The 57,671-nt window shown below is 72.0% G+C and carries 37 protein-coding genes and 2 pseudogenes (1 of these 39 running past the window's edge); 11 read left to right on the top strand and 28 right to left on the bottom strand.

What is annotated here, in order from left to right; genetic code table 11:
- Positions 1-2,252, top strand: partial view of a DNA topoisomerase IV subunit A gene (locus ABZX75_RS09890; protein WP_355409644.1) — the 3' portion only. The gene continues 202 nt to the left of window position 1, outside the view; the window shows 2,252 of its 2,454 coding nt (coding positions 203-2,454); the start codon falls outside the window, past its left edge; the stop codon is at positions 2,250-2,252.
- Between the two features lie 98 nt (positions 2,253-2,350).
- Positions 2,351-4,435: a restriction endonuclease gene (locus ABZX75_RS09885; protein WP_355409643.1), complete on the top strand. Its 2,085-nt coding sequence runs from the start codon at positions 2,351-2,353 to the stop codon at positions 4,433-4,435.
- Between the two features lie 51 nt (positions 4,436-4,486).
- On the opposite strand, the gene ABZX75_RS09880 is transcribed toward ABZX75_RS09885, so the two are convergent.
- Positions 4,487-5,593 carry a GTP-binding protein gene (locus tag ABZX75_RS09880; protein WP_355409642.1) on the bottom strand — a complete coding sequence of 369 codons (1,107 nt, stop codon included), beginning with the start codon at positions 5,591-5,593 and terminating at the stop codon, positions 4,487-4,489.
- Between the two features lie 24 nt (positions 5,594-5,617).
- Positions 5,618-6,805, bottom strand: a complete 1,188-nt coding sequence (locus tag ABZX75_RS09875; RefSeq protein ID WP_355409641.1) for a citrate synthase/methylcitrate synthase — start codon at positions 6,803-6,805, stop codon at positions 5,618-5,620.
- On the opposite strand from ABZX75_RS09875, the gene ABZX75_RS09870 reads away from it, so the two are divergent.
- From ABZX75_RS09870 to ABZX75_RS09860, 3 genes are all read left to right on the top strand, one after another.
- Positions 6,720-7,931, top strand: a complete 1,212-nt coding sequence (locus ABZX75_RS09870) for a citrate/2-methylcitrate synthase (RefSeq protein ID WP_355409640.1) — start codon at positions 6,720-6,722, stop codon at positions 7,929-7,931. The two genes, ABZX75_RS09875 and ABZX75_RS09870, sit on opposite strands and share 86 nt — an antisense overlap.
- A gap of 171 nt (positions 7,932-8,102) precedes the next feature.
- A complete protein-coding gene (locus ABZX75_RS09865; RefSeq protein WP_355409639.1) occupies positions 8,103-9,719 on the top strand; it encodes a sensor histidine kinase in 1,617 nt (538 codons plus the stop codon).
- Positions 9,716-10,414 (top strand): response regulator, encoded by a 699-nt coding sequence (locus ABZX75_RS09860; protein ID WP_355409638.1) that lies wholly within the window; start codon positions 9,716-9,718, stop codon positions 10,412-10,414. Before ABZX75_RS09865 ends, ABZX75_RS09860 begins: the two co-directional genes overlap by 4 nt.
- 67 nt (positions 10,415-10,481) lie before the next feature.
- Here ABZX75_RS09860 and ABZX75_RS09855 read toward each other — a convergent pair whose 3' ends face one another.
- The 3 genes from ABZX75_RS09855 to ABZX75_RS09845 form a co-directional block, all read right to left on the bottom strand.
- Positions 10,482-12,074 carry a cation acetate symporter gene (locus tag ABZX75_RS09855; protein ID WP_355409637.1) on the bottom strand — a complete coding sequence of 531 codons (1,593 nt, stop codon included), beginning with the start codon at positions 12,072-12,074 and terminating at the stop codon, positions 10,482-10,484.
- Positions 12,071-12,574: a DUF485 domain-containing protein gene (locus ABZX75_RS09850; RefSeq protein ID WP_355409636.1), complete on the bottom strand. Its 504-nt coding sequence runs from the start codon at positions 12,572-12,574 to the stop codon at positions 12,071-12,073. Before ABZX75_RS09850 ends, ABZX75_RS09855 begins: the two co-directional genes overlap by 4 nt.
- A 153-nt stretch (positions 12,575-12,727) precedes the next feature.
- Positions 12,728-14,848, bottom strand: coding sequence for a DNA topoisomerase IV subunit B (locus ABZX75_RS09845; RefSeq protein ID WP_355409635.1), 2,121 nt, complete (start codon positions 14,846-14,848; stop codon positions 12,728-12,730).
- A gap of 446 nt (positions 14,849-15,294) precedes the next feature.
- Here ABZX75_RS09845 and ABZX75_RS09840 point away from each other — a divergent pair, with 446 nt between their 5' ends.
- Positions 15,295-15,528, top strand: a complete 234-nt coding sequence (locus ABZX75_RS09840) for a hypothetical protein (RefSeq protein WP_030016583.1) — start codon at positions 15,295-15,297, stop codon at positions 15,526-15,528.
- A gap of 267 nt (positions 15,529-15,795) precedes the next feature.
- Here ABZX75_RS09840 and ABZX75_RS09835 read toward each other — a convergent pair whose 3' ends face one another.
- From ABZX75_RS09835 to ABZX75_RS09805, 7 genes are all read right to left on the bottom strand, one after another.
- Complete coding sequence (locus ABZX75_RS09835) at positions 15,796-16,644, bottom strand: serine protease (protein ID WP_355409634.1); 849 nt, start codon at positions 16,642-16,644, stop codon at positions 15,796-15,798.
- A 96-nt stretch (positions 16,645-16,740) separates the two neighbouring features.
- Complete coding sequence (locus tag ABZX75_RS09830) at positions 16,741-18,315, bottom strand: RNA polymerase sigma factor (RefSeq protein WP_355409633.1); 1,575 nt, start codon at positions 18,313-18,315, stop codon at positions 16,741-16,743.
- A 376-nt stretch (positions 18,316-18,691) separates the two neighbouring features.
- Positions 18,692-19,633, bottom strand: coding sequence for an FCD domain-containing protein (locus ABZX75_RS09825; protein ID WP_355409632.1), 942 nt, complete (start codon positions 19,631-19,633; stop codon positions 18,692-18,694).
- Between the two features lie 137 nt (positions 19,634-19,770).
- Positions 19,771-21,588: an ABC transporter ATP-binding protein gene (locus ABZX75_RS09820; protein WP_355409631.1), complete on the bottom strand. Its 1,818-nt coding sequence runs from the start codon at positions 21,586-21,588 to the stop codon at positions 19,771-19,773.
- Positions 21,589-21,854: 266 nt separating this feature from the next.
- A complete protein-coding gene (locus tag ABZX75_RS09815; protein ID WP_355409630.1) occupies positions 21,855-22,601 on the bottom strand; it encodes an NUDIX domain-containing protein in 747 nt (248 codons plus the stop codon).
- Positions 22,602-22,670: 69 nt separating this feature from the next.
- Complete coding sequence (locus tag ABZX75_RS09810; RefSeq protein WP_355409629.1) at positions 22,671-24,659, bottom strand: glycogen debranching N-terminal domain-containing protein; 1,989 nt, start codon at positions 24,657-24,659, stop codon at positions 22,671-22,673.
- Between the two features lie 215 nt (positions 24,660-24,874).
- Positions 24,875-26,137 (bottom strand): DUF4192 domain-containing protein, encoded by a 1,263-nt coding sequence (locus ABZX75_RS09805; protein ID WP_355409628.1) that lies wholly within the window; start codon positions 26,135-26,137, stop codon positions 24,875-24,877.
- Between the two features lie 122 nt (positions 26,138-26,259).
- Here ABZX75_RS09805 and ABZX75_RS09800 point away from each other — a divergent pair, with 122 nt between their 5' ends.
- Both ABZX75_RS09800 and ABZX75_RS09795 read left to right on the top strand, forming a co-directional pair.
- Positions 26,260-28,419 (top strand): RecQ family ATP-dependent DNA helicase, encoded by a 2,160-nt coding sequence (locus ABZX75_RS09800; protein WP_355409627.1) that lies wholly within the window; start codon positions 26,260-26,262, stop codon positions 28,417-28,419.
- Positions 28,420-28,634: 215 nt separating this feature from the next.
- Positions 28,635-29,264, top strand: a complete 630-nt coding sequence (locus ABZX75_RS09795; RefSeq protein ID WP_355409626.1) for a hypothetical protein — start codon at positions 28,635-28,637, stop codon at positions 29,262-29,264.
- A 360-nt stretch (positions 29,265-29,624) separates the two neighbouring features.
- Here ABZX75_RS09795 and ABZX75_RS09790 read toward each other — a convergent pair whose 3' ends face one another.
- The 9 genes from ABZX75_RS09790 to nrdR all read right to left on the bottom strand — a co-directional run bounded on the left by ABZX75_RS09790 (position 29,625) and on the right by nrdR (position 40,983).
- Entirely contained in the window at positions 29,625-30,275 is a 651-nt protein-coding gene (locus ABZX75_RS09790; protein WP_355409625.1) for a hypothetical protein, read from the bottom strand.
- Positions 30,276-30,334: 59 nt separating this feature from the next.
- Entirely contained in the window at positions 30,335-31,042 is a 708-nt protein-coding gene (locus ABZX75_RS09785) for a ribonuclease HII (RefSeq protein WP_355409624.1), read from the bottom strand.
- Positions 31,043-31,660: 618 nt separating this feature from the next.
- Positions 31,661-33,655 (bottom strand): DUF4173 domain-containing protein, encoded by a 1,995-nt coding sequence (locus ABZX75_RS09780; RefSeq protein ID WP_355409623.1) that lies wholly within the window; start codon positions 33,653-33,655, stop codon positions 31,661-31,663.
- Between the two features lie 254 nt (positions 33,656-33,909).
- Positions 33,910-34,827 carry an ADP-ribosylglycohydrolase family protein gene (locus ABZX75_RS09775; RefSeq protein WP_355409622.1) on the bottom strand — a complete coding sequence of 306 codons (918 nt, stop codon included), beginning with the start codon at positions 34,825-34,827 and terminating at the stop codon, positions 33,910-33,912.
- Between the two features lie 11 nt (positions 34,828-34,838).
- Positions 34,839-35,498, bottom strand: coding sequence for a histidine phosphatase family protein (locus tag ABZX75_RS09770; RefSeq protein WP_355409621.1), 660 nt, complete (start codon positions 35,496-35,498; stop codon positions 34,839-34,841).
- A gap of 72 nt (positions 35,499-35,570) precedes the next feature.
- Positions 35,571-36,176 (bottom strand): YdbC family protein, encoded by a 606-nt coding sequence (locus tag ABZX75_RS09765; RefSeq protein WP_355409620.1) that lies wholly within the window; start codon positions 36,174-36,176, stop codon positions 35,571-35,573.
- Positions 36,177-36,361: 185 nt separating this feature from the next.
- Positions 36,362-37,102, bottom strand: coding sequence for a class I SAM-dependent methyltransferase (locus ABZX75_RS09760; RefSeq protein WP_355409619.1), 741 nt, complete (start codon positions 37,100-37,102; stop codon positions 36,362-36,364).
- A 324-nt stretch (positions 37,103-37,426) separates the two neighbouring features.
- Positions 37,427-40,324, bottom strand: coding sequence for a vitamin B12-dependent ribonucleotide reductase (locus ABZX75_RS09755; RefSeq protein WP_355409618.1), 2,898 nt, complete (start codon positions 40,322-40,324; stop codon positions 37,427-37,429).
- Between the two features lie 146 nt (positions 40,325-40,470).
- Positions 40,471-40,983, bottom strand: a complete 513-nt coding sequence (nrdR, locus tag ABZX75_RS09750) for a transcriptional regulator NrdR (protein ID WP_355409617.1) — start codon at positions 40,981-40,983, stop codon at positions 40,471-40,473.
- A gap of 469 nt (positions 40,984-41,452) precedes the next feature.
- Between nrdR and lexA the strand changes: the two genes are divergently transcribed.
- A complete protein-coding gene (gene lexA / locus ABZX75_RS09745) occupies positions 41,453-42,244 on the top strand; it encodes a transcriptional repressor LexA (RefSeq protein ID WP_355409616.1) in 792 nt (263 codons plus the stop codon).
- 152 nt (positions 42,245-42,396) lie between these two features.
- Here the strand turns inward: lexA and ABZX75_RS09740 are convergent, their stop codons facing one another.
- From ABZX75_RS09740 to ABZX75_RS09720, 5 genes and pseudogenes are all read right to left on the bottom strand, one after another.
- Positions 42,397-44,367: an ATP-dependent DNA helicase gene (locus tag ABZX75_RS09740; protein WP_355409615.1), complete on the bottom strand. Its 1,971-nt coding sequence runs from the start codon at positions 44,365-44,367 to the stop codon at positions 42,397-42,399.
- Between the two features lie 52 nt (positions 44,368-44,419).
- Positions 44,420-46,236 (bottom strand): annotated as a pseudogene (locus ABZX75_RS09735) (IucA/IucC family siderophore biosynthesis protein).
- A 218-nt stretch (positions 46,237-46,454) separates the two neighbouring features.
- On the bottom strand, positions 46,455-47,117 hold the full coding sequence (locus ABZX75_RS09730; protein ID WP_355409614.1) for a GNAT family N-acetyltransferase: 663 nt from the start codon (positions 47,115-47,117) through the stop codon (positions 46,455-46,457).
- A gap of 33 nt (positions 47,118-47,150) precedes the next feature.
- Positions 47,151-48,965, bottom strand: coding sequence for an IucA/IucC family protein (locus ABZX75_RS09725; protein ID WP_355409835.1), 1,815 nt, complete (start codon positions 48,963-48,965; stop codon positions 47,151-47,153).
- Positions 48,966-49,712: 747 nt separating this feature from the next.
- On the bottom strand, positions 49,713-50,990 hold the full coding sequence (locus ABZX75_RS09720; RefSeq protein WP_355409834.1) for a diaminobutyrate--2-oxoglutarate transaminase family protein: 1,278 nt from the start codon (positions 50,988-50,990) through the stop codon (positions 49,713-49,715).
- Positions 50,991-51,538: 548 nt separating this feature from the next.
- On the opposite strand from ABZX75_RS09720, the gene ABZX75_RS09715 reads away from it, so the two are divergent.
- A complete protein-coding gene (locus ABZX75_RS09715; RefSeq protein WP_355409613.1) occupies positions 51,539-52,711 on the top strand; it encodes a hypothetical protein in 1,173 nt (390 codons plus the stop codon).
- A gap of 136 nt (positions 52,712-52,847) precedes the next feature.
- Positions 52,848-54,085 (top strand): annotated as a pseudogene (locus ABZX75_RS09710) (IS30 family transposase).
- 101 nt (positions 54,086-54,186) lie between these two features.
- Here the strand turns inward: ABZX75_RS09710 and hflX are convergent.
- Positions 54,187-55,692 carry a GTPase HflX gene (hflX, locus tag ABZX75_RS09705; protein ID WP_355409612.1) on the bottom strand — a complete coding sequence of 502 codons (1,506 nt, stop codon included), beginning with the start codon at positions 55,690-55,692 and terminating at the stop codon, positions 54,187-54,189.
- A 262-nt stretch (positions 55,693-55,954) separates the two neighbouring features.
- Positions 55,955-57,403, bottom strand: coding sequence for a M1 family metallopeptidase (locus ABZX75_RS09700; protein WP_355409611.1), 1,449 nt, complete (start codon positions 57,401-57,403; stop codon positions 55,955-55,957).
- Between the last annotated feature and the right edge of the window lie 268 nt (positions 57,404-57,671).

The raw sequence follows: 57,671 nt of genomic DNA, 5'->3' as shown, positions 1-57,671 counted from the left end.
GCCCCGACCGCGGCTATGTGAAGTGCGCCCGCGTCGTGGGCGAGGTCATGGGCAAGCTCCACCCGCACGGTGACGCGTCGATCTACGACGCCCTCGTGCGCATGGCACAGCCCTTCTCGATGCGGCTGCCGCTGGTCGACGGCCACGGCAACTTCGGTTCGCTCGGCAATGACGACCCGCCGGCCGCGATGCGTTACACCGAGTGCAAGATGGCCGACGCCACCTCGCTGATGACGGAGTCGATCGACGAGGACACCGTCGACTTCACCGCCAACTACGACGGTCAGGAGCGGGAGCCGGTCGCGCTGCCCGCTGCGTACCCGAACCTGCTGGTCAACGGCGCGTCCGGGATCGCGGTCGGCATGGCCACCAACATGCCCCCGCACAACCTCGGCGAGGTCATCGCGGCCGCCCGCCACCTGATCCGCCACCCGGGTGCGGACCTGGAGGCGCTGATGCGCTTCGTACCGGGTCCCGACCTGCCCACCGGTGGCCGGATCGTCGGACTCGCGGGCATCAAGGACGCCTACGAGAACGGCCGCGGCACCTTCAAGATCCGCGCGACCGTGGCCGTCGAGAACGTGACGGCGCGCCGCAAGGGCCTCGTCGTCACCGAACTGCCCTTCACCGTCGGTCCCGAGAAGGTCATCGCGAAGATCAAGGACCTCGTCGGCTCGAAGAAGCTCCAGGGCATCGCCGACGTCAAGGACCTCACCGACCGGTCGCACGGTCTGCGCCTGGTCATCGAGATCAAGAACGGCTTCCACCCCGAGGCCGTGCTGGAGCAGCTCTACAAGCTGACGCCGATGGAGGAGTCCTTCGGCATCAACAACGTGGCACTCGTCGACGGGCAGCCGCTGACGCTGGGCCTCAAGGAGCTGCTGGAGGTCTACCTGGACCACCGTTTCGAGGTCGTCCGGCGGCGCAGTGAGTTCCGCCGCACCAAGCGCCGCGACCGGCTGCACCTGGTCGAGGGCCTGCTGGTGGCGCTCATCGACATCGACGAGGTCATCCGGCTCATCCGGGACAGCGAGAACTCCGCCCAGGCCAAAGCCCGGCTGATGGAGCGGTTCTCGCTCAGCGAGATCCAGACCCAGTACATCCTGGACACCCCGCTGCGCCGGCTCACCAAGTTCGACCGGATCGAGCTGGAGTCGGAGCGCGACCGGCTGACCGGGGAGATCGACGAGCTGACCGGGATCCTGGAGTCCGACAACGAGCTGCGCAAGCTGGTCTCCTCCGAACTGGCCGCGGTGGCGAAGAAGTTCGGCACCGAGCGGCGCACCGTGCTGCTCGAGTCGGCGGGCACGAGCGTCTCGGCGGTTCCGCTGGAGGTCGCCGACGACCCGTGCCGGGTCCTGCTCTCCTCCACCGGTCTGCTGGCTCGCACGGTGACCGGCGAGCCGCTGGCGGAGGCCGACGGCAAGCGCGCCAAGCACGACCTCATCGTCTCGCAGGTCCTGGCGACGGCGCGGGCCGAGGTCGGCGCCGTCACGTCCACCGGCCGCCTGCTGCGGCTGCCGGTGATCGACCTGCCGCAGCTTCCGGACACGGCCGCCGCGCCGACCCTGGCGGGCGGGGCACCGGTCACGGAGTTCCTGTCCTCGCTGGAGGCAGACGAGAAGGTGATCTGCCTGATCTCGCTGGACGAGACCTCGCAGGGCCTGGCGCTGGGCACCGAACAGGGCGTGGTCAAGCGCGTCGTGCCGGACTATCCCGCCAACAAGGACGAGCTGGAGGTCATCACCCTCAAGGAGGGGGACCGGATCGTCGGCGCGGTCGAACTGCGCACGGGCGAGGAGGACCTGGTCTTCATCACCGACGACGCCCAGCTGCTGCGCTACCCGGCGAGCCAGGTGCGCCCGCAGGGCCGCCCGGCGGGCGGTATGGCGGGCATCAAGCTGGCCGGCAACGCCAAGGTGATCCACTTCTCGGCCGTCGACCCGGCCCGGGACGCCATGGTGTTCTCGGTGGCGGGCTCGCACGGAACCCTGGACGACTCGATGCTGTCCGGGAAGCTGACCCCCTTCGACCAGTACCCGCGCAAGGGCCGGGCCACCGGCGGCGTGCGCTGCCAGCGGTTCCTGAAGGGCGAGGACGTGCTGGTCCTGGCCTGGGCGGGCAACAGTCCCGTCCGGGCGGCGGGGGCGAACGGCAATCCGGCCGAACTGCCGCCGGTGGACCCGCGCCGGGACGGCTCGGGGGTCGCACTGCCCGCCGTCGTCGCGGCTCTGGCGGGGGCCGAGCTGTAGGAGTGGGGCATGCGGGGTGGACGGTCCTCGGGTCGGAAGCCCCGCATTCCGATTAGTGTTTTCCCTTCGGTGCTTGCGGGTGGGCGGGGGAAAAACTGATGAGTCGTCGGTCCAGCGGAATGATCGGGGTGTGGGCCGAGGCCCAGCGGCAGCAGCAGCGGGCGCAGCTGATCCAGCAGCGCGAGGCGGAGAGCCGGCAGCGGGCGTACGAGCGGGAGCTCGCGCGGGGCCGGCGCGAGCACCAGGCCGCGTACAAGCAGCACCGCGAGGCCGAGGCCCGACGGCGTACCGAGCGGCTTGACGCCGAGGTGGCGGCCCTCCAGGGCCTGCTGGCCGCGGGCTGCCGGGCGCCGGCGTTCCGGATGGCGGCGCTGGTCCGCTCCGAGCAGCTCGAACCCTTCTCCCCCGGCACCCTGGCGCACCCCGTGCCGATGCCGCGCATCGAGCAGTTCCAGCAGCAGGCCGGCTGGACGCTCGGCTCCAACCGGCGGGCGCAGGCGGAACGCGAGGCGCATGCCCGTTACACCCAGGCGTGGCAGGCCGCGCAGGCGGCGGAGACGCAGCGGCAGCGGCAGCTGGCGGCGTACCGCGGGCAGTACGACCGCTGGGCCGCCGAACAGCTCGCCGAGATACGCCGGCACAACAGCGGGCTCGCCGAGCTGGCCGGCACGCTGCGCTCGGGAGACGCGACCGCCGTGGTGGACTACTTCTCCGCCGCCCTGTACGCCTCCACGGCCTGGCCCGAGGAACTGCCGCGGCAGGTGAGCGCCGCCTACGACCAAGCGGGGCGGCAGCTGGTACTGGACTGGGAGCTGCCGCGGTACGACGTGGTGCCGCAGGCCAAGTCGGTGCGGTACATGCCCGGTACGGACCAGGACAAGGAGACGGCCCGGCCCGCCACGCAGCGCCGCGCCCTGTACCGGGACCTGCTGGCGCAGTGCGTGCTCCTGGTCGTGCGTGAGCTGTACGCGGCGGACGAGTTCGGCGTGCTGGACTCGGTCGTCGTCAACGGCTTCGTGGACGACCACGATCCCGTGACGGGCCGCGAGGCCCAGATCGTGCTGGCCACGGTGTCGGCCGCCCGCTCCGCCTTCTCCGGGCTGCGGCTGGAACAGGTGAGCGCGGTGGACTGCCTGGTCGAGGGCCTGCGGGGGCAGCTGTCGGCGCGCCCCGACCAGCTGACGGCCGTACGGGCCATCCGCGTGCCGGGCGAGGTCGGCGGCGGGGTGGTCACCCACGGCGGCACGCACGGGAGCGCGGAGGAGCCCGATCTCTTCGCGATGGACCCGATCGCTTTCGAGAACCTGGTCGCCGACCTGTTCCGGGCGATGGGCATGCAGGCGGTGACCACCCAGCGGTCGGGAGACGGCGGCGTGGACGTCGAGGCGCTGGACCCGGCCCCGATACGGGGCGGGCGGATCGTGGTGCAGGTCAAGCGCTACCGCAACACCGTGCCGCCTACGGCGGTACGGGACTTGTACGGCACGGTCCAGGACGCGGGGGCGAACAAGGGGGTGCTGGTCACCACCTCGTCCTTCGGACCGGGGTCGTACACCTTTGCCAACGGCAAGCCGCTGGAATTGGTTCCCGGCACCGAACTCGTGGCGCTGCTGCACCAGTACGGCCTGCTGGGGCGGCTGGGCAGCGGTCCCGCCGCCGTCCCGGCGCAGCGCCCGCCCGAGTCCGAGGAACCGCCCGTGGGTCACAACGTGCTCGGCATGTCCTGGTCGGGCGAGGTCGCGCTGGACGTGTGCGCGCTGGTCTGCGAGGGCAACCGGGTGCTGAGCGAGGACCACTTCGTCTTCTTCAACAACCCGCGCACTCCGGACGGTTCGGTCCGGACGCGGGCGCACGCAGCCCCCGACAAGGCCGCGGTCGAGGTCACCTTCGACGCCCTGCCGCTGCCTGCCGACCGGCTCGTCCTCGTGGCGGCGATCGACCCCGAGATCAATCCCGATGCCGACCTCGCCGGGTTCACCGACGCCCGGATCCGGTTGCTGGGCGCGGCCGGGGAGGAGCTGGGCCGCCTGGAGGTCTCCGACGGCCGGGCGGGCGAGACGGCCCTGGTCCTCGGCTCGTTCCGGCGCCGGCCGAACGGCGACTGGGATTTCGTGATCGGCGGCAAGGGCTACCGGGGCGGGCTGGAAGACCTGCTGCGGGAGCACGGCGTCGAAGTGGCCTAGTAGGGGTCCTGCCCCCCCTCGCAGCGGTGACCGGGAGGGGCGCCACTTCGATCAGTACTCCTGGTCGGCGTCGGCCGCCTCGCCATCCGGTCCGGGCCGCGGCCCGAGGCCCGGCTGGGCGACGTACCGCAGGACGCCCCACATGCTCTCGGGGGGCGTCTCCTGCGGCGCCGGTTCGCGGCAGGCCTCCAGTTCGCGCAGCAGAGCGGGGCCGTCGGTGCCGGAGCCGATCAGTACGAGCTGCGTCAGGCGCGGTTCCCCCCACCCCCAGGGCCCCGGGGCGAAGCGGAGGAATCTGCCGACCGCGTGGACCTCGTACCGTTCCTCGTGTCCGGGGACGCCGAAGTAGACGAAGCCCTTGATCCGGTAGAGCCCGGCCGGGCGGCGGTCGAGGAAGTCGATGAACCGGCGGGGGCTCAGTGCCTGTCCGCTGGTGAACTCGGTGCTCTCGTACGCCGCGTGCGCGTGGCTGTCATGGCCCGCGTGGCCGTCGTGGCCGCCGGCCTCCGCGAGCAGGTCCTCGAAGGAGAGCTGCCCGCGCGTCTCGGTCCAGGGCCGGCGGTCGAAGAGGAGTTCCGGGTCGATCCGCCCGTGGTCGGCGCACACGACCGGGGTGCCCGGGGCGCAGAGCGCGGCGAGCTCCGCCTCGATCCGGGCCCGCTCGGCGGCGTCCACCCGGTCGGTCTTGTTCAGCACCACCAGGTCCGCGACGGCGAGGTGCCGGTCGGTCTCCGGATGCCTGGCCCGGGTCGCGTCGAACTCTGCGGCGTCCACGACCTCCACCATGCCGCCGTAGCAGACGTCCGGATTCTCGCTGGCCATCAGCATCCGGATCATCTCCTGGGGCTCGGCCAGCCCGCTCGCCTCGATGACGATCACGTCGATCCGGTGGGCGGGTGCGGAGAGCTTCTCCAGGTACGCGTCCAGTTCGCTGCCGTCGACGGCGCAGCACAGGCAGCCGCTGCCGAGGGAGACCATGGAGTCTCCGACGTGACCGGCCACCGACATCGCGTCGATCTCGATCGATCCGAAGTCGTTGACGACGACTCCGATACGGGTGCCTCCCCGGTGGGCGAGGAGGTGGTTGAGCACGGTCGTCTTGCCGGATCCGAGGAATCCGGCGAGGACGACGACGGGAATGGGCTGCCTGCTGTTCACCCGGCCGATCGTAACCAGGCGCCGTCACGCGAGCGGGGGCACCTGCTGGGGCGGGACGGGGCCCGTGTACCGGGCGGCCGGGCGGATGATCTTCGAATCGGCGGCCTGCTCCAGGACGTTCGCGCTCCAGCCGACCACACGGGCCGCGCAGAAGGTCGGGGTGAACATCTCGCGCGGCAGCCCGCACAGTTCCATGTCGACGCCCGCGTAGAACTCCACATTGGTGTGCAGTTCGCGGCCCGGCTTGAGCTCGGCGAGGATCTCCTCGACCCGGCGCTCGACCTCGACGGCGAAGTCCACGAGCGGCCCGCCGAAGGCGCGGGCGATGTCACGCAGCATGCGCGAGCGCGGATCCTCGGTGCGGTACACGGGGTGGCCGAAGCCCATGATCCGGTCCCCCGCCAGGACCCGCTCGCGGATCCACGGCTCGATGCGGTCCGCGGTGCCGATGGCGTCCAGGGTGTCCAGGGCCCGGCTGGGCGTGCCGCCGTGCAGCGGGCCGGAGAGCGCGCCGATCGCGCCCGTCAGGCAGGCCGCGACATCGGCGCCGGTGGAGGCGATGACCCGGGCGGTGAAGGTCGAGGCGTTGAAACCGTGGTCGATGGTGGAGATCAGGTACCGCTCGACCGCGCGGGCCTTGACCGGGTCGGGCTCCTGGCCGGTGAGCATGTAGAGGTAGTTGGCCGCGTACGGGAGGTCATCGCGCGGCTCGACCGGGTCCAGGCCCCGCCCCAGCCGGTACAGCGCCGTGAGCAGGGTCGGTACGGCGGCGCGGGCGGCCAGCGCGTCGGCGGCCCGGCGGCCGGGGTCGAGGTCGTAGACCGGGCGGAAGCCGGCGCAGGCCCCGAGCAGTGAGAGCGCCGTGCGCAGTCCGGCGAGCGGGCCGGAGCGCGCGCTGGCCCGGACCAGGGCGGGCAGGGCCTCCCGTACCTCGTCGGGCGGCCGGCGCAGCGGGGCGATCTCGGCGGCGAAGCCGGCCCGCTCGACGGCGTCGGCGGGCAGGGCGCCGCGGAACATCAGGTGCCACACGTCCTCGAAGCCGCGGCTCTCGGCGAGCTCGACGGCCGAGTACTGGCGGTAGTGGTAGAAGCCTTCACGGCCTCGGACGTCACCGAGCTCGGTCTCGGTGACGACGACTCCGGACAGGCCGCGGGGGACGGGGACGGGGGCGCCCGCGACCGTGTACGCGTACGTCAGCCGTGGCCAGCTCACGAGCCGACGCCATCCCGTCGGGCGCGGCAGCAGCTTCGACGCGCGCGAGGTGGAGGCGCTGGCCCGGCGCAGCCGACGCGAGGCGGCGGCTCCCGTCGGGGAGCTGTCCGTACGGACCTCGCTCACGCTGATCGAGTCCGACCGGTACTTCTTCCGCGGCGTCGACGCCGTGGAACTGGCCTCGCGGTACCCCTACGAAGAGGTCGCCGAGTGGCTCTGGACCGGGACGCTGCCACGCGGTGCCCGGTTCACCGCTCCCCCGGAGTCCCTCGCCGCGGCTCGCCGGGCGGTCGCCGCACTGCCCGACCACAGCGGGCCGATCGACCGACTGCGGGTGGCGACCGCCGCCCCGGCCGTCGCGGACCCGCTGCGCTTCGACCTCTCACCGGAGGCCGTACTGGGCTCCGCGCGCTGCCTGATCCCGACGCTGGTCGGCGCCCTGCCGACGGCGGGGCAGGACCATCGCGGGACCGGACCGACGGCCTGGCAGCTGTGGTGCCGGCTGACCGCGAGGGAGCCGGATCCGGCGGCCCTGGACGCCCTCGACCTCGCGCTGGCCCTGCTCATCGACCACGACCTGGCCGCCTCGACGCTGGCCGTACGGGTGGCCGCGTCGGCGCGGGCGCATCCGTACGCGGCGGTGTCGGCCGGACTCGGCGCGCTCGAAGGGCCGCTGCACGGCGCGGCCGGGCGGCTGGCGCACCGGATGCTGGCCGAGGCGCTGGAGCGGGGCGGCGCGGCGCCCGTGGTCGCGGACCACCTGCGGGCGGGCCGGCGGGTTCCGGGGCTCGGACACCGGCTGTACCCGGGCGAGGACCCGCGGGCCCGGGCCCTGTTCGCACGGCTGGAGACGCTGCCCAAGGCCGGGCCGGCACTGGCCGCCGCCCGGGATGTCGTCGCCACCACCGCCGCACGCCGGCCCGGACTGCACGCCAATGTGGACCTGGCGCTGGCAGTGCTGACGGTGTCCTGCGGGATGGGACCGGAGGCCGGGGAGACCGTCTTCGCGGTGGCCCGTACGGCGGGCTGGATGGCGCACGCGCTGGAGAAGTACCAGGAACGGCCGCTGCGGATGCGTCCGAGCGGCCACTACCAGGGGCCCCGCCCGCCCCAGCCATTGCCGTAATTGCCGGGGCCCGCCCCGCCCACCGCGTCTGACCAGGGGCGACGACGACCAGGCCGGGACGCCCCAAGCGCTCCGTTCCCGGCCGCGGAACCAGTCGCCCGCACCTCACGGCCGTCGATGTGGATCCTGCCGGGATTCCGCTTATGCCCGCGCCCGCCTACGGTGCTAGTCATGCGGTTCCCCCTCATGAGCGCTCGGCGCCTCGGGCTGCCCAGACGGGCCGTCTCCCAGATCCTGCTGACCCAGCTGGCCATCGCCGCCGGAGTCGTCCTGCTCGCCACGGGCCTCTTCCTGGCTCCGCTGAGCGCGCAGCTCGACGACCAGGCCATGCGGCGCGCCCTCGCCATCGCCCAGAGCGCCGCGGCCGACCCGTCGCTGGCCGCCGATCTCCTGGCCTCCCGGGCTTCGGCGGACAGCCCGGTGCAGTCCTCGGCCGAGCGGATCCGCCGGGCCACCGGAGCCGAGTACGTCGTCGTCATCGACCTGGACGGCATCCGCCGTTCGCACCCCAGTGCCGAACGGATCGGACGGCCCGTCTCAACCGACCCGAGCGACGCGCTGGCGGGCCGGGAGGTCATGGAGATCGACGAGGGCACCCTGGGCCGCTCCGCCCGCGGCAAGGTCCCGCTCATCGCGGCCGACGGCGAGATCGTCGGCGCCGTCTCCGTCGGCATCGCCTACGACAGCGTCCGCGACCGGTTGCTCGGCGCCATCCCCGGCCTGCTCGCCTACGCGGGCGGCGCCCTGGCGGCCGGAGCGCTGGCCGCCTACCTCGTCTCCCGCAGGATCCAGCGCCAGACCCGGGACCTGGCGTTCTCCGACATCGCCGGCCTGCTCGCCGAGCGCGAGGCGATGCTGCACTCCATCCGCGAAGGAGTGATCGCCCTCGACCGCGACGGCCGCGTCCGCCTGGTCAACGACGAGGCCGCCCGCCTGCTGGGCCTCGCCCCCGACTCCGCGGGACTCCTCGCCGGGCGCCCGCTGGAGGACGTACTGGGTGGGGGCCGCACCACCGACGTCCTCTCCGGCCGCGTCACGGGACGCGACCTGCTCACCGTCCAGGGCCCGCGGGTCCTGGTGGCCAACCGGATGCCCACCGAGGACGGCGGCGCCGTCGCCACCCTGCGCGACCGCACCGAGCTGGAACACCTCGGCCGCGAGCTCGACGCCACGCGGGGCCTGATCGACGCCCTGCGCGCGCAGGACCACGAGCACGCCAACCGTCTCCACACCGTCCTCGGCCTGCTGGAGCTGGGCCTGCACGAGGAGGCGGTGGAATTCGTGACCGAGGTCGTCGGAGTGCACCGCACCACCGCCGAACAGGTCACCGAGAAGGTGCACGACCCACTGCTGGCCGCCCTTCTGGTGGGCAAGGCGACCGTCGCCGCCGAGCGCGGCGTCCCTCTGCGGCTGGCCGGAACCACCCTCCTCCCCGACCGCCTGGTGGACCCGGGCGGCCTCGTCACCATCGTCGGCAATCTGGTCGACAACGCCCTGGACGCCGCCGCCGGTTCTCCGGCGCCCTTGATCGAGGTGGAGCTGCGCGCCGAAGGCCGTACGGCCGTGCTGTTGGTGCGCGACAGTGGCCCCGGGGTCCCTGCCGCGCGCCGCGAGGAGATCTTCACGGAGGGCTGCTCGACCAAGCAGCCCAAGGCCCACCGCGAGCGCGGGCTGGGTCTCGCCCTCGTACGCCGCCTCGCGGAGCGGCAGGGCGGCAGCGCCCGGGCCGGTGAAGCAGCGGACGGAGGGGCGGAATTCTCCGTCGTACTCCCGGAGGCCCTGCGATGAACGAGACCCCGATTCACGTATTGGTCGTCGACGACGACATGCGTGTTGCCCGGATCAACGCGGCGTACGTGGCGAAGGTTCCCGGTTTCCGGGTGATCGCGCAGGCCCATTCGGCGGCCGAGGCCTTGGAGTTCCTCACGGCCCGCCCGGTGGACCTGGTGCTGCTGGACCACTACCTGCCGGACGAGAACGGCCTCGACCTCGTCCGCCGGCTGCGCCAGCTCGGCCACCGCACCGATGTGATCATGGTCACGGCCGCCCGTGACCTGTCCACCGTCCAGGCCGCCATGCGCCTCGGCGCCCTCCAGTACCTGGTCAAACCCTTCACCTTCGCCGGCCTGCGCAGCCGGCTGGAGGCGTACGGGGCGCTGCGCCGCACCCTGGACACCGGGGGCGAGGCCGAACAGGCCGAGGTGGACCGGATCTTCGGCGCCCTCGCGACCGCCGGCTCCCCCAACGAGCTCCCCAAGGGGCACTCCGCCACCACCGCGGAAGTGGTCCGCCAGGTCCTGCGGTCCGCCGACGGTCCCCTCTCCACCCAGCAGATCGCGGAACGCGCGGGCATCAGCCGCCAGACCGCCCAGCGCTACCTCAAGCTCCTCGAACGCACCGGCCGCGTCTCCCTCGCCCTGCGCTACGGCGAGACCGGACGACCTGAACACCGCTACACCTGGCTCCCGTCGGACGGCACGTGAGTCCACGACAGGTGAGACCACGACGGGTGAGTCCAACGGCACTTGAGACCCGGGGACCGAGGCGTGCTCAGACGGCTCCGGCGCCGGTCAGCGAACGGACCTCCGTCTCCGCGTACTTCCCCTCGTCGGCCAGCTCGCGGGAGGTGACCGTGCCCAGCCAGCCCGCCAGGAAGCCCAACGGGATCGAGACCAGCCCCGGGTTCTGGAGCGGGAAGAGCTGGAAGTCCGCGCCCGGGAAGAGGGCATCGGGACTGCCGGAGACCACCGGGGAGAGCGCGACCAGAACGACCGCGGGAACCAGCCCCCCGTACACCGACCAGACCGCGCCCCTGGTGGTGAAGCCGCGCCAGAAGAGCGAGTACAGCAGCACCGGCAGGTTCGCGGAGGCCGCCACCGCGAAGGCCAGCCCCACCAGGAAGGCCACGTTGAGGTTCTGGGCGAACAGCCCGAGGACGATGGCCACCGCTCCGATGCCGACGGCCGCGACCCGGGCCACCGCGACCTCGCTGCGCTGCTTGGAGCGCCGGCGCTTGAGGGAGGCGTACAGGTCGTGCGCGACGGACGCCGATGAGGCCAGGGTGATCCCGGCGACCACCGCGAGGATGGTCGCGAAGGCGATGGCGGCCACGAAGGCGAACAGCACCGCGCCTCCGGTGGAACCGGCACCCCCGCCGAGGAAGGCCGCGAGCAGCGGAACCGCCGTGTTGCCGGAGGCGTTGGAGGCCCGTACCTCGTCGGGGCCCACCAGCGCGGCCGCACCGACGCCGAGCACGATGGTCATCAGGTAGAAGCCGCCGATCAGCGCGATCGCCCAGACCACCGACCGGCGCGCCGCCCGCGCGGTCGGCACGGTGTAGAAGCGCGACAGGATGTGCGGCAGCCCTGCGGTCCCTAGGACCAGCGCGAGGCCCAGGCTCACGAAGTCGAAGCGGGCGGTCCAGTCCCCGCCGTACTTGAGGCCGGGAGTGAGGAAGCGGGCCCCGTGCCCGCTGCGGTCGGCGGCCGTGCTGAGCAACTGGTCGAAGTTTCCGTGGAAGCGGAGCAGCACCAGCACGGTCAGGGTGACCGCCCCGCCCATCAGGAGCACGGCCTTCACGATCTGGATCCAGGTGGTGGCCCGCATTCCGCCGAAGGACACGTAGACGACCATCAGCGCGCCGACCCCGACCACGGCCAGCGTCCGGGCCGCCGCGCTCGAACTCCCGAGGAGCAGACCGACCAGGCTGCCGGCGCCGACCATCTGCGCCACGAGGTAGAGCACCGAGACGACGACCGAGGAGGTCCCGGCCGCGATGCGCACCGGTCGCTCGCTCATCCGGGCGGCGACCACGTCCGCGAGGGTGAAGCGCCCGCAGTTGCGGACCAGTTCGGCGACCAGGAAGAGCACCACCAGCCAGGCGACGAGGAAGCCCACCGAGTAGAGCAGGCCGTCGTAGCCGAAGAGGGCGATCAGACCGGAGATGCCGAGGAAGGAGGCGGCCGACATGTAGTCGCCCGCGATGGCGAAACCGTTCTCCATGGGCGAGAACAAGCGCCCGCCGGCGTAGAACTCCTCCGCCGAGCCGTGCCGGTTCCTGCTGACCCACGTGGTGATGCCCAGGGTGACCGCGATGAAGACGCTGAACAGGATCAGGGCGAGGGTCTGGTGTTCGGTGGTCACGATCCGGCCTCCCGCGACCGGGTGCGCTCCTGGTCCCGCTTCTGCTCGAAGACGGTCCAGCGCAGGTCGAGGGCCGCCCGGTCCCGGCGCAGCCGCGCGTGCCGCGCGTACGCCCAGGTCAGCAGGAAGGTGCTGAGGAACTGGGCGAGCCCCGCAAGCAGCGCCACATTGACCGAGCCGGCCACGGGCCGGGCCATGATGCCGGGCGCCGTGGTGGCGGCGACCACGTAGGCCACGTACCAGAGGAAGAATCCGGCGGTCGCCGGGACGACGAACCTGCGGTAGCGGCGGCGAACCTCCTGGAAGGCGGGGCTGCGCTGCACTTCGAGGTAGATGTCGGATGCGCCGGGCGCCGGTCGTCCGCCGGTGGCCGCGGCGGGCGGTGACGTTTCCCCACCCTCACTCCCACCCTCGCCCTCGCCCCAGCCCACGGCCAGCGCGTCGTACCAGGGGTCGTCCAGCCGGATCGTTCCGGCATCACGACCGTCGTGCTTGTCCACCGAACTCTCCTTGCCCGCCGCCGCATTGGCCGCGTGTCCACAAGGATGTGCGCAATGGTCGCTTTCCGGACTGGTCTCCCGGCGCTCTTCACTCCTTCAGGTGATGGAGCGAAGAGCGCCGGTGTGCCGTGGTGCCGGTCGGCTCCCCGCGGGTCAGGCGTCGATGCGCGAGCGGTCGAGGGTCGCCGCGGAGCTGGTGATGAACTCCTTGCGCGGGGCCACCTCATTGCCCATGAGCAGATCGAAGACCTGCTCGGCCGAGTTCAGGTCGCCGATGTTGATCCGGCGCAGGGTACGGAAGCGGGGGTCCATGGTGGTCTCCGCCAGCTGGTCCGCGTCCATCTCGCCGAGGCCCTTGTAGCGCTGGATCGAGTCCTTGTACCGGATGTTCTTGCGCTGGTACTCCAGCAGGGTCTGGCGCAGCTCGTTGTCCGAGTACGTGTAGACGTACTTGTCCTGGCCCTTCTTCGGCTGGACCAGCTCGATCCGGTGCAGCGGCGGCACGGCCGCGAAGACCCGGCCCGCCTCGACCATCGGCCGCATGTACCGCTGGAAGAGCGTGAGCAGCAGACAGCGGATGTGCGCGCCGTCCACATCGGCGTCGACGAGCAGGACGATCTTCCCGTACCGGGCGGCGTCGATGTCGAAGGTCCGGCCCGAGCCGGCTCCTATGACCTGGATGATCGCGCCGCACTCGGTGTTCTTGAGCATGTCCGAGACCGACGACTTCTGGACATTGAGGATCTTGCCGCGGATCGGCAGCAGCGCCTGGAATTCCGAGTTCCGGGCGAGCTTGGCCGTACCGAGGGCGGAGTCCCCCTCGACGATGAAGAGCTCGCTGCGGTCCACGTCGTCGCTGCGGCAGTCGGCCAGCTTGGCGGGCAGGGAGGAGGTCTCCAGCGCGGTCTTGCGGCGCTGAGCCTCCTTGTGCTGCCGGGCCGCGATCCGGGTCCGGGCGGCCGCGACGATCTTCTCCATCACGGCGCGGGCCTGCTGCTTGTCGTCGCGCTTGGTGGAGGTCAGGAATGCCTTGAGCTCCTTGGCGACCACGGCGGCGACGATGCGGGTGGCCGCGGAGGTGCCGAGCACCTCCTTGGTCTGGCCCTCGAACTGCGGCTCGGCGAGGCGGACGGTGACGACGGCGGTCATGCCCTCCATCGCGTCGTCCTTGACCACGTCGTCCTCGGCGACGCGCAGAAGCTTCGCCGAGCGCAACACCTCGTTGACGGTCTTGGTGATCGAGCGCTCGAAGCCGGAGACGTGAGTACCGCCCTTGGGGGTGGCGATGATGTTCACGAAGGACTTGACGTTGGTCTCGTACCCCGTGCCCCAGCGCAGGGCGATGTCCACCCCGAGCTCGCGGGTGACCTCGGTGGGGGTCATGTGGCCGCGGTCGTCGAGGACCGGGACGGTCTCCTTGAAGGTGCCCGTGCCCGTCAGGCGCAGCACGTCGCAGACGGCCTTGTCCTGGGCGAGGTACTCGCAGAACTCGCTGATGCCGCCGTCGAAGCGGAAGAGCTCCTCGGTCTTGCCGGCCCCGTCGATGCCGCGCTCGTCGCGGACGAGCAGGGTCAGGCCGGGCACGAGGAAGGCCGTCTGGCGGGCGCGCTGGTAGAGCGTCTCCAGATTGAGCTTGGCGTCCTTGAGGAAGATCTGGCGGTCGGCCCAGTAGCGGATCCGGGTGCCGGTGCGGCCCTTGGGTACGCGCTTGATCTTGCGGAGGCCGTTGGCGGGGTCGAACGGGCTGTCGGGGCCCTGCTCGGTGAACAACCCGGGGGTGCCGCGGCGGAAGCTGATGGCGTGGGTCGCGCTGTTGCGGTCGACCTCGACGTCCAGGCGGGCGGAGAGGGCGTTGACCACGGAGGCACCGACGCCGTGCAGGCCGCCCGAGGCCGCGTACGAGCCACCGCCGAACTTGCCGCCGGCGTGCAGTTTGGTCATGACGACCTCGATGCCGGACAGGCCGGTCTTGGGCTCGACGTCCACGGGGATGCCGCGGCCGTTGTCCCGGACCTCGACGGAGGAGTCCTCGTGGAGGATCACCTCGATGTGGTCGCAGTAGCCGCCCAGGGCCTCGTCGACCGAATTGTCGATGATCTCCCAGAGGCAGTGCATGAGGCCCCGGCTGTCGGTCGAGCCGATGTACATGCCGGGCCGCTTGCGGACGGCCTCAAGACCCTCGAGGACGAGCAGGTGCCGCGCGGTGTAGTTGGAACCGTCCCGGTCTGCTCCGGACAGCAGCGCGCTGGAAGGCACGGACGTGTCGGCGGTCACGCAGTTCGCTCCTCGCTGAATTTCTTTTCTGGCCCGTGGGGCGCAGGGGTGGCTCGGGTGCCGCTCGAAGGGTACCGAGGCCAGGTAGAGCCGATGCAACGCCACCCTCGCGGCTTCATCAGCCTAGTGCAGATCCGCACGGATGTTCGATCCCCCGGAGGGGTGAAGGAAACATCACGTTCCCTTCCAGGCATGAACCATTTAGGGTTCGGGCACGTCCTCATGAACAACCTGGCGCTCAGCCGGGGGAGGATGGAACTGCGACAAGCGAACGACTGACAGCGCGAAACCGTAAAGCGACGCAATACGGCTCCTTCGCCGCCAACCGGCAACAGCCGGCCAGCTTCGGAAGGAAGTTTCGAGGAAAAGCCGAGAGCGGGAACGTTTTCGGCCTGGTTGGATGTTGACCCTGGTACGACAGCTCGTCGAGCTAGAGAAGAGGCGACGTGACTACTGTTCTGACACCCGCGACCCCGCTGACGGCCGCTGACCGATGCGACCGTTGCGGCGCCCAGGCATATCTGCGCGTCGTCCTGCTGAGCGGCGGTGAACTGCTCTTCTGCGCCCACCACGGACGCAAGTTCGAGCCGGAACTCAAGAAGATCGCCGCGGAAATACAGGATGAAACCGAGCGGCTTACGTCTGCTCCGGCTGCCAATGCCGAACCCGAGGACCGCTGACACAGGCCTATACCTCGCATCCGACGAGCCAGGACCGGCCAAGCCGGTCGACGGGCGGCACCTCCGAGATCCGGGGGCGCCGCCCGTCCTCATGCCCGGACCCACCGGCGCTCCGCCCGCCGGCGGTCCCCCCGCCGCCGCGGCCCGGCCCTTCGGGGCCGTCACCGGCTCTCGGACGGGCACGTCGTCCCTACGACACCCCCGCAGGGGCCTTGTGCGGGGCTCACAGGACTCCGGAAGCCACCGGTGGTGTTCCTGCACCCGGCCCTAGTGTGCGGCCCTCTGCGGGCCGCTCACGAAGCCGACCAGCGGGGCGATCCGCGTGTACACCCCCGGGCTGTCGGCGCGTCCGCAACCGCGCCCCCAGGAGACGAGCCCGATGAGCCGCCCCTGAGCGACCAGGGGACCCCCGCTGTCGCCCTGGCAGGCGTCCTTGCCGCCGTCGCCCGCGCCGTCGCCCGCGCACACCATCGACTCCGCCCGGAACTGCCCCTGGCTGTCTCCGGGATACGCGCGACGGCAGACGTCGTCCGCCAGGACCGTGACCGGCGCGGCGTGCAGCGCATACGCGTAGTCACCGAAGCCGCTCGTGTCGCCCCACCCGTACACGGCCGCGTCCGTGCCCGCCCGGTACGCGGCATGCCCCGCCCCGGCCATGGGCAGGACGTAGTGCGCCGGCACGGCTTCGTCCAGTTCCAGCACGGCGAGGTCCCCGGCGTTGCTCAGGGGGTCGTACGCCGGGTTGACCCGGGCCGAGCGCACGGCGATCTCCCGGCCCTCGGCCGCCTGCAGCTCCGTACGCCCGGTGACGACCCGAAAATCCGCGACGGAGTCGACTGCGCCGCCCAGCACCTGGCGACTGAGGCAGTGGGCCGCGGTCAGCACCTTCTTCGGGCCCACGATGACACCCCCGCAGAACTGTCCGCCCCGCGTACCCCCGAACCGGTCACGGCTGGCCAGGGCCACCACCCAGGGGCTGTCCGCCACCTTCACCGGCTTCCCGCCGATCACCACGCTGTCCGCGGCTGCCCGCGGGGCCTGGGCCAGCGGCGCCGCGGCCGCTCCCGCCACCAGGGTCAGCGCGCCCGCCAGAGCACGGGTAAAGGGACGACGCATGGGGCCTCCTGACTCCGGGTGTGCATGACTCCACCCAGAGTGGGATGCCCGGTGGCCGTGCGCACCCGCGCGGCCACCGGCGCGGACCCGAACCGGTCAGTCCAGGTAGTCGCGCAGGACCTGCGACCGGGACGGGTGACGCAGCTTGGACATCGTCTTGGACTCGATCTGACGGATTCGCTCGCGCGTCACGCCGTAGACCTTGCCGATCTCGTCGAGCGTCTTGGGCTGGCCGTCCGTGAGGCCGAAGCGCATCGAGACCACGCCGGCCTCGCGCTCACTCAGGGTGTCAAGCACCGAGTGCAGCTGCTCCTGCAGGAGCGTGAAGCTCACGGCGTCGGCCGGGACGACCGCCTCGGAGTCCTCGATGAGGTCACCGAACTCGCTGTCGCCGTCCTCGCCGAGCGGCGTGTGCAGGGAGATCGGCTCGCGGCCGTACTTCTGGACCTCGATGACCTTCTCCGGGGTCATGTCGAGTTCCTTCGCCAGCTCCTCCGGCGTGGGCTCCCGGCCCAGGTCCTGGAGCATCTGGCGCTGCACCCGCGCGAGCTTGTTGATGACCTCGACCATGTGCACCGGGATGCGGATGGTGCGGGCCTGGTCGGCCATGGCACGGGTGATCGCCTGCCGGATCCACCAGGTGGCATACGTGGAGAACTTGTAGCCCTTGGTGTAGTCGAACTTCTCGACCGCGCGGATCAGACCGAGGTTGCCCTCCTGGATCAGGTCCAGGAAGAGCATGCCGCGGCCGGTGTAGCGCTTGGCGAGAGAGACCACGAGGCGGAGGTTGGCCTCCAGCAGGTGGTTCTTCGCGCGGCGGCCGTCCTCGGCGATGATCTCCAGCTCGCGCTTGAGCTTGGGCGCCAGCTTGTCCGAGTTCGCCAGCTTGTCCTCGGCGAACAGACCCGCCTCGATGCGCTTGGCGAGCTCGACCTCCTGCTCGGCGTTGAGGAGGGGGACCTTGCCGATCTGCTTGAGGTAGTCCTTGACCGGGTCGGCGGTGGCGCCGGCGACGACGACCTGCTGGGCGGGGGCGTCGTCCTCGTCGTCGGAGATGACGAAGCCCTTGTTCTCGCCGCCCTCCTCCTCCTCGTCGGCGTCGGCCTTGGCGGCGTCGGGACCCTCGTCCGGGGTCTCGTCGTCGGCGGCGTCGTCGGCGCCCTTCTTGGCGGCCGTCTTCTTCGCCGCCGTCTTCTTGGCAGCGGTCTTCTTGGCGGGCGCGGCCTTCTTGGCCGCCGTCTTCTTCGCCGCCGTCTTCTTGGCGGCGGGCTCGGTCCCGGGCTCTTCCACGAGAGCGTCCGCGATACCCGGGTCCGCCGTCTCGGCCGCCGGGTCCGTGGTGCCGGCGGGCTGCGCGGCCGCCGTCTTCGCCGCCACGGTCTTGGTGGCCGTCCGCTTGGCCGGGCTCTTCGCTGCGACGCTCTTGCGGGTGGTGCGCTTGGGGGACTCCGCGGCACTGACCATCAGCGTCACACCCTCTTCCTCGAGGATCTGGTTGAGGCTGCGCAGAACATTCTTCCACTGGGTCGCAGGAATCTGGTCAGCCTCGAAGGCCCGACGCACGTCATCGCCGGCGATCTGCCCCTCGGCCTTGCCTCGCTCGATGAGCGCCATCACAGACTCGGAATCGGCGATCTCCGGCGGGAGCGTACGGGATGTGCTGGCCGACACGAACAACCTCTCGGAACGATGGAAACGGCTTCCGACCCCGGGCCTCGTGGTGCTGGACCGGAGCCGACGACCACCGACTGGGGATGGGCCGGCGGCGCGGGCAGGGGCCGGGGAGCTGCACAGCACCCGCAGGGGCTGCTGTTTCCCTCCGTCGGCCATCACCTCTTAGGTCATCGCGTGACCTCGCGGAGCGTTACGCCCAATCTTCGTGGCCCGAGTCACACCCCGTATGCGCCATTGCCGGTCATAGGGTCATACGGGTGATTCCGGCCCGGCCCGATCCGGCGGAGCGAACGGAGCCGGACGCCGGTGTCGCCGGACCCGACCGGGCCCGGCGACACGTCGTAACACCCCCGCGCCCCCGCGCGTCCGTCCGTCAGTGCTCGCGCGGGGCGGGGACCACGCGCTCGACCTCCGGGTGCACCGTCAGGAGCTGACGCATGGCGTTCTCGGCGGCCAGCGCGTCACCCGCTGCCAGAGCCTCGACCATCCGCGCGTGGTGGGCGACGCAGGTCTCGCTGGGGCGGTCACAGGCGGTGATCGGGCTGCCGGAGACCTGAAGGGCGGAGGAGACGATGCCGGAGAGGTGCTCCAGCATGCGGTTCCCGGCCAGCTGGATGAGGAGCGCGTGGAACTCGTTGTCGGCACGGGTGAAGGTGATCGAGTCACCCTGGCTGATGGCGTGGCCCATGATCTCGACCATGTCGGCGAGGCGCTGCTGGACGTCCGGACGTCCGTGGCCGGCGGCGAGACGGGCGGCGAGCGGTTCGATGGTCCAGCGGAGCTCGTTGAGCTCGCGACGCTGGTCGTCCCGCTGAGGCCCGAAGGCCCGCCACTCGATGATGTCGGGATCGAGCAGGTTCCAGTCGGCGACCGGGCGGACCCGGGTGCCGACGTTGGGCCGGGCACTGACGAGGCCCTTCGCCTCCAGGACCCGCAGGGATTCACGGACGACCGTACGGGAGACCTCGAAGCGCTGGCCGATCTCCTCGGGGACCAGCGGGCGGTCCGCGCCGAGGTCGCCGGAAACGATCATCTGGCCGAGCTGCTGGACGAGTTGGCCGTGCAGTCCGCGGCCGCGGCTGCCCGCGGCGCGGCGGCCGACCCGGCTCAGCTCGACGTCGGCGCCGTCCCAGTGGGGCACTCCGACACGGTCGGACCCCGCGGTCTCCGTGTAGGGGTAGCGGTCGAGTTCGCCCGGGCCGGCGAGGCCGGAGTCGGCGTGGCGGGCGGCGGTCATCATGGTGTGCGCAAGGGTACTCACGAATCCTTTGTCGGCCTTGCCTCCTTGACCCTTGAGGTCTTTGGTGAAAAGCACACGAAAGGGTGATCGGTGCCACCTACGCAATTGACGACTTATCGTAAATAACCGGACCTTTTACGGGGAGTTGCGGTCCGCTTCACACGAGGAGGGCGCCAACGGTCTTCCCGGAGCGTTCTCCGGTACCGGAATGATCACCAACGGACGCGGCTGCGCAGCCCCGTGAACCCATAGGCGCACAACAAGACCGTCAGCGACAACAGCAGTGCCGTCGCGACCGGTTGGGTCATCACCCGCAGGGCTCCCAGGACCAGCCGGTCCGCTTCCGGGGGCCACTGCGCCCAGGACAGGCCGCGCAGCCGGGGCCCGAGTCCGGTCATCGGGTACGCGGACGGGCCGTCCAGCGCCTTGCGCACCAGCGGAACCACCATCACCGGTACGGCGAGTACCGCGGCCAGGCCCGCGGTGGCGGACCGGAAGACGCCGGAGGCCAGGACGCCGGCCCAGGCGCAGCCGATGAGGAGTCCGGCCCAACTCACGGCGGGAGGCAGCCACTCCGCGGGCAGGCGCAGTGGGCCGGTGCCGAAGACCAGCCCCAGGGCGGCGGCGTCGGCGGCAACGGCCAGGGCGCCCAGCAGCAGGGCGAGGACGGCGCACACGCCGAGTTTGGCGGCGAGCAGGCCCATCCGCCGGGGCACGGTGCCGCGGTCGGCGGCGAGGGCGGGGTAGCGGTACTCCTCACCGAAGGCCAGGGCGCCGAGCAGTCCGGCGCCGAGGGCGGCGGGCGGCAGCGGCAGGAGCTCCGGCCAGGCGGCGAGCAGCCGGTGCTGCGGGGTCTGGCCGGCCCGGGCCAGAACCAGGGCGGTCAGGGCGGAGGCGACGACGACGAGAAGCGCGGTGAGGGCGGGCGTGGCGGTGCCGAAGACCCGAAGCAGCTCGTAGCGCAGCGGTCGCAGCGGACCTCCGACGCGACGCACCGCCGATGCGGGCCGTCGGGAGTCGGCACGCCGGAAGCGCCCGCCGGACGCCTCACCGGGGCCCTCGCCCGGGCCCTCGCCCGGGCCTTCGCCCGGCATCTCACCGCGCGGGGAGGCGGTGCCTGCTGTGGCGCGGGCGCGCGGGACCGGTGACGTCGGCGAACCGGCGTCTCCCGTCTCATCGGCGAGCTGATGGACCAGCACACCGTGCCGGAACGCCGCTTCGCCGATTTCCGCACAGGTGCTGCCGTACACGGACAGGCGACTGCCGCTCTCCTCGACGATCTCCACCGAGCGCTGGGCCGCCCGGGCCTCCCGGCCCAGTACGTCTGCCAGCCGGGCCGCGTGCGGGGTGCGCACGGCGACCCTCGGCCGCAGCCGGGTCCGGGCGAACTCGGTCGCGTCTTGGTCGGCGACGAGCCGGCCCGCCTCGATGCTGACGACCCGGTCGGCGCTGCGCGCGGCCTCCTTCGCGTCGTCGGTGGTGAAGAGCACCGCTCCGCCGAGGGAGGCATGGCCGCGCAGCAGGCTGTGGAGCCAACCGCGCTCCCGTGGCGAGAGCCCGGCGGCGGGCTCGTCCAGGAGGAGGGTGCACGGGTCGGCGAGCAGCGCCGCGGCCAGCCCGACCCGGCGCTCCATGCCGAGCGAGAGCGAGCCGAGGCGCTGGTCCCGCAGACCCGCCATGCCGACGACCTCCAGCATGGTGTCGGCCCGGGAGGCCGGCACGCCGGCGGCGGCGCAGAGCATCCGCAGCTGGTTGCGGACGGTCCGCGACGGATTGCCGGGGACATCGCCGAGCAGTACGCCGACCTCCCGGCCGGGATGCGGGATCCGGTGGAGGGGACGGCCGCGGAAGTAGGTGACGCCGCGGCCCGGTTCGAGTTCGAGCATGAGCCGCAGTGCGGTGGTCTTGCCCGATCCCGGCTCACCGAGCAGGGCGGTCACGTACCCCGGGCGGGCCTCGAAGGTGAGGTCGTCCACGAGGGGCGGGGCGTCTCGACGGGGGGCGCTGGTAAGTCCGATGGCCTGGAGCATCGCTTCTCTCGCGGGGGGTGAGACCGCTCTGCGGCAGGGTGAGTACCGCAAGCAAGATAACGCGATATGTCCGATTTTCGACGCAACCGGTCCGATGGAATGCCGATATCGCCGTCAGGTCCGCCACGGCCGGCGAGCTCGCCCCGGGGCGTCGTCGCGGCGCCGTCGTGTAGGAAGCGACGCAGACGGAGACGGGGACGGGGAGGGATAGGGAGAGAGAGGGAACGGAGACAGAAGGGGCGGGGTCGAGGGCAGGTGCCTCGGCGTCAGACTTCCGGGCGCAGCATCGGCGGGTTGAGCAGGGTGGCTCCGCCCGCCCGGAACAGCTGGGCCGGACGCCCGCCCTGACGGGTCGTCGTCCCTCCGGCCGGAACCAGGAAGCCGGGGGTACCGGTGACCTTGCGGTGGAAGTTGCGCGGGTCGAGCGCCACTCCCCAGACCGCTTCGTAGACCCTGCGCAACTCGCCGACGGTGAACTCGGCCGGACAGAAGGCGGTGGCCAGAGAGGAGTACTCGATCTTCGAACGGGCCCGCTCCACGCCGTCGTCGAGGATCCGCGCATGGTCGAAGGCGAGCCCCGCGGAGGTCTCGTCGTCCGGGGCCAGAAGCTCGTCGACGGGGGCCCAGCGCGCGCTGTTGGCGTCTCCTCCCGCGCGCGGCGCCGGCAGGTCCGGAGCCAGCACCAGGTGCGCCACGCTGACGACACGCATCCGCGGATCCCGCTTCGGATCGCCGTAGGTCGCCAGCTGTTCCAGATGGGCCCCGTTACCGGCGCCCGGAACGGCGGGGTCGTGCGCGCACAACCCGGTCTCCTCGGCGAGTTCCCGGGCCGCGGCCGCCGCCAGGTCCTCGTCCCCGCGCACAAAACCGCCGGGCAGTGCCCAGCGCCCCTGGAACGGCTGCTCGCCCCGCCGGACGACCAGCGCGCAGAGCGCGTGGCGCCGCACGGTGAGCACGACCAGGTCGACGGTGACGGCGAAGGGCGGAAAGGCCGACGGGTCGTAGGGCGACATGCCGCGATCATAGTCGTCTGCCTGACGATAAACAGCGCTTTGCCGACCTCGAAGACTCGGGTCCGGCGGTTAACCTCCCAGTTGGAGCGCATCGGCGGCCTCCTCCACCATTCCGAGACCGAGCCGGCTGATCCGGACGGCGAAGGGTTGTCCCGACACCCGTAGCCCCGACAGCCTGAGGGCGCCGAGAGGGGCTCCCGGAAGGGGGGCGAGGGCGACCGTGCCCCCGGGGGCGTCGGGGCGGATTCCGGCGATGGCGGTCAGTACGTGGATTCCGGCCGCCGCGGCCACCGCGGCGGGGCGGCAGGCCGCCGGATGCGGGACGGGCACGCTGCCGGTGGTGCGCTGGTCGGCCGCGAACATCTCCGGCAGGCGGTACCCGAACGTCTCCGCCGCGTCCAGCAGACCCGTGAGCAGGGCTGCGGCCTCTTTTTCATGGCCTGCCTGGGCGAGGCCGGCCACGGCGGTCGCGCTCTCGTACGCCCGCACCGCGCCGGAGCGGTGACCGAACGGGTTGTGCCCCGGTTCCCGGGCCGCCATGCTCCGCAGCCCCCACCCCGAGTTCATACCGGGGGCGCCGAGCAGCCGGGCCAGCTGCTCGGTGTGGATCCGGTCCAGCAGCCCCGGGGCGAGTCGGCCGCCGCCGAGCAGCCCGGTGTCCAGCAGGTGGGCCGCGGCCCCCGTCAGCCGGGCCAGTGGCCGCCCGTCAGGGTGCAGGGCGGCGGCGGGACGGCCGCCGTCGGGGCCCTCGATCCAGAACGCGGCCCGGAACCTCTCGCGCAGCGCGGCTGCCCGGTCGCGCCATTCCTCGGCACCGGGTAGCCCGCACCCGGCCAGCAGGTCGGCGCCGAGCAGCGCGGCCCGGTGGGCGTGGGCCTGCGTCTCGCACCGCCGCGGCCCCGGCTCGGGATCGGCCAGGAAGCCGTCCTCCCCCAGAGCGCCGCGCAGCCAGCCGAGGCATCGCTCCGCGGCCGGGAGCAGCTGCGCCACCTCTCCCTCGGGCATCCCCCAGAGCCGGGCTTCGGCGAGCACGGCCACGAAGGCGAGGGTCGCCTCCGTGCCGGTGCACCCCGGCGGAAGCTGCGGTCCCGCGCCACGCAGGGGGCCCGGGATCTTCCCGGCGTCAGGGCCCCGCTCATCCGTCTGGGTCCGGGCCAGAATGCGCAGGGTGGCCGCGGCGAGCCCGGTTCCGAGCGGCAATGCCATCCTGGCGGCCCAGAGCGACTCCGCCGGGGCCAGTCCCAGCCGCCACGGCACCCCCGCGGCAGCGAAGGCGTCGCCCGGCTCCGCCGGGTCCCTCAGGAGCAGCGCCTTCAGGTCGTCGACGCTGGTGCGAAACCATGCCTCGACCCTAGGGTCGTCCCCCTCGGCGCGGGCGTCGGCCAGGGGGTTGGCCACGAGCCCGGCCGGAGCCCGCGCGGTGCGGTCCTGTGTGGTCCGCAGCTCGATGGTCCGGGACTCGCCGGGCCCCAGTTCCAGCTGCCAGCGCAACAGCCCGGCCGAGGCCAGTGCGTCATCCGGGGGCGGCTCGGCGGCGGTCACGGCCTGCGCTTCGCCGGTGCTCCAGCGCAGGCCGGCGGCGTGCACCCCGGCGGGCAGCTCCGGCCCGCCCCGGCCGGCGGCCACCGCTGCCAGCTCGGCCAGGTCGGTGCCGAGCGTGACCTCCACCGGAAGACGCATCGGGCGGGCCGCGAAGCTGCGCAGGGTGATCCGCTCCGTACCGTCCGCGTGCCGGACCCGCTCCACCCCGATGTCCGGATCGGGGCCGGGCTCGGCTCCGCTGCGGACCGTCGCGGTGAAGGCGGCCCGATCGGCTCCGAGGCTCCGCCCCTGGACGGCTACCGGGTCCCGCCCGCCGACGCGCAGCACGCAGCGGGAGAGCAGTCTGCGCCCGGAGCGGTAGATCCCGTCGATTCCCCGCCCGGTCAGCTGGCCGTGCTCCGGCGAGATGACCAGACAGGGCGCGGCGACGCAGATGAGGGCGCCGTGCACGGGCGGCAGCTCGGGCCTGCGGGCGGCCGGTACGCCGGGGGGGCGGGGAGGTGCGGGGTGAGACATGCGTCGCCTTGTCTGCGCTCCGGTCGGTTCAGCTGGGCGGTGGCGGCGCGGCCGGGCCCCCACCTCCCCCCAGCTGAACGTCCCGGCCCCCGCGCGGGTCACGGGCGCGTGGGCCGGCTGCGCGACCCCGGGGCGTAGCCGCCGACGCGGGATCGGTCCCAAGGCGTCCCGGAGCCACCGCACGGCATCACTGCGCGGACAGGACGGGCGCGCGCTCACTGGTCGCTCCCCGCGGTGCGGCGCGGCTCGCGGCGGGTCGTGCGGCCCCGGCGGCCCGGAGGACGTGTGCCGGCCGTCGGGCGCTTGCGACGGGGCTCCCGGCGCCGGCGCTCCTCCCGCAGGCACTGCCGCAGCCCCTCGGGGTCGATGCCTTCATTGCAAGCATGGTGGAGCAGCTGTGCGAAGCGGTATTCGGCATCCGCCTCCAGGGCCATCCCGAGCGCGATCCGGGCCGTGGGCTCGTCACCGGTGGACCAGGAGACCCAGCCCGCGAGGGTGAGCGGAGCCGCCGCGTGCTCGCCGTAGGCCCCGACGCACCGCCGGGACAGTGCCCGCCACAGTCGCAGGGCGGGGGCGGCCTCCTCGTCCTCCATCCACTCGGCCGCGATGTCCCGGATCTCGCGGTCCTGGAGGCCGAGGATCAGCGAGGCGGCCTCGTCGTGGCCGAGCAGCGCGTCGTCCCAGTCATCGGCGCACGGGCCACCCTCGACGGGCGGGGCGAGGGTCATGCGCCGGATCAGGGCCCGGGCCAGGGTGATGGTCTCGGCGCCGACCTCCTCCCGGGTGGCCCCGTCGAGGATCTTCGGCACCAGGGTGGTGGCCGCCCGGTCCAGCGCCCGTTCCATCTCGTGTGCCACGGTTCCTCCCAGCGGTGCCAGTCGGCTTTCGATCTCCTTGAGGGAGCCCCGGACCTGAAGCCCCGCGAAGGTGGCAGCGGCGGCCATGACCGAGGTGCCGACCGCGGCCAGCACGGTCCCTTCTGCCGGGCAGCAGCGCTCGTCGGGGCAGCAGTAGGACCAGTACCGGCCGCCGGAGAGGCACAGGGCCTCCAGGACGGGCACGTCCAGCGCTCCGCAGGCCAGCCGGATCCGCTGGGCGAACGGCCGCAGCCGGGTCATCACCCGCTGGCCGCTCTCCTCTCCCCGTGGGTCCTGGCAGAGGAAGACGACGATGCCGTCGGGCTTGCCGCCGCGCCGTTCGCTGCCCCGGACGAGGCACTCGGCGACCTGCCGGGCGGTGTCCTCCCACTCCCCGGGGCTCGTGGGGATGCCGACGCGGAGCCTGCCCCCGAAGCGGCCTCCCTCGCCGTGCACGGCGACCATGACGAGGGAGTCGGTCGGGTGGAAGCCGAGCATGTAGGGCAGCGCGTCGGCCAGCTCGGTCGGGCTGCGCAGGGTGATCTGCGGGTCGATGGCGGATCCGGTCGAGCTGACGGAAGGCCGGCCGGACGGGGTGCGTGATGCGTCGTTGTTCGTCATGTCCCGAAGGTCCCGTGCATGATCCGATCCGGAAACCCCTGTGGATAACTATTTACGATTCAACATCCACAGGTGGTGAGCGGCATTGGCGCAATGTCGGAGGCATCAGGTTGCATGGGGGCATGAACCCAGACCTCAGGTCCTCGGCCGACTCCGTACTAGCCCGTCTCGTGGGTGACCCCACGGGCACCGCTCGGCTGCGTGAGGACCAGTGGCGGGCGATCGAGGCCCTCGTCGCGCACAAGCGCCGGGCCCTGGTGGTGCAGCGCACCGGCTGGGGCAAGTCCGCGGTGTACTTCGTCGCCACCTCGCTGCTGCGGGCGAGCGGCGCCGGTCCCACGGTGATCGTCTCCCCGCTCCTCGCGCTGATGCGCAATCAGGTCGAGGCCGCCGCCCGGGCCGGGATCCGCGCGCGCACGATCAACTCCGCGAATCCCGAGGAGTGGGAGGGGATCCAGGCCGAGGTCGCGGCGGGCGAGGTCGACGTCCTGCTGGTCAGCCCGGAGCGGCTCAACAACCCGGATTTCCGCGACCAGGTCCTTCCCAAGCTTTCCGCCGCGACCGGCCTGCTCGTCGTGGACGAGGCCCACTGCATCTCCGACTGGGGGCATGACTTCCGCCCGGACTACCGGCGGCTTCGGACCATGCTGGCCGACCTGCCTCCGGGCGTCCCCGTGCTGGCCACGACCGCCACGGCCAACGCCCGCGTGACCGCCGACGTCGCCGAACAGCTCGGCACCGGCGCCGGCACCGACGCGCTCGTGCTGCGCGGCCCGCTGGACCGCGAGAGCCTGAGTCTGGCGGTCCTGACCCTGCCGGACGCGGCGCACCGACTGGCCTGGCTGGCCGACCACCTCAAGGAGCTGCCCGGCTCCGGAATCATCTACACGCTCACCGTGGCGGCTGCCGAGGAGGTCACCGCCTACCTGCGCCACCGCGGGCACACGGTCTCCTCGTACACCGGCAAGACGGAGAACGCCGATCGCCAGCAGGCGGAGGACGACCTCCAGGCCAACCGGGTCAAGGCCCTGGTGGCCACCTCGGCCCTCGGTATGGGCTTCGACAAACCCGACCTGGGCTTCGTGGTCCACCTGGGCTCGCCGTCCTCCCCCATCGCCTACTACCAGCAGGTCGGCCGGGCCGGCCGCGGCGTGGAGCACGCCGAGGTCCTGCTGTTGCCGGGCCGGGAGGACGAGGCGATCTGGCAGTACTTCGCCTCGGTCGCCTTCCCGCCGGAGCAGCAGGTACGCCGCACCCTCGACGTCCTGGCCCAGGCGGGGCGGCCACTGTCGTTGCCCGCCCTGGAACCGCTCGTCGACCTGCGCCGCACCCGACTGGAAACGATGCTCAAGGTCCTCGACGTCGACGGCGCCGTGCACCGGGTGAAGGGCGGCTGGACCTCGACCGGCGAGCCGTGGACCTACGACGCCGAGCGCTACGCCTGGGTGGCCCGCCAGCGGACCGCTGAGCAGCAGGCCATGCGCGACTACGCGGCGACCGGCGGATGCCGGATGGAGTTCCTGCGCCGCCAGTTGGACGACGAAGAGGCAGTTCCCTGCGGCCGCTGCGACAACTGCGCCGGCGCCCGGTTCACCGCGGACGTCTCCGCCACGGCACTGGACACCGCCCGTGGCGAGCTCGGCCGCCCCGGCGTGGAGCTGGAGCCGCGCAAGATGTGGCCGACCGGGCTCGCGGCGGTCGGCGTCGACCTCAAGGGCCGTATCCCGGCCGGCGAACAAGCGTCGACGGGACGGGCGTTGGGCCGTCTGTCCGACATCGGCTGGGGCAACCGGCTGCGCCCGATGCTCGCTCCGCAAGCTCCGGACCAGGCGGTCCCGGACGATGTCGCGCAGGCCGTGGTGGCGGTCCTCGCCGACTGGGCGAGGGGCCCGGGCGGCTGGGCCTCGGGAGCGGCGGACGCCCCGTCCAGGCCGGTGGGCGTCGTGGCCCTGCCCTCGCGCAGCCACCCCCAGCTGGTGGGCTCGCTGGCCGCCCGGATCGCGGAGGTCGGGCGGATGCCCCTGCTGGGGACGGTCGCGTACACGGATCAGGTCCCGGAGTTCGGCCTGCCCTCCTCGAACAGCGCCCAGCGGGTGCGCGGCCTTCACCAGGCCCTGACCGTGCCGCCCGCCCTGGCCGCGGCACTGGCGGAGGCGGCAGGTCCGGTGCTCCTGGTCGACGACCGGGCGGAAAGCGGATGGACTCTGGCAGTGGCCTCCCGGCTGCTCCGTCGGGCCGGTGCGAAGGGGGTGTTCCCGCTGGTGCTGGCGCTCCAGCCGTAGCCGAATGCGTCATCTTCGGCGCGGCGGGGCAAGGATATGAACGGCATACCGGCGAATTCCGGTCGGCGGCGCCAATTGCTCGTTGCCGCATGCTCCGGAGCCACGCGAGAATTGGAGTGCTCCCGCTCCGCTCCTCGGCACTCACCTGGGCCGCGCCGCGGCGCGCCCGCACTCCAGCCGTGCCCGTTCGCGGGCGTGTCCCCGAAGGGAGGACCGTGACCTTCGGATTCGCCCCGCCCTCGACCACGTCCCTGACAACGGCAACCGGCGGCGTCAGCCGGCACGGCAGACTGCTGGAGCCCGCCGCATGGACGGCGGCCGGCATTCCGCTGCTGCGCAATCCCCGTGAGGTCGTCAGCGGCCTGCATTCGCGGCACAGTCCCGTGCCCTCCACCGCGGTGATCGCCGTCCTCGGCCCGGAGGAACAGCTCGTGGCGAGCGCATCGTTCGTGCAGCGTTCGGCCTCGGCCGACGGTTGGGAGTACCGCAACGCCCTGCTGTCCCGGCTGCGTCGGGTTCTGCCGCACGACCTGCGTCGACGGAGTCCGGTGCGCACGGCGGTGCTGCTCTACTGCCGCGACGGCGACGAGCGGTGGACCGAGGAGGACGGGGCCTGGATGTGGGGGCTGCGGGACGCCTGCACCCTCCACGGGCTGCGCTGTGGCGCGTACATCACGCTGACCCGCAGCGGCTGGCAGGTGCTGGGCGAGGGCCGGGGCGGGCGTCGGCCCAGCTCGGAGTCGCGGCCGCAGCATCTCGGCGACACCTCGGGCGAGTTCCCTCCGCTCGCCCTGCGCAGCAGCCCCGGCGCGGCCGAGGCCCTGCGCCGGACCGCCGCGCGCTGACCCTCGTACGGCCTGGGCAACAGACCAAGGCGAGGTCAGGTCAGGTCAGGTCAGGTCAAGGCGAGGCGAGGGGCCGGGCCCGGCCTCAGCCACAACAGGCCGTCCGCCACAGCCTTCACGGGTCCCGGCCGGGCACGCGGCGCCGTACGCGGACGGACGTACGGGCGCGGCGCCACGGACACAGCACTGCGGGCGAGAGCGCCGGGCACACGGGGCAGACCGCCGCTCCCCGGCCGATCCCTCCCCGGGCAGGCCTCACAGCCGTACTCCCGGGAACGGGGTACGGCAGGTCAGGCCCTGGGCTTCAGCGGGGCCGGCTCATCGCCCGCCCCGCCCCCCACCCTCGTCGGCAACGGGACGTCAGACGCCCGCACCCAGCACGGAGTTGATCTGCTGCGGATCGCCGCAGACGATCAGCAGCGCACCGGCCCGCGTCAGCGCGGACGGCAGGGCGCCGGCCAGCGCGTCGACCGGTCCGCCATTGGCCGCGAAGACCACGACGGGGCGGCCGGCAGCGCGCTGGGCCTGCGCCGCGTCCGCGTAGAAGACGTCGTCCGCGGCGTCGTGCAGCGCCCAGTAGGCGGCCTCGCCGAAGGACAGCTCGTGTGCGGCCCACGGGTGCGGGTCGCCGGTGGTGAGCACCAGGATGTCGCCGGGCGCGCGCCCGGTGTCGAGCAGCAGGTCGACGGCCTCTTCGGCCGCGTCCAGCGCACCCTCGGCGGAGGCCGGGATCAGCTGGATCTGCGGCGCCGCCGCCGAGACGGACGGCGCGGCGGGGCCTGCGGGGGCTGCTGGGGCTGCGGGAACGGGTCCGGGGGTGGCCTGCGGCGCACGCTGCGCCGGCGGTGCGGGCCGGACGGGACCGGGGCGCCCGGGCCGCGGTACGGCGGCGGGACGCGGACCAGGTACAGGGCGGGGGGTCTGCGCGGCGCGGCCTGCGGCCGGCGTGACGCGGGGACCCTGGGCACTCTCGTGAATCTGAGGCTCCTCGATGGCGGGGGTGAGAGGCATGAGTTGATTTCTATCAAACACCGGTACGAAACGTACCGGCCGGTGGGACGTGGGCGCGATCAGAAATCGAAGCCGAGTTGGCCTCCGTCTTCCAGCTCCATCGATTCCTCGCTGCGGCGCACCTTCTTGAGGTGGCGCCATCGGGGCAGCGTGTCGAGGTACGACCAAGAGAGCCGGTGGTAGGGGGTGGGCCCCAGTTCCTGCAACGCCGCCCGGTGCACGGGCGAGGGGTATCCGGCGTTGTCGGCGAAGGCGAAATCCTCGAAGCCGCCACCTCCGCCCAGTACGGCCATCATCCGGTCACGCCGGACCTTGGCGATGACCGAGGCCGCGGCGACGGCGACGCAGGACTGGTCGCCCTTGATCACCGTACGGACCCGCCAGGGGAGGCCGAGATAGTCGTGCTTGCCGTCGAGGATGACGGCCTCGGGCCGCACCGGCAGAGCGTCCAGGGCGCGGCCCGCCGCGAGCCGCAGGGCCGCGGTCATCCCGAGTTCGTCGATCTCCTCGGGGGAGGCGTGTCCGAGCGCATGCGCCGTGACCCAGTCCTCCAGGACGTCGATGAGGGCATCGCGCCGCTTGGCGGTGAGCAGTTTGGAATCGGTGAGTCCGGCGGGCGGCCGGCGCAGGCCGGTGATCGCGGCGCACACCGTGACGGGACCGGCCCATGCCCCTCGTCCGACTTCGTCGACCCCGGCGATTATCTTGGCGCCGGTGGTTGCGCGGATGGAGCGTTCGACGGCGTGGGTGGGTTCTTCGTACGGCATGGCGCCAGCAAGGTTACGCCGCCCCGGGCCGCGTGCACACCCCGGCCCGGGTCCGGCTCGCGCGGGGACCGCCAGCCAGCCGCCGACCAGCCGCCGACCAGCCGCCGACCGACCGCCCGGCCGACCGCCGGCCAGCCCCGACCAACCGCCGGCCGGCCCCCGCCGCACAACGCCACCCCGCCCGCGCCGCACGCCCGGCGGAGCCAACTCCCCGGCATCGCCGCCCTCCTGCCCTGAGCGGCGGCACCATCACCTCGTCGACCGCTCCCCCACGTCCGGGCACCACCCCATTCGCTCCCGCGTACTTTCGTGCGGTGGGTCGGCATCGCCGCAATCACATCGGCCTGGGACGGAGCATGCGCATCCGGCCGGACGCCACCCCATGGGATTGCCCGGCGAACAAGCGCTCGGATCAGCCCCTCGCCCCGGCTCGTGCCGCAAGGACCAGCGACTCCGCGGAAGCGCTCGCCAGCGGCGTGGTCGCATTCGTGAAGCCGGCCGCGGGGAGTCATACGGCGGCTCCATCCACGGGCGCTCCCCTACGCCGTGTCGTCCAAGTACCGTCCGGCCGACGGGCGGACGGCCCGACGTGCGGACGGGCGGTACTTCGACGACTCCCTAGTCCTCGGTGCGCTCGTCCTCGGTGCGCTCGTCCTCGGTGCGCTCGTACTCGGTGCGCTCGCCGAAGGCGCCGAGGAGCGAGCACACCTCGTACGAGGCCGTCACCGGGCGCTCGCGCAGGATCTGCCGGGCCCGGTATTCGCCCAGGCTCATCGCGTACCAGGGCACGTGGCCGGCCCTCGCCAGGTCGTTGTTGATCCCCCGCAGGGCGCAGGACCTGTGGGGCTCGGGCAGCCGGTCCAGGGCGGGTACGGCGTCCGCCGACAGGGACTGGAGGTACGCCAGGTCGATCTTCTCGTCGTCCTGGTAGCGGGTCACGTTGCGCTCGGCGACCATCCCGTCCGGGGACATCAGGCCGAAGGCGAGGACACCGGCCGCCACGCTCCCCGCGACGGCGCGCGGCAGCCAGCGCGCGCCGAACACCCCGGCCGCCATGATCAGTACGATGACCAGCCCCAGCCACACTTCCATCGCCGCCACGGACACCCGCAGCCGGGTGAGCCCGTACGCATCCACGTAGAGGTCCATGCGGCGCAGCGCGGAAGCGACCACGACCAGCGCCAGCGCGCACAGCAGGCCGAGGACGATCCGTACGAAGCGCCGGTCGCCGGCCCCTGCGCGCGGGGCCCAGCGCAGGGCGAGCGCGATCACCGCGAGGGTCAAGAGGGTGACCCAGAGCAGCTGCCAGAAGCCCTGCCGGGCGTACTCGGCGTAGGAGAGGCGGGTGCTGTCCAGGACCTTGTCGTAGCCACCGAAGAGGACAGCCAGCTGAACGGCGTTGAAGCCGGCGAAGAGGAGGTTGAGCACGACGAGCGGCAGGGCCCATTCCACGCGGGAGCGCGGCTTGCCGGGGGCCACCTTGATCCGGTCCCAGCGCAGAGGAGCCGCGGCGGCGCGGGCGGCGGCGAGCGCGAGGACTGCGCCGAGGAGGAAGAGGAGAATCCGGATCGGGCCGTCGCCGACGGAGACGTCCGGTACCAGGCCCCCGAGCAGATCGGCGAAGGCCGCGTCCGCGGAGGCGAACAGCGTGCCGAAGAGCAGCAGCAGGGCGGCAGCCACGGCGGCCGCCTTGGCCACGGGCAGCCAGCGGTCCTTGTTCACCCCGCCGCGCGAGCGCAGACCGGTCCAGGCCCATCCGACGCCGGAGACGGCGGCGTCGAAGAAGCCGAGCGGGCTCAGCAGGACGCCGGGCCAGGTGCGGCTGCCGTGCAGGGCCAGCGCGCCCAGCAGGACGGCGGCGAGGAGGGCGAGCACGGACGGCCACACGGAGTCGCGCAGGGCGGGTATGGCGAGGAGGGCGACGCAGCCGAGCGCCCAGACAACGGTCCAAGGGCGGGCCGTACGACGGGCCGTGCGGGCGGCGGGGTACGCGGCGACGACGGCGGGCACCACGGCGAGCAGCAGACCCGGACCAAGGCCGTCGGCGAGGAACAGGGCGGCGGCCAGACCGGCGACGAGGGCGGCGACGAGTGTGGCGGTACGGACGGGGGCGGCTTCGGCGGGCCGCACCAGTACGGCCCACGTGGGTGGCGCGGCGGCCCCGGCGGCGGCCCGTTCACGCTGCTGCGGCGCCTGCCAGGCTTGCCAGGCGGCGACGTCGGCGGGCGCCCCGGACGGCAGGCCGGGCCCGGCTACGGCATGACCCGCTACGGCACCACCGGCTACGGGCCGGCCCGGTGCGGGAGCCCCGGCGGGACCGCCGGCCCAGGCAGCGGGCGGCGCCGGAACCGGCGCGGACGCGGTGGCCTCTCGCGCTCCGGGCGGACCGGGCGGACCGGCCGAGGCGGGCGGACCGGGCGGATCGGCCGGGGCGGGCACTGACCCGGCCCCTGCCGGAACCGTCTTCGCCCCTTCCGCGGCCGCGCCCTCCGCCACATCCTCGGCGGAGTCCTCGGCCGCTGCCCTAGCCGCCTGCTCGCTCGCGCCCTCGGTCGCGTCCTCGGTCGCGTCCTCGGCCTCGCCGTGGTCCATCCCGTCGGTGTTTTCAGACATCGGGTTCCCCTCCCCTGCCGGCCGTCCCCGGACTTCCTGGGGCGGCGAAGCGGACAGAGTAGGCCCGTGACGTGCGGTTTCTGCCAGTCGCCCGGGGTGCCTGTGGCAGGACCGTGACAATCCCAACGGGATACACCGTGCCCCGCCCGAGATGACCCCGCCGGCCCGGGACGCCTCGGGACCGCCCGGGCTCCTCCGTCGGCCCGGGACGCCTCGGGACCGCCCGGGCTCCTCCGTCGGCCCGGCGGCACCCGCTAGCGCGCCGCCGCCTCCGGCAGCCAGGCCGGGAGGGCCTCCGTACGCGCCAGCCACGCGGCGGGCAGCACCGACTCCCCACGCCCGCCGAGCACCCCGCCGACGATCGCGCAGGTCGTGTCGACGTCGCCGCCCACCTGCGCGGTGGTCCAGAACGCCCGCTCGTAGTCGTCCAGCGACCGAGCCGCCGACCACAGGGCGAAGGGCACGGTGTCATGGGCGCTCGTCCGCCGCCCGCAGCCCAGTACCGCCGCGACCGTCGTCGCGTCGCCGTAGTCCAGCATGTCCTTCGCCCGCCGCAGCCCGGCGCCCACCGCGCTGCGCGGCACCAGGGCGATCACTCCGTCCAGCAGGTCGGCGGCCTTCGGCGGGCCGGCCGGATCCGCGGCCAGCGCTGCCGCCGCGGCGACCGCCATCGCCCCGCACACGGCCTCGCGGTGCTGGTGGGTGGTGTAGGCGGAGATCTCCGCCTGATGCGTGGCCTGTTCCGGGTCGTCCGCGTACCAGGCGCCCAGCGGTGCGATCCGCATGGCCGCACCGTTGCCCCACGAGCCCTGCCCGTTGAACAGTTCGGCGGCGAGCGTGCGCCAGTCCTGGCCCTCCCGGACCAGGCGCAGCATGCGGTTCACGGCGGGCCCGTAGCCGCGGTCGAAGTCGTGGTGGTGGGCGAAGGAGCTCGCGAGCGCGTCCTGGTCGATGCGTCCGTGCTCGGCGAGCACGGCCACCACGGAGCAGGCCATCTCGGTGTCGTCGGTCCACTGCCACGGCTCGGTGCCGGACGGCACCTCGCGCCGCTTGAGCAGCGGGTAGTTGACGGGGACGAAGTACTGGGAGCCCAGGGCGTCACCCAGGGCCAGTCCTCGCAGACTGGCCATGGCGCGTGCGTAGCGCCGTTCGGTAGAGGAGTCAGGGGTCATCGCGGGTCACTCTAGCCGTCCAGGTCATAAGGCTCCGGTGTGGTCCACCGCTCAAACGGGCGGTCCATCCGGTACCGGCCGTCCGGGCCCAGTACCAGCGCCCGGAATTCGCCGTTCCCTGGGTTGGACAGGGCCTCGAATTCGGCCACCGACCAGTGGAACCAGCGCATGCAGAACAGCCGCATCGTGAGGCCGTGCGTCACCAGCAGCACGTTCTCGGGGTGGTCCGGGGCCTCGAAGCTGCGGTAGAGGCTCTCCAGGAAGGACCCGACCCGGTCGTAGACGTCCGCTCCCGACTCGCCCTGCGCGAAGCGGTAGAAGAAGTGCCCGTACGCGTCCCGGTAGGCCTTCTGGAGTCGTACGTCGTCCCGGTCCTGCCAGTTTCCCCAGTCCTGCTCGCGCAGCCTCGGCTCCTCGCGCATCCGGACCCGGGACGGGTCCAGCCGCAGTTCCCTGAAGGTCTGCAGGGTCCGGCGGTAGGGGGACACGTAGGCGCTGATGGTCTCGTCACCGAAGAGCTCGCGCAGCCGTACGCCGGCCGCCGCGGCCTGTTCGCGGCCCTTGGGTGTCAGCCGCAGGGCATGGTCGGGCTCCCGTTCGTACACCGAGTCGTCGGCGTTACCCTCCGATTCGCCGTGCCGGACAAGAACGATGCGCCGTGGTCGGACCATCCCACGACCCTATTCGGCCATCGGCGGCCCGCCGACCGGGCACGCCGAAACACCCCGGCGATCATCGTACGGTCATACCGTCCAGGAAGGTTCGAGGTCGACGACGTCACCGGTGAGGGCCTCGACGTCGGCCTGGATCTGGGCACGCAGGGAAAGCCGCTCGACCCGCTCCTGCCGGTATTTGCCGTGCTCGGCGGCCGCCTGCCACATCGACAGCACCAGGAACTCCCGGCCGGGGGCCTCCCCGAAGAGCCCCCGGACCATACCGGGAGAGCCCGCCATGGCCGGATTCCACACCTTTTCCTGCATGAGGGCGAAATGGTCGACGCGGCCCTCGCGCACCCGGGTGTGCGCGACCCGGACGACGTCGGCGTCAGTGAAGCGCGGCTCGAATCCGGTCTTCACGTCGAAGCGGTGATCGAAGAGCGTTGCCCGCAGAGCGGTGTAGGTGCCGTTCTGCGCGGCGGCCAGCCGGTCGTGCGAGCGGGCCATGAAGGAGTCGTAGAAGGAACGGCTCTCCCAGAAGGTGAAGACATGCGCGACCCCCTGCCGCCCCCGGCTCCAGCCGCCGCCCTGCCCCCGGAAGCCCGGCTCGCCAGGTAGCCCCGCCCATTTGCGCTGCCCCCGCTCGAACCCGCGTCGGTCCGTCACCGTGCAGCGAATCCACTTGACCAGCACGGCGCCATCGTACGGTCCCGGCGCGGCCCGGGTCAGTCCCCGGAGCGGTGGATCCGCACCAGTTCCGCGCCCTCCCGCAGGGACAGCCCCCTGGACGGCTTCCGAGAAGCGCTGCTGGTGAACCAGCTGTCGTGCGACCTCTGGGCTTCCTCAGAGGCCGGTCCAACGGGCTGTCCGGTCGGTCGTCAGGCGCGGCAGCGCAGCATCTCCAGCGGGGGGTTGGCCTGGAAGTCCGCCCAGAAGTCCGCACCGAACTTGCGCACGCCTGCGTCGGACACCTCCATGGGGACCCAGGTCGCCTCGCTGAAGCCGGCCGCCCCCAGGCTCTTCTCGTAGACCTCGCGGCGCGGGCGGTTGGCGACGAACGAGACCGGCGGGTCGAGCAGCGCCGTGGTCCGGACCTGCGGCCCGGTCTCGGCCTCCTCGCCGGTCAGCTCGGTGCGGAAGCCGTACTTCTCCGGGGTCGGCCCGTCGAACCGGTAGTCGGGCGACTGGCAGAGCACGAAGAACTCGCCGCCGGGCTTCAGGCTTCGGTGCACGTTGCGGCACATCCGCTCCGTGGTGGCGATGTCCTCCGCGTAGTTGAGCAACTGGACCGCCAAGCCGATGTCGAAACGCTGCTCAAAGGGCCGCAGTTCGGCCACGTCCCCCACCTCGTAGCGCACACCCAGCGGGTCACGATCCTCCAACTGCTGTGCCACGGAGACCATTTCGCCGGATATGTCGATCCCGAGCACTTCTCCGGCGCCGCGCCGCCTGAACTCCCTGCTGTAGAAGCCGGTGCCGCACGCCAGGTCGAGGATCGACTTGCCGCGCACGTCCCCGACCATGCTCAGGAAGCTGGGCACCACCGCGTACTGCTCCAGGGGCAGGGCCTTGAACCCCTCGTACGCCTCACCGATCTCGTCGTACTGCTGCATGCTCACAGTGCTGTCTCCCCCACACTTCGTCATGTTCTTGGCCTCGGGCCATCCCCGTCCCCGGGACGTGCCGCAGCCTCTGGCGGGCAGTCTTTCGCACCCGGGCAGACCGTCGTACTGGCAGAAGCCACAAAGCTGCTGACATCGTCCCGGCCTCCTGTACGGGTGGGCGTACGGGTTCGAGCGGGATGACGGACCACCTCGGTCCTTGGTGCAGGTCACAGCACGGCGAAGGGGACCGGCCTTCGGCCGGTCCCCTTCGTGAGCTGCTGGTCAGCTACCTGTGCGGGCTACGTCGGATGTCGCATCCCGCGCAATTCCGCCCGGCTGTCAGCTGCAGCCGCTGGTGGAGCCGCAGCCCTCGCAGATGTAGCAGGAGCCGGCGCGCTGCATCTTCGTACCGCAGGAGAAGCAGAGCGGGGCGTCGGCGGAGACGCCGAGCTGCATCTCGACCAGTTCGGCGTTGCTGTGCGCCGTCTTCGGGGCCGGGACCTGGACCGGAGTGGTCGCGGCCGGCTTCGGAACCGAGGGGACCGCGGCCAGCGGGGCCGACTGCGCCAGGGTCTCCGTGTCGAGCTCCTCCCCGTCGAGCGGCTCGTAGGAGCCGGTCTCCAGGTGGCGCTGACGCTCTTCGGCGGTGTGGATGCCCAGGGCCGAGCGGGTCTCGAAGGGCAGGAAGTCGAGCGCCAGGCGGCGGAAGATGTAGTCGACGATCGACTGCGCCATCCGCACGTCCGGGTCGTCCGTCATACCGGCCGGCTCGAAGCGCATGTTGGTGAACTTCGAGACGTACGTCTCCAGCGGGACGCCGTACTGCAGGCCGACGGAGACGGCGATCGAGAAGGCGTCCATCATGCCCGCGAGGGTCGAACCCTGCTTGGACATCTTCAGGAAGACCTCGCCCAGACCGTCGTCCGGGTAGGAGTTCGCGGTCATGTAGCCCTCGGCGCCACCGACTGTGAAGGAGGTGGTGATCCCCGGGCGGCCCTTGGGGAGGCGCTTGCGGACCGGGCGGTACTCGATGACCTTCTCGACCGCCGTGCGGATGGTCTCCTCCGCCTTGGCGGTGACCTCGACCTTTTCCTCTTCCTTCTTCTTGGCGGAGAGGGGCTGGCCGACCTTGCAGTTGTCGCGGTAGATCGCGAGCGCCTTGACGCCGAGCTTCCAGGCCTCGAAGTAGATCTCCTCGATCTCCTCGACGGTCGCCGTCTCCGGCATGTTGACCGTCTTCGAGATCGCGCCGGAGATCCAGGGCTGGATCGCGGCCATCATGCGGACGTGGCCCATCGCGGAGATGGAACGCTCGCCCATCGCGCAGTCGAAGACCGAGTAGTGCTCGGTCTTCAGACCCGGGGCGCCGACGACAACGCCGTGCTCGGCGATGTGGGCGACGATCGCCTCGATCTGCTCTTCCTGGTAGCCCATGCGGCGCAGAGCCTGCGGGACGGTGCCGTTGACGATCTGCATCGAGCCGCCGCCGACGAGCTTCTTGAACTTGACCAGGGCCAGGTCCGGCTCGACACCCGTGGTGTCGCAGGACATCGCGAGACCGATGGTGCCGGTCGGCGCGAGGACGGAGGCCTGGGAGTTGCGGAAGCCGTTCTTCTCGCCGAGGCGCAGGACGTCCTGCCAGGCCTCGGTGGCCGCGGCCCAGATCGTGTTGTCCAGGTCCTCGGTGCGCGGTGCGACGGCGTTGGCGTCGGCGTGCTGCTTCATGACGCGCTTGTGCGACTCGGCATTGCGGGCGTAGCCGTCGTACGGGCCGACGATGGCGGCCAGCTCGGCGGAGCGCTTGTACGCCGTACCGGTCATCAGCGAGGTGATCGACGCGGCGAGGGTACGGCCGCCGTCCGAATCGTACGCGTGGCCGGTGGCCATCAGCAGGGCGCCGAGGTTGGCGTAGCCGATGCCCAGCTGGCGGAAGGCGCGGGTGTTCTCGCCGATCTTCTGCGTCGGGAAGTCAGCGAAGCAGATGGAGATGTCCATCGCGGTGATGACGAGCTCGACGACCGTGGCGAAGCGCTCGGCGTCGAAGGACTGGTTGCCCTTGCCGTCGTCGTTGAGGAACTTCATCAGGTTGAGCGAGGCGAGGTTGCAGGACGTGTTGTCCAGGTGCATGTACTCGCTGCAGGGGTTGGACGCGGTGATGCGGCCGGACTCGGGGCAGGTGTGCCAGTTGTTGATCACACCGTCGTACTGGATGCCCGGGTCGGCGCAGGCCCACGCGGCCTCGGCCAGCTTGCGGAAGAGCGCCTTGGCGTCGACCTCCTCGATGACCTCACCGGTCATGCGGGCGCGCAGGCCGAACGTGGTGCCGTTCTCCACCGCCGTCATGAACTCGTCGTTCACACGGACGGAGTTGTTGGCGTTCTGGTACTGGACGGACGTGATGTCGTCGCCGCCCAGGTCCATGTCGAAGCCCGCGTCGCGCAGGGCGCGGATCTTCTCCTCTTCCTTCACCTTGGTCTCGATGAAGGCCTCGACGTCCGGGTGGTCCACGTCCAGGACGACCATCTTGGCCGCGCGGCGGGTGGCGCCACCCGACTTGATCGTTCCTGCGGACGCGTCGGCGCCGCGCATGAAGGAGACCGGACCGGAGGCGTTGCCGCCGGAGGAGAGGAGCTCCTTGGAGGAGCGGATGCGGGAGAGGTTCAGGCCGGCGCCGGAGCCGCCCTTGAAGATCATGCCCTCTTCCTTGTACCAGTCGAGGATCGACTCCATGGAGTCGTCGACGGCAAGGATGAAGCAGGCGGAGACCTGCTGCGGCTGGGGCGTGCCGACGTTGAACCACACCGGCGAGTTGAAGCTGAAGATCTGGTGCAGGAGGGCGTAGGTCAGCTCGTGTTCGAAGATCTCCGCGTCGGCGGGCGACGAGAAGTAGTCGAAGTCCTCGCCGGCCTTCGTGTACGTCTTCACGATCCGGTCGATCAGCTGCTTCAGACCGGTCTCGCGCTGCGGGGTGCCGACCGCACCGCGGAAGTACTTGCTGGTGACGATGTTGACCGCGTTCACCGACCAGAAGTCGGGGAACTCGACGCCACGCTGCTCGAAGTTGACCGAGCCGTCGCGCCAGTTGGTCATGACGACGTCACGGCGCTCCCAGCTCACCTCGTCGTAGGGGTGCACGCCGGGGGTGGTGTGGATGCGCTCGATACGCAGGCCGCCCTTGGCGCCCTTGGTCCCCTTGGCGCGGGAACCACGTGCCGAGCTGCTCGCCGTCTCTGTCATGCCGCCTCCCATATGCGGGCAAAAACGCCCTAAAGTGCCAGCGTTATTCCGCGGCACGGTGCTGTGTCCTGTTTCTACGTTCGTTCTCTTCGCCTGGCTGACCGGCCGCGCCGCGATCCGAGTGCGATGCGGTGCGGGCCGTCCGGTCAGTCGGCGGCGGAGGCGGGCACGGGGACCGAACCGGTCCCACCGGGCTCGCGCTCTTCGGGGTGAGGCCGCCGCTCGCGCAGTTCCACGATGGCGGTCTCGAAGTCTTCAAGGGTGTCGAATGCTTTATAGACGGACGCGAACCGCAGGTACGCGACCAGGTCGAGCTCCTGCAACGGACCGAGTATGGCCAGACCCACATCGTGGGTGGTCAGTTCGGCACTCCCGGTGGCGCGCACCGCCTCTTCGACCCGCTGGCCGAGCTTGGCGAGCGCGTCCTCGGTGACCGGCCGCCCCTGGCATGCCTTGCGCACGCCGGAGATGACCTTGGTGCGACTGAAGGGTTCCGTCACCCCGCTGCGCTTGATCACCATCAGCGAGGCCGTCTCCACCGTCGTGAAACGACGGGAGCAGTCGGGGCACTGACGGCGCCGACGGATCGACGTCCCGTCGTCCGTGGTGCGGCTGTCGACGACGCGGCTGTCGGGGTGCCTGCAGAAGGGGCAGTGCATGGTTCCCTCACCCTCCCTCTTGGCACGACTGAATCACCTCACAAGGCCCCGGCACGGCAGAGACGGGTCTCTGCCGGGGGCTTGCGAAGCAGCCACCAGCATATGCGATGCCGGGTGCCCCGGCAGACCGAGGACCACAACTTCTGGGTGGCAGCGCCCATCCAACCACTAGATCTTGGGTTGTGGTGGATTCACACGGCTCCGCGTGTCGCGGCGCCGGATGGGTGATCACGGGGCTTGCCGGTGCCAGACTGAGCCTGGACCCGCACGGTGGCGACCCGAGCGGGAAGGGTACCGTAAGCGGCGGACGCGGGACCGAACCCACGTTCGCCAAACCGATCGTCCATACACCCCCCGATGTGGTCACGATGGATGATCTGCGATTTTTCACTCGAACGTGTGTTTGGCGCAACCTTTCGAAAGCTACTACCGTTGTCCAGCTAGGGAGAACATTTCGAGAGGGGCCGACGTGACCACCACCGCAGACAGTGCCACCATCACTGCCCAGAACCGCTCCCAGAGCCGACTTGAGCCGGTGCATGCCATGAATGACGTAAACCTGAACCCGGAGGCGGAGCCCGTACGCCCCGCACGCTCGCTGCCAGGTCGACCTCCAGGCATCCGCGCCGACAGCTCCGGCCTCACGGACCGGCAGCGGAGGGTCATCGAGGTCATCCGTGACTCCGTGCAGCGCCGGGGTTACCCGCCGTCGATGCGCGAGATCGGTCAGGCGGTCGGCCTCTCCAGCACATCGTCGGTCGCACATCAGCTGATGGCCCTGGAGCGCAAGGGCTTCCTGCGCCGCGATCCACACCGCCCCCGGGCCTACGAGGTACGCGGCTCCGACCAGCCGAGCTCGCAGCCCACGGACACCACCGGCAAGCCCGCCGCTTCCTACGTCCCCCTGGTCGGCCGGATCGCGGCCGGCGGCCCGATCCTCGCCGAGGAATCGGTCGAGGACGTGTTCCCGCTCCCCCGCCAGCTGGTCGGCGACGGCGAGCTCTTCGTGCTCAAGGTCGTCGGTGACTCCATGATCGAGGCCGCCATCTGTGACGGCGACTGGGTTACGGTCCGCCGCCAGCCGGTCGCGGAGAACGGCGACATCGTCGCCGCGATGCTGGACGGCGAGGCCACGGTCAAGCGCTTCAAGCGCGAGGACGGCCACGTCTGGCTTCTCCCGCACAACTCCGCCTACGAGCCGATTCCCGGCGACGAGGCGACCATCCTCGGCAAGGTCGTCGCCGTACTGCGACGGGTCTGACCCCCGCCGCCTCCATCCAGCCCCGGGATCCACTGCGCCGGTCCCGGGGCTGTTCCGTACCCCTGAACCGGCGCCGCTTCGGCGAGGTGGCTGATCACCACCGGGATCCCGCGTTGTCGGTCGCGGTCGGAACCGCTATGTACGGCCAACCGCTACTTGCCGTCGGCCTTCGCGGATGCGTCGATGGCGGCGAGGGAGCGGCGGGCCTGGTTGCGGTCCGTGGTGTACCAGAAGTCCGGCAGCGTGGCCCGCAGGAAGCTCCCGTACCGGGCCGTGGCCAGCCGGGGATCCAGCACCGCGACGACACCCCGGTCGCCCATGGCGCGTACGAGGCGACCCGCGCCCTGGGCCATCAGCAGGGCCGCGTGCGTGGCCGCGACGGCCATGAAGCCGTTCCCGCCGTGCTCCTCGACCGACTTCTGGCGTGCACTCATCAGCGGGTCGTCGGGGCGCGGGAACGGGATGCGGTCCATGACCACCAGCTGGCAGCTGGCACCCGGCACGTCCACTCCCTGCCACAGCGACAGCGTCCCGAACAGGCACGTCTGCGGGTCGGCCGCGAATGCCTTGATCAGCTCGCCCAGCGTCTCCTCGCCCTGGAGCAGGATCGGGTGGTCGAGTCGCCCGCGCAGCTCCTCGGCCGCGGCCTTGGCGCCGCGCATGGAGGAGAAGAGTCCGAGGGTGCGGCCGCCGGCCGCCTCGATGAGCTCGGCGAGTTCGTCCATCATGTCGCCGCGGGTACCCTCACGGCCCGGGGTGGCCAGGTGCTTGGCGACGTAGAGGATGCCCTGCTTGGGGTAGTCGAACGGTGAGCCGACGTCGAGGCCCTTCCACAGCGGTACGTCCTCCCCCTCGACGCCCTCGGCGGACAGGCCCAGCGAGGCCGCGACGCCGTTGAAGTCGCCGCCGAGCTTGAGGGTCGCGGAGGTCAGGACCACCGAGCGGTCCTCGAACAGCTTCTCGCGCAGCAGGCCGGAGACCGACAGCGGGGCGACCCGGAGGGTGGCGCCGAACCGGTCGTGGCGCTCGTACCAGACGACGTCGTACTCGGAGCCGTTGGCGATCCGCTCCGCCACCGTGTGGATGCTCTCCACAGCGGCCAGGGCCTGCTTGCGGACCGCGTCCTCGTCCTGGACGGACTTGTCGCGGGTCGAGCCGATCGCGGAGATGACATTGCGCGCGGCGTCCCGGAGGGACATCAGCGCGTAGCCGAGGTCTTCGGGGAGCACTTCCAGCCGGCCCGGGAGGGCCAGCTCCATGACCCGCTCGAAGGATTCGGAAGCGGTCTGCAGGGCGTCGGCCGTCTTCTCGTCGACCAGCTTGGCCGCACGCTTGACCGCCCGGTTGACCTGCCCAGGGGTCAGTTCGCCGGTGGCGACGCCGGTCACCCGGGAGACCAGTTCGTGGGCCTCGTCCACGATCAGCACCTCGTGCTGCGGCAGCACCGGGGCGCCCTCGATGGCGTCGATGGCGAGCAGCGCGTGGTTGGTGACGACCACGTCGGCGAGCTTGGCCCGCTCGCGGGCGGCCTCGGCGAAGCACTCCGCCCCGTACGCGCACTTCGTCGCGCCCAGGCACTCCCGGGAGGAGACGGAGATCTGGCTCCACGCCTTGTCGGACACACCGGGGGTCAGGTCGTCGCGGTCGCCCGTCTCCGTCTCGTCCGCCCAGTCGCGCAGGCGCAGCAGGTCCTGGCCCAGCTTGCTGGTCGGGGCGGCCGCTTCGAACTGGTCGAAGAGGCCTTCCTCCTCGTCCTGCGGCGCACCCTCGTGCAGCCGGTGCAGGCACAGGTAGTTCGACCTGCCCTTGAGCATGGCGAACTGCGGCCGGCGGCGCAGCTGCGGGTGCAGTGCCTCGACCGTACGCGGCAGGTCGCGCTCGACCAGCTGCCGCTGGAGGGCGAGGGTCGCGGTGGCCACGACCACGCGCTCGCCGTGGGCGAGGGCCGGGACCAGGTAGCCGAGGGACTTGCCCGTGCCGGTGCCGGCCTGGATGAGGCGGTGGGAGTTGTCGTCGATCGCTTCGGCGACGGCTTCGGCCATGGCCACCTGGCCGGGGCGCTCCGTGCCGCCGACGGCGGAGACGGCGGCGTGCAGCAGGTCGGGGAGGGAGGGCTTCGTCATAGCACTGCCAACCCTACGGGGCGCCACCGACAGCGACCGCACCGACGAGGATTCATGGCCGGTACAAAGGGTTGGGCACGGTGCCGTGCTGCACGGCGTGCGGACGGTCGGGGCGATCGCGGTAGCCGTCCTCGTAGAGCCGGTTCCGGTTCAGGCAGAGCCGTCCGATGCGCTCGCCGAGCAGGTCGAAGAGCTCGTAGCGGTCCTTGAGCTCCGGGAAGCGGACCTGATGGCGCACGATCTCCGCCCGTACGAGGGACCAGAACTCGCTCTCCGGGACACCGAGGCGGTCCTCGCACAGGGCCGAGAGATAGCGGAAGACGCCGACGAAGAGCCCGGAGTGGATGAACTGCGGCAGGAAATCGGCGGGCTCGGTGAGCAGGACCGCGCGGACCTCGGCGGGGAGCGAGGCGAGCTCGGGCAGCGGTTCCCCGCTGATGTTGATGTCGTCCACGAAGTCCTTGACCGCGAGCCGGACCGGGACGTCGTGCCCGTCGAAGATCACGATGGCGTTTTCTCCGTGCGGCGAGAAGACGGTGCCGTAGCGGTAGAGGAAGTGGAGCAGCGGTGGCAGTAGGGCGGCGAAGAGGCGCTGGAGCCACACGGAGGGGGTGAGTCCGGAACGGGCGACGAGCTCGGCGGTGAAGGACCGGCCCCGCCGGTCGGTGTGGAGGAGGGAGGCGAGCGTACGGGCGCGCTCGCCGGGGGCCAGGCGGCCGGCCAGGGGCTCGCGCCAGATCGCGCCGAGGAGCTCCTTGTACTGGTACGGAACCTCCGGGAGCTCGTCGTAGACGGGATGGCGGACGGTGACGGAGGCGACCTCTCCGAGCAGGATGACCCCGCATTCGTCGCGGAGGAAGGGGTCGGCGTCGCGGATGGAGTGGATCCAGGCGGTGACGGCCGGGGCGGCGAGGGTGAGGGCGGAGGGCAGACCGCGCCAGACCATGGTGTTGAAGACGGAGAGCGGGAGCTTGACGCTGAGCCGGTCGGGACGGGTGAGGTTGAGGAAGGTACGGATCGACTGCTGAGGCAGGCGCACGTCGGGGTCGGCCGGGAGCGGGACGAGGGCGCCCGAGGCGAGGGCCGGGGCGAAGAGGGGGAGGACGACCTCGTCCCACTGCCAGGGGTGGACCGGGAAGTACAGGAGCCGCGCGGGTCGAGGCCGCGCTCGCGCAGGGCCCGGTCGAAAGCGGCGCGGGTGACGGGGTCGAGCTCGGCGCAGTAGAGGCGGGCGGGGTCTTCCAGGCCGGCGGTGCCGCGGTAGGCCGCCAGCGAGGTGTGGGCGGCGAGCCAGGGCAGCCGCTGGCGGGTGCGGGACTCGGGAGCCCAGGCCGCGGTGTCGGAGGCGGACAGCCCGATGCGGCCCTTGTTGAGGACGAGCCAGGGGTGGCCGGTCTGGTGGCCTTCGAGGGCGGCGTAGTCGAGGTCGGCGAGTACGTCGGCGGTGAGCGCGTTGTGGTCGATGCGGGCATCGGCGGCGAGGGTGGCGCTGAGCTCGCGGACGAGGTGGCCGAGAGTGGCTCCGTCGAGGCCGAGGAGGGTGCGGGCGCGGATGAGGAAGGTGTACGGGTCCCCGAAGGCGGTCGGCGGCTGCGGGCCGGGCGACGGCGGAGGGGTGAGGGTGATGGTCTCGGGGGTGACGTGCCAGCTGCCGTACGACCGGCGGCGGGCCCGGAAGCCGAGGCTGCTGCCGTCGTCGAGGGTCAGGGTCCACGCGTCGCCGGCGGTGGACGGGGCGGGGGTGGGGCGGATGATCTCCTCGTAGGCGAACTCGGAGAGCATCTTGGCGAGCAGGCGGCGGGCGGCAAAGTCCCAGGTGGCGCGGGTGAGTTCGGGCGGCGTGCAGGGGTGCTGCGGCGACGGGGGCATGGCGGTTTCCGTGGAGTCGGGGGCTGTGGGGAAATTCGGCACGGGACTCCTCGGAGATCGGGAACTTTGCTGCGCGACGCAGAGTTTTCGAAGGGAGAGGCGCGAGAGGAAAAGGACGACGCTGAGGCGCTGAGGCGGTGAATACCGCGGGGACGGGAGGCGGTGGAGATGCGGGAGGCGGTGGAGATGCGGGACGTACGGGATCTGTTGGACGGCCGTCAGAGGAGACCGCGGAGCACGCGCTCCCGGATCATCAGGGCGGCGCGCTTCTCGGGGAGGTCGATTTCCGCGGAACAGCGGAAACCGGAGTTCAAGAAGGCCGATACGGAGGGGGTGTTGCGGATGTCCGGTTCCGCGATGACGCGCGTGCAGCGGGGGCGGTTGTCGAGCACAAGGTCGGCGACGGCGCGCAGCAGTGTGGTGCCCAGGCCGCGGCCGCGGTTCGCGCCGTCTCCGATGAGCAGGTGGATACCCGTGTCGTGGGGGCGCGCCGGGTAATGCCGGGAGAGGGGGTCGAGATCGGCCCGGTAGATCTCCCAGTAGCTCATCGGCGTGCCGTCGAGGAGGCCGAGGCAGGGGATGCTGCTGCCGTGCCCGTCCCGTTGGGCTCGCAGGTGGGCGGCGGTGACGGCGGCGGGGCCGGCGAGCTCCCAGAAGGCGGCCACCTCGGGGTCGTTCATCCACCGGGTGAGCAGCTCCAGGTCACGACCCGGTCGTACGGGTTCGAGACGGAAGACTCCGGCGGGGGTGATGGTGCTGCCCCAAGCGGCAGGTGTATCGAGGAGATCGGCCTCGGCGAGCAGGGGCAACAGCTCGGGCGGCAGGAGCAGTTCGACGGTGTCGTCGACGGCGGAGCCGGCAGGGGTATCGGTGGAGGGCATCGGGTGGCTCTTCTCCGCGTCGGTAGTGACGCGTCAATCGTGAAGGGGGTTGGCGATGGTGACGTAGACGGACTGGGTGTCCACGGGGCCGACGAGCTCGTCGAGTCCTCCCAGGCGGGTGAGGAGATTCGCCTTGCAGCGCAGGGTCGGTGAGTCGAGCAGCTGCGCGGGGAGCGGACCGAGGCCTGCGGCCTTGCCGAGGAAGCGGCGGAAGGCGGCGAGGAGTACGCGTTCGTCGGCGAGCCGCTGGGATCCGAAGGCGCCGATGAGGCCGAGCACGTTGTTGATGCCGAGGTAGTAGGCGAAGCGTTCGTCGGTGACGGCGTCGGAGACGAAGGTGTCGCTGACGCTGCCGATACCGGGGAGCCGGTGCTCCAGTTCCGCGCGGCGGGATTCGCGGAAGTAGTAGCCCTGGTTGTCGCGGTAGCGGCCTCCGATCGGCCAGCCGGCCGGGTCGAGGAGGACCAGGGTGTTCTGCTGGTGCGATTCGAGGGCGACACCGGCGAGCGCGTCGAAGGCGAGGACCGGCAGGACGACGTGGTCGAGGTAGCGCAGGAACCACTCGGCGGCGACGGCTGACGTGGTGCGTCCGGTGGCGGCGGCGAGAGCGGAGACGATCTCGGCGAGCCGGGAGCGCATGGTGGTGCGGCCGGGCCAGGGCCGGGGAGCGGTGAGTGCGGCGATGCATACGGCGTCGTCGTGGGAGCGGAAGGGGTTGTGGCGCAGGAGGGCGTCGAGGCCGGGGACGGGGGCGCCGTCCGGGGTGTCGACGGCGACCCAGGCGGGGTCGCGGACGATGTCGAAACCGGGGTGGGCCGCCTGCCACTGCTCTGCGAGGCCGGCGCGGAGCAGCCGGTGCACCTCGACACCACGGTGGAGTTCCTTGCGGAGGTTCTCGCGGCGGGAGTTGGTGATGCGAAGGCCCAGGGAGAGCTTGAGCATGGCGGGAGCGCCCGGGCGGTGGACCGTGCGGACGGAGGAGGTGGGGTACCAGGGGTCGCCGTACGGCCCCAGGTCGTGCAGAAGTCCCGCATCGCGCAGGGCGACGACGGCGGGGCGCTGGAGCAGGTCACGAGCCTGCCAGGGGTGCAGGGGAAGGGGAGTGGCGCCGTCGGGCAGCGGAAGCCCGGGGGCGAGCCGGCCGAGGAGCTGAGCGGCGGAGACCGGGCGGCCGCGCTCGGTCCAGGCGGAATCGGTGGCGAGGGCGGAGTGGTCGACCGCGAGCCAGTGCAGGGGGAAGGAGCCGTGGAGTTCGGGTGAGTAGCGGCGCACTTCGGCGTCGGAGAGTCCTTCGCGGCTCTTCGGTGTCGGGTGCAGGGGGTGGCCGAGGAGGAGGGACTGTTCGGCGGTCAGGAAGTGGTCCCCCGCGACGGGAGCCGGGGCGGTGGGACGGCAGCGCCGGTCCGCGAGGAACTGTGCCGTCCGCTGGACCGAGTCGGCGACCCTGCCGACGAGGTCGGCGCCGCCGCGCCCACCGCCGGTGCCCTCACGGGCGATGAGTGCGGCGAGGGTGACGGCGTCCAGGGCGGGGGCGTCGGCGGGCGCGCCTTCGATCCGGGCGGGCGCGAAGCGGTGCCAGCCGGCCGGGGACCAGTGCCGGACGGCGACGAGCAGGGCCATGCCGGATGCGGGGAGGGGGACGCGGAGCAGGGTCCCGGCGGGGCCGTCGGGTCGGCCGATCCCGGCTTCGCGGACCCAGCACCTGAGCAGGTTCTCCACCGCCGCGGCCTCGGCGGCGACGGCGGGGTCGGGGTGGTCCAGGAGGTCGGGCAGTGCGGCGGGCTCCGGGCCGAGGGGACCGGTCCAGCCTGCCCACGGTCTGGGTGTGCCGTCCTTCTGCCGGGGCACGGTCGGCGCTGCCCCGACCCGGACGGAGGGAAGTTGCTGCGCCGGGATCTCGCCGGTGGACTCGCCTCCCTGGTCGCCCGGCCGACCGGTCGGCTGCCCCGGGCCTGACGGGTGCTCCGGCGCGGCCTCTTCGGGCTCGGTCGGCGTACCGAAGCGGGGCCCGTTGGCCGGGCCGGCGGAGCCGTGCGCCGTGTCGTCGGGGCTGGCGGCTGCGGCGGCCGACGCGGCCCCCTGCCCGGGGCCGGTGACCCGGCGGGGGAGTTCGGCGGACCCGGGCGTCCGCGACGCCGTGCGCTCCTCGGAACCCCCGGGAGCGGGGTCGGGCGACGCCGCGCAACCGGGCTGCGGCTGAGCCCGGGCCTCGACCGACCCCGGCCGGGCGACGGCCGGGTCAGGGGGCGACCCGGGCTGGGGGGCGGCCGGGGCATCGACCGACCCCGGCTGGGGGGCGGCCGGGGCATCGACCGACCCCGGCCGGGGGGCGGCCGGGGCAGGGGGCGATCCGGGCTGGGGGGTGCTCGCCGCGTAGGCAGTGCTGGCGGGGCTTGGGGTCGGGGCGGGCGGTGGAGCCGACGGCCGCGGCGGCCGGTGGTCGGCGGTGGGGTCGTGGGCCGGCTCCGGGTGCGGGCCGGCCGCGGTGTCGGGTGCGCCGCCCGGGGGCGTATGCGGCTGGGGGGAGGGTTCGGGGGACGGGCTCGCGGCAGTCGCGTCGTGCTGGTCGGGCATCGCGGGTCCTCGGGGTGCGGGTCAGTGGAGACGGCGGGCGGCGGCCGGGATGGCATCGGCCAGGCGGTCGAGGACCGCGGCGGCCTGCTCGTCGGTGAGGGTCAGCGGGGGGAGCAGCCGGACGACGGCGCCGTGGCGGCCGCCGAGTTCGACGATCAGTCCGCGGTCCAGGCACTCCTGGCGGACGACTGCGGCGAGAGCCGGTGCACACGCCCCGGTGTCCGGGTCCACGAGTTCGACGCCGATCATCAGTCCCCGGCCCCGGACGTCCCCGATGCACGGGTGCGCCGCGGCCAGGCCGCGCAGCGCCGTGAGCATGCGCTCGCCCAGGGCCGCCGCGCGCTCGGCCAGCCGGTTCTCGCGTACGAAGGCAAGCGTGGCGGTACCGGCAGCCATGGCCAGTTGGTTGCCGCGGAAGGTACCCGCATGCGCCCCGGGGGCCCACACGTCCAGTTCGCCCCGGTACACGATCACCGCGAGCGGCAGGCTTCCCCCGATCGCCTTGGACAGGACCATCACGTCGGGCACCACCCCGGCATGGTCGACTCCCCAGAAGGCACCGGTCCGGCCGACACCGGTCTGCACCTCGTCGGCGATCAGCGGGATCCCCCGCGCCGCGGTGATCTCGCGCATCCTGCGCAGCCAGTCGTCCGGGGCCGGGATGACCCCGCCCTCACCCTGCACGGGTTCGAGGATCATGCCGGCGGGCGCGGGCACCCCGCCCTTGGGATCGTCCAGCAGGGTCTCGGTCCAGTGGGCGGCGAGCCGGGCGCCTTCGGAACCACCGACCCCGAACGGGCAGTGGTAGTCCTGCGGATACGGCAGCCGGGTCACCCGTACGTCCGTCGCACCGCCCGACGCGTCGAGGGCCCCGGCGGTCATGCCGTGGTAGGCGCCGGCGAAGGCGAGCAGCCCCGAGCGGCCGGTCGCGGTGCGGACCAGCTTGAGCGCGGCCTCCACGGCGTCCGTGCCGGCCGGCCCGCAGAACTGGATGCGGGCGTCGGCGGCCAGCGCCGGCGGCAGGTTGGTGAACAGCTCGGTGGTGAAGGCGTCCTTGACCGGCGTCGCGAGGTCGAGCACATGCAGGGGAGCCCCCGAGTCGAGGACGCCCCGGACGGCTTCGAGTACCACCGGGTGGTTGTGCCCGAGGGCGAGCGTGCCGGCGCCGGAAAGGCAGTCGAGGTAGCGCCGTCCGTCGGCGCCCTCGATCGTCAGCCCGCGGGCACGCACCGGGACGATGGGAAGGGAGCGCGCGTACGTCCGGGCGGCGGACTCCCGCTGCGCCTGCCTGCGCAGGATGCCCTCGGTCGCCGCCGACCCGGCGGGGCCTGCGGCTGCTCCGGGCCCCCGGTTGCCCTTCGACGGGGCCTGCGGCGGAACCCGATGGGGAACGTCCAGGGGGATCTGCGGCGCGATGTCTGCCGCGGGTTGGGCCTCGGCCTCGACTGCGGCCGGCTCGGTCAATGCCACGAGTGTCGGTCCTCCCGCACGGATGCTCTTCCGGATTGCGCCTCGAACGTGAACACTGCTCCCCCGTCCCCCGTACGTACCAACGACGGTGACGGCGGCGGATCACGGGTGGGCGCAAGATCCTTGCCCGGCAGGGTACGGAGAGCCGGAACCGCCGCCCCGGGCGTCGGCGTCCTGGTCGGCAGCGGCATAGTGGGGGGCTGCACTCGGCTGGACCGCTCGGGACTCCTCGGGGCTCTGGGAGACACCACGTTGACTCCCGGGACTTCTCGGGACTTCCCGGGACTCCTCGGAACTGGGCCGCACCTCACTTCCACCACCAGCCACCGCACACCAGCCACCACCCACCACTCAGAACCACCAGGGGGACTGACGACATGCGACCGAACCGACCGGTCACCGCGATCCTGTGCGCGGCCGCGCTCGCGCTGACCGCCGCGGCCTGCGGACCCGGCGACGGTGAGGCCGGCGGCGACGCCAAGCCGACCGTGGCGGCGAGCCTTCCGTCCGGAGTCGACGGGATCAAGATCCCGGACCAGCTCAAGGACAAGCTCAAGGAGCGCGGCATAGACCTGGAGAAGTGGAAGGGGGGTGAGTGGAAGAACTGGAAGAAGGAGGACTGGCTCCGCGAGGCGGGCGACTACATCAACCCGATCATCGAGGGCCTGTGGGACCCGGACCGGATGCGTGACGCCGAGCAGCCGCAACGCCCGTCCGTCGACCCGGACGCGGGCAAGGACCAGGGCGTCACCGACCCGGCGCCGGCGCCGGTGGCCGCCAAGGCGGTGAACCCGACCTACCACCAGAGCGTTCCGGAGGCCGGCAAGGTCTTCTTCGACGGGCCCGAGGGCTCGATGGTCTGCTCGGCGACCGTGATCAAGGACCCGGCGCACCCCGGCAAGTCCAACCTGGTCTGGACGGCAGGTCACTGCGTGCACGCGGGTAAGGCCGGCGGCTGGTACCGCAACATCGCTTTCGTCCCCTCCTACAACAACGCGGGCAAGCCGGCGGCGCAGCTCAAGGGCGCGCCGCGCGAGCAGGTGGCTCCGTACGGCGTCTGGTGGAGCGACTGGGCTCAGACCTCCGACCAGTGGATCGCGACCGGCGGTCCGACCGGCGGTGCGGGTGCCCCGTACGACTTCGCGGTGCTGCACGTGACCCCGGAGAAGGGCACGGGCAAGTCCCTGGAGGAGACGGTCGGTTCGGCGCTCCCGGTGGAGTTCAACGCCCCGGCCGTGCCCAAGGTCGCGGGCATGACGGCGACGGGCTACCCGGCGGCGGCTCCGTTCGACGGGCAGAAGGCCTACCAGTGCACCGACAAGCCGGGACGGCTGTCGCTGAACGCGACCGATCCGGTGATGTACCGCATCGGCTGCACCATGACCGGTGGTTCCTCCGGCGGCGGCTGGGTCGGTGCGGGCGCCGACGGCAAGCCGGCGCTGGTGTCGAACACCTCGATCGGTCCGGCCAAGGCGGGCTGGCTGGCAGGACCCCGGCTGGGCCCGGAGGCGAAGGGCATCTTCGACGCCGTCAGCGGCAAGTTCAAGTAGTCCGCGTAGGCCGTCCGAGTAGGCCGACTAGTCCCAGTAGTCGCGTGCCCCGGCCGTACGAGAGCGCGCACGACGGAGGGCCCCCTGCACCCCTAGGTTCTAGTGGTCGTCGCAACGCCCCAGCTCAGGGGATGCGATGGACTTCGAGATCCGGGACAGCAGGAAGCCGCAGGGTCCTCGGAAGCTGATCGACGAGCGGGAGCAATACTTCCGGCTTGTGGATCAAGGAATCGGCTACGTCGAAGCGGCCCGCCTCGTGGGCATCAACAAGCGCACGGGCAAGCGATGGCGCAACGGCCGCAGCGCCTCCGGCACGAACAGGGCGGCGCCACCGATCACCTCGGTGGCGCCGCTGCCTGTGCCTGAACCGCCGGCCCCATCGCGGTATCTGAACGAAACCGAGCGCATTCACATCGCCGACCGCCTCCGGGAAAACGCGGGTGTTCGGGTCATCGCCGCCGAGCTGGGCCGCAGCCCCTCGACCATCAGCCGAGAGATCCGCCGCAACCGCACCACCGAGGCCAACGGCCGCTCGCGCTACCGGCCCCATGCCGCCCAGCGCCGAGCCGAGCGGCGCCGCCCCCGTCCCAAGACGGGAGAGATAGGCCACAACCGCAGCTTCGGGACTTCATCCAGGAGCACCTGGCCCGGCGGTGGAGCCCGGAACAGATCTGCCACGCTCTGCGCAGGCGCTTCCCCGACCGGCCGGAGATGCACGTGGTCCACGAGACGATCTACCAGGCCCTCTACGTCCAGGGCCGGGGAGAACTAAGGCGTGAGCTGACCCGAGCCCTGCGAACCGGCCGAGCCCTCCGCCGGCCCCATCGTCACGCAGCACGCCGACAGCCCCGGTTCGCCGACCCGATGGTGATGATCAGTGACCGGCCCGCGGAAGCCGATGACCGAGCCGTGCCCGGCCACTGGGAAGGCGACCTCATCGTCGGCCCCACATCGCGCTCAGCAATCGCCACGCTGGTCGAGCGCAGCACCCGCTACCTCATGCTCGTCCACCTACCGACCGGACACAGCGCGGCCGCCGTCCGCCAGGCCCTGGTCGACACCGTCAAGGGCCTGCCGCCCGAGCTCAAGCGTTCCCTGACCTGGGACCAGGGCTGCGAAATGGCCGCACACCGGGCGTTCAGCATCGCCACCGACGTCCCCGTCTACTTCTGCGATCCGGGCAGCCCCTGGCAGCGCGGCTCGAACGAGAACACCAACGGCCTGCTGCGGCAGTACTTCCCCAAGGGCACCGATCTGTCCCGGCACACCCGCGATGACCTCGCCGCCGTCGCCGCCGAACTCAACAGCCGCCCACGCAAAACGCTCGGCTGGGAAACCCCAGCCGAGCGCCTGTCTAAACTGCTCGCGGCCTAATCAAACCGACCATGCGTTGCTACGACCCCTGGAATCTGCCGATCTGCCGGGGGCCCTCCGTCATCACGCCACATGCGCGACGCGTGGTGCGTCGACGCGTGTTACCGCTTCGCGAGCGCGTACGGAGCCAGGTCCGACGCCAGTTCCTGGTGGACCCGTGCCTTGAGCAGGGTGCCCTCCGGGGTGTGCTCCTCGGAGATCACCTCGCCCTCGGTGTGCGCCTTGGCGACCAGCGAGCCGCGCGTGTAAGGCACCATGGCCTCCACCTCGACCTCGGGCCGCGGCAGCTCGGAGTCGATGAGCGCGAGGAGTTCCTCGATGCCCATGCCTGTGCGCGCCGAGACGGCGATCGAGTGCCGCTCGATCCGCAGCAGCCGCTGCAGGACGAGCGGGTCCGCGGCGTCCGCCTTGTTGATCACCACGATCTCGGGCACGTTCACCGCGCCGACCTCACGGATCACCTCGCGCACCGCCGCCAGCTGCTCCTCCGGAGCCGGGTGCGAGCCGTCCACGATGTGCAGGATGAGGTCGGAGTCGCCGACCTCCTCCATCGTGGAGCGGAACGCCTCGACCAGGTGGTGCGGCAGGTGCCGGACGAAGCCGACCGTGTCGGCCAGGGTGTAGACCCGGCCGCTCGGCGTCTCGGCCCGGCGCACGGTCGGGTCGAGGGTGGCGAACAGGGCGTTCTCCACCAGTACGCCCGCGCCCGTGAGGCGGTTGAGCAGCGAGGACTTGCCCGCGTTCGTGTACCCGGCGATGGCGACCGAGGGCACCTTGTTGCGGCGCCGTTCCTGCCGCTTGATGTCGCGGCCGGTCTTCATGTCCGCGATCTCCCGGCGCATCTTCGCCATCTTCTCGCGGATCCGTCGCCGGTCCGTCTCGATCTTGGTCTCACCGGGGCCTCGGGTGGCCATGCCGCCACCGCCGCCGCCACCCATCTGCCGGGACAGCGACTGGCCCCAGCCGCGCAGGCGCGGCAGCATGTACTGCATCTGCGCGAGCGCGACCTGTGCCTTGCCCTCTCGGGACTTGGCGTGCTGGGCGAAGATGTCGAGGATGAGAGCGGTCCGGTCGACCACCTTCACCTTGACGACGTCTTCGAGGGCGATGAGCTGGCCGGGGCTGAGTTCACCGTCGCAGACGACGGTGTCGGCGCCGCTCTCCATCACGATGTCGCGCAGTTCCCGGGCCTTGCCGGAGCCGATGAAGGTGGCCGGGTCGGGCTTGTCTCGACGCTGGATCACACCGTCGAGCACGAGGGCACCTGCCGTCTCGGCGAGGGCCGCGAGCTCCGCGAGGGAGTTCTCCGCGTCGCTCACCGTGCCGGAGGTCCAGACACCGACGAGGACGACGCGCTCCAGGCGGAGCTGGCGGTACTCGACCTCGGTGACGTCTTCGAGCTCGGTGGAGAGGCCGGCCACGCGACGCAGAGCCGCGCGCTCCGAGCGCTCGTACTGCTCGCCGTCCCGGTCTCCGTCGATCTCGTGGCTCCAGGCGACGTCCTCTTCCATCAGGGCATCGGCCCGAAGGCTCTCGGTGAAGCTCTGCGGGTCCGGCACGTCCTGTGCGTCCCGCGCGTCCTGGGAAGGGGAAGAAGAGGAGGTCATTGGATCCTTACGTCGTTTCGAATGCGTCCGCGTCAGCTCCGGCCGGAGCCGCTGCCGCGCGTCCCTTAACACTGCCATGTCCAACGTTTCACACCGCCGGGGGATTCCCCGAACGGCCTCGTCGATGGTGACATGCCCATTCCTCGCCAGTCACACCCTTTTCGGGCGTCCGGGGCCCGTCACCGCACGCCCCGGTGCCCGTCCGCGCGCGTCCGCGCACGTCGTCGCGCGTCCCCGCACGTCAGCGCAACGACATCGCAGCTCAGGCCTTCCTCGGACCGCCCCACTCCGGATGGCCCGGCATCGCCGGAGTCGTCGTCCCGTACAGCCACGGCTCCAGGAAGGCCCCGAGGTCCCGGCCGGCCTCCTGCGACGCGAGCCGTACGAAGTCCGCCGTGCCCGCGACCCCGTCCCGGTGCTCCACCACCCAGCGCCGCTCGATCCGGTCGAAGGCCGCGGTGCCGATCTCCTGCCGCAGGGCGTACAGGATCAGCGCGGCCCCGTCGTAGACCGCCGGCCGGAACAGCCCGATCTTCTGGCCCGGGGCGGCGGGCTTCGGGGCGGCCGGGGGGCCTCCCGCCGCCCGCCACTGGTCGGAGCGCTGGTACGCCTCGCGCATGCGCCGCTCCAGGGAGTACTTGCCGAGCCCGTCCGCGTACAGGGCCTCGTACCAGGTGGCGTGGCCCTCGTTGAGCCACAGGTCGGACCAGGTCCGCGGGGAGACGCTGTTGCCGAACCACTGGTGGGCCAGCTCGTGGACCATCACGGACTCGACGTACCACTCCGGGTAGCCCTCCCCCGAGAACAGGTTGCGCTCGAAGAGCGAGAGGGTCTGCGTCTCCAGCTCGAAGCCGGTCTTCGCACGCGCGATCAGCACCCCGTAGTTCTCGAAGGGGTAGCGGCCGACCCGGTTCTCCATCCACTCGATGTGCCCCGCGGTCTTCTTCAGCCAGGGCTCCAGCCGCTTGCGGTCCGCGGCGGGCACCACATCGCGCAGCGGCAGGCCGTGCGGTCCGGTGCGGTGGACGACGGCGGAGTCGCCGACCGAGACCTGGGCGAGCTCGGTGGCCATCGGGTGCAGGGTCCGGTAGGTCCACGTCGTCGCGTTCGCCGCCGGGCGGTGGGCCGGCGGTGCGCTCGACACCCCGTTGGCGACGGCCGTGAGCGCGGCGGGGGCGGTGATCCGGAAGGTGAAGTACGCCTTGTCGGCGGGATGGTCGTTGCACGGGAACACGCGGTGCGCGGCGTCGGCCTGGTTGGCCATCGCCAGGCCGTCCTCGGTGGGCACCCAGCCGCCGTCGCCGCGGCCCCGCGGGTCGCTGGTGTGCCGGATGGTGATGTGCAGCGGCGTGGTGTCCGCCACCGCGTGGGCGGGCGTCAGCACGAGATCCTCGCCGACGCTCTCGAACCGGGCCGCCTGGCCGTTGACCTCGGCGGACGCCACCTTGCCGTGGGTGAAGTCCAGGTTGATCCGCTCCAGCGGCCGCAGGGCGCGGGCGTCGATGACGGTGACCGCGTCGAGCGGGCTGCGGTTGTCCTTGTACGTGAAGGACAGGTCGTACGAGAGCACGTCGTACCCGGGGTTCCCGAGCTCCGGGAAGAGCGGGTCGCCGATGCCCAGTGGCTGCGGCGGGGGCAGGACGGCGGCGACGAGCGTGAGGGATGCCGCGGCGAGCAGGGCGGCGCGCAGGCGGGGGGAGGTGAGCTGCATCCACCATCGCTTACCAGCGAGCGCCACGCGGCCGGGTACGGCGCGCGACGGGGCCACCCGAACGAGTCCGTCCGGCGATGACGCGGACTACACCGCCGCAGCCACGGAGTCGTCGGCGCAGGATGGGGGCGCCGGACCCGGGGGCGCGTCCGGCGAGATCCGAAAGAGACGCCTAGGTGTATTGCCCTGTGAGGTTGGGGACGCGGCTGGCGGGTGGTTTGCCTGCGAGGGCGGTGTGTCCGCGGTGGTGATTGTAGGTGTGCAGCCA

Origin of the sequence: Streptomyces sp. NPDC003038, assembly GCF_040611115.1 — a bacterium.
In the GTDB taxonomy this organism is placed as follows: Bacteria; Actinomycetota; Actinomycetes; order Streptomycetales; family Streptomycetaceae; genus Streptomyces.
The sequence above is the reverse complement of the archived record's forward strand: the minus strand, read 5'-3'. Positions and strand labels throughout refer to the sequence as shown.

Bases quoted from the DNA above. Each gene is read 5' to 3' on its own strand.
- ABZX75_RS09885 (WP_355409643.1), top strand. From the start codon at position 2,351: ATGAGTCGTCGGTCCAGCGGAATGATCGGGGTGTGGGCCGAGGCCCAG.
- ABZX75_RS09865 (WP_355409639.1), top strand. From the start codon at position 8,103: ATGCGGTTCCCCCTCATGAGCGCTCGGCGCCTCGGGCTGCCCAGACGG.
- ABZX75_RS09860 (WP_355409638.1), top strand. From the start codon at position 9,716: ATGAACGAGACCCCGATTCACGTATTGGTCGTCGACGACGACATGCGT.
- ABZX75_RS09835 (WP_355409634.1), bottom strand. From the start codon at position 16,644: ATGCGTCGTCCCTTTACCCGTGCTCTGGCGGGCGCGCTGACCCTGGTG.
- ABZX75_RS09820 (WP_355409631.1), bottom strand. From the start codon at position 21,588: ATGCTCCAGGCCATCGGACTTACCAGCGCCCCCCGTCGAGACGCCCCG.
- ABZX75_RS09815 (WP_355409630.1), bottom strand. From the start codon at position 22,601: ATGTCGCCCTACGACCCGTCGGCCTTTCCGCCCTTCGCCGTCACCGTC.
- ABZX75_RS09810 (WP_355409629.1), bottom strand. From the start codon at position 24,659: ATGTCTCACCCCGCACCTCCCCGCCCCCCCGGCGTACCGGCCGCCCGC.
- ABZX75_RS09805 (WP_355409628.1), bottom strand. From the start codon at position 26,137: ATGACGAACAACGACGCATCACGCACCCCGTCCGGCCGGCCTTCCGTC.
- ABZX75_RS09800 (WP_355409627.1), top strand. From the start codon at position 26,260: ATGAACCCAGACCTCAGGTCCTCGGCCGACTCCGTACTAGCCCGTCTC.
- ABZX75_RS09790 (WP_355409625.1), bottom strand. From the start codon at position 30,275: ATGCCTCTCACCCCCGCCATCGAGGAGCCTCAGATTCACGAGAGTGCC.
- ABZX75_RS09785 (WP_355409624.1), bottom strand. From the start codon at position 31,042: ATGCCGTACGAAGAACCCACCCACGCCGTCGAACGCTCCATCCGCGCA.
- ABZX75_RS09780 (WP_355409623.1), bottom strand. From the start codon at position 33,655: ATGTCTGAAAACACCGACGGGATGGACCACGGCGAGGCCGAGGACGCG.
- ABZX75_RS09775 (WP_355409622.1), bottom strand. From the start codon at position 34,827: ATGACCCCTGACTCCTCTACCGAACGGCGCTACGCACGCGCCATGGCC.
- ABZX75_RS09770 (WP_355409621.1), bottom strand. From the start codon at position 35,498: ATGGTCCGACCACGGCGCATCGTTCTTGTCCGGCACGGCGAATCGGAG.
- ABZX75_RS09755 (WP_355409618.1), bottom strand. From the start codon at position 40,324: ATGACAGAGACGGCGAGCAGCTCGGCACGTGGTTCCCGCGCCAAGGGG.
- nrdR (WP_355409617.1), bottom strand. From the start codon at position 40,983: ATGCACTGCCCCTTCTGCAGGCACCCCGACAGCCGCGTCGTCGACAGC.
- ABZX75_RS09740 (WP_355409615.1), bottom strand. From the start codon at position 44,367: ATGACGAAGCCCTCCCTCCCCGACCTGCTGCACGCCGCCGTCTCCGCC.
- ABZX75_RS09730 (WP_355409614.1), bottom strand. From the start codon at position 47,117: ATGCCCTCCACCGATACCCCTGCCGGCTCCGCCGTCGACGACACCGTC.
- ABZX75_RS09715 (WP_355409613.1), top strand. From the start codon at position 51,539: ATGCGACCGAACCGACCGGTCACCGCGATCCTGTGCGCGGCCGCGCTC.
- hflX (WP_355409612.1), bottom strand. From the start codon at position 55,692: ATGACCTCCTCTTCTTCCCCTTCCCAGGACGCGCGGGACGCACAGGAC.
- ABZX75_RS09700 (WP_355409611.1), bottom strand. From the start codon at position 57,403: ATGCAGCTCACCTCCCCCCGCCTGCGCGCCGCCCTGCTCGCCGCGGCA.